We start from the raw sequence: 57,462 nt of genomic DNA, 5'->3' as shown, positions 1-57,462 counted from the left end.
ATTCCCCCTCCTTTACATGTAGCACCACAATTAGCTTCAGTTCATTAATAAAAATAATGAAAAGAAAAGAATCCCGCAATTGCTGGATTCTTTTCTTTATTTAGTGCTTTTAAAGATAACCATTTATTCGTGATTTATCTTCTTCGATAATTTCATTTCGCAAGCCCTCAATACTTTCCTTTCGGCGTTCATTTGCCTTTTTGATTAACTCGCGTTCTTTACCGTCAGCTAAGTTTATTGCTTCTTCTGCTGCCTCCATATTATTTATTGTATTCTTAAGCCTTTTTTCATTATCCGCTGAATCATTAGGTAGTGGTCTAGGCATCCTATTTTTCCTCCTCTATTATTTAATAACTCGTTCAATCGATATTATTCCCATTTTCATCATATCTATTTACTCAGATTAAGCTTCACTAATCGCCACGCTAAATCTCATAAAAAAAACCAGCAATGCTCTGCTGGATTTTCTAATTTATTTACCTATTTTTTAGAATATCCATTCTTACGATCTGTAGCTTCATCAACTATTTCTTCTCGCAAACCGTTTATGCTTTCTTTACGTCGTGCATTTTTCTCTTTAAGTGCTTCAAGTTCTCTTCCATCTGTAAAAGCCATTGTTTCTTCTGCAGCTTCCATATTAGCAATTGTATTCTTTACTGTATCCTGAATCTTTTCAACATTATCAGTTCGATCATCTGGTTTTGGGGTGTTACGTGTCATTAATTTTCCTCCTTTAGTTTAAAAAAATCGTACAAGAAATAGCGTTCCCAATTTCATCAAAAGTATTTATGATTAATTTAAACAACAAAAAAACCAGCACTGTTTAAGCTACTGGATGCGTCTCAAACAAATTAAATAAAACTCCGACCTTTTTTATAAAACCCTTCCATGTCGGCTTTTGGCACTAGCGCTCCACCTGTTGCCCAGACGATATGTGTAGCTTGTGAAGTATTTAAATTATGTTGTTGTGCATACTCTGAGGCTAAAATTCTCGCTGGACCATCTAGGCCAGATGCGGCAGAGGGTTCTAAAAAGATTCCTTCACTATCGGCAAGTATCGCTAAGTATTTAAATAATTCATCATCTTCCAGTGTGTAAATACCGCTAACTAATTTTTCACTTATGGACGATGCAAAACAGGAAGGTCTTCCAACAGCGAGACCGTCTCCTTCAGTTAAATTGTCTATTCCAAAATCTTGAACACATAATTTTTCCTTTTCACCGGTTAACAATCCGATTAACACAGCTGGTGAATGAGTTGGCTCTACAAAGAAACAATGTACATTGTCACCGAAAACTTGTCTTAATCCGAAAGTAATCCCACCAGGAGAACCTCCGACGCCGCATGGTAAGTAAACAAATAAAGGATGCTCCGCATCAACAATTACCCCTTCGTCGTCTAGTTGTTTTTGCAGTCGAATGGCTGCCACACTATACCCTAGAAATAAATGTTTGGAATTTTCGTCATCTACAAAATATCCATTTGGACTTTTAATTGTTAGTTGTCTGCCAGTGAATATGGCTTCGCCAAAATCACCTTTAAACTCATGAACAATAGCCCCTTTAGACTTCAACAAGTCTTTCTTCCATTGTTTTGCGTCCGCAGACATGTAAACGGACACCTGGAAGCCTAGCTTCGCACCAATAATACCAATGCTTAATCCTAAATTACCTGTTGAGCCAACACCAATGGTAAATTGCTTGAAAAACTCTTTAAACTGCTCACTTGAAAAAACGATATAATCATCATTTTGGTTAACTAATCCCGCTTCAATTGCCAATTTTTCCGCATAATGAAGGACCTCATATACACCGCCACGAGCTTTTATCGAGCCAGCAATTGGTAGTTCGTTGTCACATTTCAAATAAAGGTCACCTTGTATGTTGGCATGATGTGAACGGTTAAACTCATCTTTACTAGTAGTTATTTTTCTTAAAGGAGATTCAATGATTCCCTTTGTCTTTTTCGTTTCGGGAAATTCATTAGCTAAAAATGGGGCGAAACGCTGCCATAAACGAGCTGCTTCTTCCATATCATCTTTATTAACAGCAAGAGGTGATAATTCATTCATCTTTTGTAGATGAGGATTTAACCATACTACCGGTTCCAAATTAATAATAGGTTGTAATATTGGATATGTTTGGATCCATTTATTTATTTCCTTTTGATCAAAAACCATGTTCGTCATCCTTTCTCGACGTCCCTGAAGAAACTCTGTAAAATGTAAAAACCTTCTTATAATCGCCCCGTTAAACGGTACGGTTGTCTATTGAACATTTGAGCTGGACGCTCAAGCGGCATGCTAGGCGCAAATGCACTCCTTCGAATAGTCATCAACATGATTTAGTATGGGGTTTTAATAGTGTGTTAATTCATGTATTAAACAGTAAGAAATCTGCGAAAACCTCTGCTCCTGCGGTTACTCGTCGCATACTTATTGCTCCTGCGGTTACTCGTCGCATACTTATTGCTCCTGTGGTTACTCGTCGCACACCTACTGCTCCTGCGGTTACTCGTCGCACACTTATTGCTCCTGCATCGCTTCGCTAACTTCGTCCGCAGAAATCGCGCAGATTCCTTCTTTATAAAATCAACCGTGAAAGTCAACCGAGCCTATTTAATTTAGTAATTTTAACAATTGATCTTTGTGTGTATTAGACATTTCAAGTAAATTGAAATTCCCTTGCTTAATTAAATTCATTACTTCATTTGTTTCTTCCCAAGCCAGTTTATATAAATTGTCATCAATTATTCCATTGGATAAAGCCTCTTCTAATTCATCAATATCTTTTTGAATAACTTTACCTGATGGTAAAACAATAATATCCAAATATAAATCATCTAACCAAGGAACATTATTTTTGAAGCCGTTCCTATAACAAATATCAATATACCACTGTACAATTTCACCTTTGTGGTTAAACATGGTTGTTAGCGAATGATGTTTATTTGTAGGAAAGTGTTGTAGCCAAATATAGCCGTCATCCACAATACAAAATTTTTCTTCCCCATATTTCGCAGATAAAGGAGCAGCAACTTTATTAACTTTTATTAAAGTTACATACCCTTTAAATTCTTCAGTATCAAAAAATGATTGTGTATAGTCTCTATCAATAACTCGTTTCCATTCTGAGCGATCTCCGTATTTCCTTTTCAATACTTACACCCTCCAAATAAAACTACCTATCCTAATTATACCAATTAACTTCTTCAGTTATAACAACGTTTAAAACTCACCATAAATAATCCAGAATGAACAAGATTTCTTACATTTGAATATAGTATACTCCTGCCATTATTGACCAAGTTATGTTACGTTAATCGTAGACAAATATCTTAATCATTCTAATCGATATTGGAGGAAAAAATAATGCAACGTGTAGAACTAACAGAGGATTTATCTTTTTCTAGAATCATTCACGGATTATGGCGGTTAGCTGAGTGGGAAATGTCAAATGAAGAAGTACTTGCACTCATTGAAGAATGTTTAAATGCCGGTATTACAACATTTGATCACGCAGATATTTATGGGGATTATACGTGTGAGAAAAAATTTGGTGACGCTCTTGCATTGAAACCAGAGCTTCGAAAAGAAATGGAAATTGTCACGAAGTGTGGCATTAAACTTATTTCTAATAATCGTCCAGAACATAGTATTAAATCATATGATACAAGTAAAGAACATATTATCTCGTCAGTAAATCAGTCTCTTGAAAACCTTCAAACAGATTATATAGATGTCTTACTTATCCATCGACCTGATCCTTTTATGGACCCTGCAAAAGTAGCAGAAGCATTCACTCAGCTAAAAATTGAAGGCAAAGTTCGTCAATTTGGCGTTTCAAATTTTAAACGCTCACAGTTTAAAATGCTTCAATCTTATTTAGATTTCCCACTGATTACAAATCAAATTGAGCTTTCTGCTTATCAACTTGAGAACTTTGAAGATGGCACTGTAGATCTTTGCCAAGAAGAAAGAATTGCTCCGATGGCTTGGTCTCCCCTAGCTGGTGGTAGTATCTTCTCTTCTAATGATGAGAGAGCGAAGAATTTACGTATTACGCTTGAGAGAATAGCTGGAGAAATCGGTGCACAAGGGATAGACGAAGTTCTTTACGCATGGTTACTTAATCACCCAGCAAACATTATGCCAATAGTTGGTTCAGGTAAAATGAATCGTATTGAATCCGCGATTCGAGCACTAAATTTAACACTATCGAGAGATCAGTGGTTTGAAATTTTGCAAGTCGCAATGGAACGTGAAATTGCGTAATTATAGACCTTTTAAATCAAAAGCTTAAGTGAAAGGAATTAACCATTTGAAACCTATTATCGGTATTTCTTCAAGTTTAAATGAACATGTTCTGTCAGTCCCTACAGATTATATACAGGCCATTACCAAATTTGGAGGAGTACCTATAATCCTCCCAAACATAGAAGGGGATGCAATCGATTGTATTGTCCAATTACTTGATGGCTTACTTTTAACTGGTGGTGGAGACATCGACCCCACTTTATTTAATGAAGAGCCACACAAAAATCTCGGAAGTATTACACCTGAAAGAGATGAGTTTGAAATAGCTGTCATCGAAAAAATGCTTAAGCTTAATAAACCTATTTTAGGTATTTGCAGAGGCATGCAAATTCTGAATATCGCTATTGGTGGGGATATGTACCAAGATATTTATATGCAATCGCAAAGTAATCTGTTGCAGCATACTCAACTTGCCCCACGAACACATGCATCCCACTTTGTGAAAGTTCTAAAAGGTTCGATGCTAAGTGATATCGTCCAACTAGAAAAGATTAAAGTAAATAGTTTTCATCACCAAGCTGTACGTGAAATTCCAAACAACTTTAAAGCATGTGCAGTGGCAAGTGACGGAATTATTGAAGCTTTTGAAAGTACAGTTCATTCGTTTGTTATGGGCTTACAATGGCACCCTGAGTGTTTGTTAGCGAAAAACGATTTAGCTTCAACAGCTATTTTTAAATCATTTATCTTGTCATGTGAAAAATAACCTAATTAATTTTATAAAAACTCTGGAAAGCGGCCATTCTTTAATGGCCGTTTTTTGTTACTTTAACCTAAAATCTTCTTTACATCATTTTCTATTCATGAATATATGATGAATGGGAAAACTATAAAATGTATTGAAAAAAGGAGGTATTTGGTTTGAGTCGATGTTTTCAATTAACTTTTATAATGAGCGCATTTTTCTTTCTTGGTTCCTCCGTTGTTTCTGCAACAGATCAACAAACAAGAGAACAAATTTTGGATGAACGGATGGAAACCTATACAAAGTATTCAAGCATCACATTGCCTTGGTATTATTTAGCGGCAGTTGATCAATTTGAACGGAACATTCAACAAGTGCGCAATGATATTCCAAAAAGAGAAGGAACTGTTGCTATACAATTTTCTGATGATTTTTGGGTAGGTATTCATAATCCAATTAAAAATGATACTCTCTCTTCATCCATCGCTTTTTTTGATGGAAACGGGATGGACGGAAATAATGACGGATTCGCTGATAGAACAAATGATGACGATGTAATGGTGACAATGGCTCACTTCTTGAGCAATTACTCACACAGTGAAAAAGAATTCAAACGAGGATTACAGATACACTATAAGCACGAACAAACAGTAAACCAAATTATGACGATTGCAAAGATTTACGAACATTTTGAGACATTAAAATTAGATCAAAACGCCTTTCCTCTTCCAGTTAATCAAGATTATAGCTACCGAAGTACTTGGGGAGATAGAAGAGGTTGGGGTGGCCGCAGAATACATGAAGGTACTGATTTATTTGCCTCTTATGGTGTCCCAGTTCGAGCCACCACATACGGATTGATCGAAACAAAAGGTTGGAATGAATACGGCGGTTGGCGAGTAGGCATTCGAGATGTCCAAAATACGTATCATTACTTTGCTCATCTTTCCAGCTTTAGCAAAGACATCAAAGAAGGCGACATTATTAAACCTGGGACAATTATTGGTTATGTAGGTAGTACAGGATACGGGAAGAAATGGACAAGTGGTCGTTTTCCTCCCCACCTTCATTACGGCATGTATAAATATAATGGACGAACAGAATGGGCATATGATCCTTATCCTTCACTAAAAAGATGGGAACAACAAGATCGCAAAGCATCACGATAATTATAAGAAATCTAGGTCCAGACGCTTGATAGCCGCTGGACTTTTTCACTGTCAAATTGTCTCGGAAATCTTACTATTGGACACAATATATGCATCTTTATGTTTTATTAAGAAAAGTATAACTATATAGAATATATCCTTAGTTTCGATTTCCAGTATATAATATAACTAACATACATAATTAGTTTAATTCCGACTAAGTACTATGGTTTTCCAAATGAACGAATGATGTTCCATTCGACTATAAATAAAGAATTAAGAATAGAATAACTGAAGAAACACTGCGTAGGTTTCCAGAAATTTAGGATGCAGTGCGGTAAAGGAGGCGAATATGTGAAACACATATTTGAAGGAACCATTAAAAAAAGCAACCAACTTGAGCAATCATTTTATGTTCAGGCTTTAACATTGGATCATTTGTCCGAAATAGTATCGGTACAAGAACAAATAATTCTTTCTTTAAAAGATAAACAATCATTACAACCTCTCTCAAAACAGGAGTTTGAATTTATATTAAATGGCAACGGGTTAATGATTGGAGCATTTGTTGACGAAACACTAATTGCCTTTCGGGCATTGTTAGTTCCTCTAATTGACGAGGAACATTTAGGACTAGATATTGGTTTGAAAGTGGATGAGTTACAACAAGTAATTTATCAAGAGATTTCTAATGTTTTGCCTGAATACCGTGGTAATCAACTGCAAAAAACACTAGCGATTCTTATTATGCAAGAATTATCTCAACAACATGATGAGTATCGATACGTTTGTTGTACGGTTGCAACTTCTAATATCCCTAGTTTGAAAGACAAGTTCGTACAAGGAATGGAAATCTTGGCTCTGAAAGAAAAGTATGGCGGACTTATGCGTTATATTTTTGTGAAAGATTTGCAAGAAGTCAATTCTCCGATATGGAATCAAGTCATGTTTATTCAAATAGATGATTTTGAAACTCAACAGGCCAAACTTGCTGAAGGTTGGCGCGGATTCCAACTAGAAGATCGTAACGGAGTTCAATGGATTAATTTTGGACGTAGGTAATGAATAACAATATAAACACCTTCTACATCAACACTTATTCACAAGTGTTGATGTAGAAGGTGTTTTTGTTTTTTAGCTTTGTTGCAAAATTTGCGCATCCTTCCCCCTCTAATTATTTTCCACTATTTTACTTTTTCAACTAAACAGGTGATTTTTACAACTAAGTCGCTCAAAATTACAAGTAAATGCCCCATTTTTACAACTAAACTCGCAAAATTTACAACTAAATGCTAAACACGAGAATGATCCTCTAGATTGACGGAGTTTTTGGGTCGCTATGAATTAAAAACTTCTGCTTCATCCTCTAAAGCCAAAAAAAGGAGCTAAGTGACCATGTCACTTAGCTTCTCTCTTATTCTTAAATACAACTTTGGCTCATGCGTTACATGCAGCTTTCGCAAATGTACGATAGAGTCCATCATCGATAAACTTCGGCTTATCTTTAAGAATCAACTTTTACTCACTATTTATCACATTCACCTTGCCACTTCAACTGTTTCCGGAAGGTATTGCTTTGGTGTTCGAGCATCTTGTAACCAACATGCCACCGTATGTTCATTCTCAATCACCGTGTCTTGAGGTGTGAAATGATGACATACTTTCATCGTATGTGGGCATCTTGCCGCAAATGCACACCCTTCTCCAAGTGTTGATAATTCAGGCGGTGAACCTGGTATTGGCAGTAATGGAACGGCACGATCTTCATTTAACTTAGGCATCGACTGTAAAAGTCCTAAAGTATATGGATGCTGCGGATTATAGAAAATTTCATCAAGTGTTCCTTGCTCCACAATCTTTCCAGCATACATAACAGCAACTCGGTCTGCCATATTCGCAACGACACCTAAATCGTGAGTGATGAGAATAATGGACGTATCCATTTTCTTTTGTAAGTTCTTCATTAAGTCTAAAATTTGTGCTTGAATGGTTACATCGAGTGCAGTTGTTGGTTCGTCTGCGATTAAAACCTTAGGATTACAAGCAAGTGCCATCGCAATGACAACACGTTGTCGCATTCCCCCGGAAAACTGGTGAGGGTAATTTTCTAACCTAGCTTCAGCACTCGGGATGCCAACGAGCTTCAACATTTCTAGAGCACGCGACCTTGCATGCTCTTTTGATAAATTTTGATGTTTTTGCAAACCTTCCATGATTTGCTTTCCGATTTTCATTGTTGGATTCAACGAAGTCATCGGATCTTGGAAAACCATAGAAATTTCAGATCCCCGAATCTCTGTCATTTCTTTAAGAGAAATATTTAATAAACTTCTATCTTCATATAAAATGTCGCCTTTTGTGATTTCCGTATTGTTTTTTGGCAATAAGCGCATAATTGATTTTGCAGTAACTGATTTTCCTGATCCTGATTCACCTACGATCGCTAGTGTTTCGCCCTTGTTCAGTTCAAAATCCACTCCACGCACAGCTGTTATTTTTCCGGTTTGGGTCTTGAATGACACATGTAAATTATCAACCGTCAGTATATTTCTTTTCATATTGGACCCTCCCCTATTTCCTCATTTTTGGATCAAGTGCATCTCGCAAACCGTCACCTAGTAGGTTAAAGCAAATCATAATCGTACTAATAATTATCGCAGGATAAATCAACTTGTATGAAAAATAACGCATCGACTTATAGCCGTCTTCGATTAACACTCCAAGTGAAGCAAGAGGTGCCTGTAAACCAAGTCCAATAAAGCTCAAAAAGGCTTCAAAGAATATGGCTGTTGGAATTGTAAACATAACTGTTACTATAATTGGCCCCATTACATTGGGTAAAATATGCTTCCAAATAAGACGTGGGTTCGATGCTCCGAGTGTTCTTGAAGCTAGCACAAACTCTTGACCTTTCAATTGCAGTACTTGACCTCGAACTACTCGAGCCATTCCTACCCATCCTGTAATAATCATTGCTAAAATAATCGACCTGATACCAGGTTCTAATATAAGAATGAAGAGGATGATAACAATTAAGTTTGGTATCCCCACAAGGATTTCAATAATACGTTGCATAATATTATCGACTCTGCCCCCATAAAATGAGGAAATTCCTCCATAAATGACGCCAATAATCAAATCAAGTGCTGCAGCTACTACCGCGATGAAAAGAGAAATTTGTGTACCTTTCCAAACACGTGTCCATAAATCACGACCAAATTCATCTGTTCCAAACCAATAGTTGGTTTCAACATTTTTCTCTGCGTATTGGTCAATCCCTCTAGCATCTTTTCCGTCAAACCCTAACCATTCTAAACCTTGCATCTTAGGAGGCATATTAGAGTGTTCAATATTTTGACCACGATATGTAAAGTCATTTAAGCTTGGGCCTATAATGGCCAAAATAATTAGCAATACTAATAAAACCAATGAAATCATTGATCCTTTATTTTTGGCAAGTCGTTGAAAGGCTTCTTTCCAGAACGATACGGAAGGAGTCCCAATTTCCTCACTTTTTTTCGGATCAAGTGGTGCTTTTACAAACATATCATCTGTAATTTCTTCAGGGATATAAGCGTTCTGCGTTTGAATTTCTTTTTGTGCTAACTCTTTTTCGTGTGAGTTTTTCATGCTGATTCCCCCCCGTTATACGTAATTCGAGGATCCAAAAACCCGTAAATTATATCGACTAAAAAGACCACAAATATAAATAGGGCACTGTAGAAAATTGTTATCCCCATAATAACGCTATAGTCGAGAACTAGGATTGAAAGTGTAAACTGTTCTCCAAGACCGGGTACAGAAAATATTTTTTCAATAACTAATGTTCCAGTCATGATAGATACAGCAAGTGGTCCTAACATAGTTACGACCGGAATAAGCGCATTTCGAATGACGTGTTTAACAATAACTTGATTTTCAGTCATTCCTTTAGCTCTCGCCGTTATAACATAATCTTGTCCGAGTACTTCAAGCATCTCACTGCGAATAAATCTGGCAACGGTTGCTGTGACCGTTACGGACAAGGCAAACGAAGGTAATATCGTACTGGAATAACCTTCCCATAAAGCGACAGGTAACCATTCTAGCTTTACGCCTACATAATATTGAAGTAATGCCGCAAAAACGAAAGATGGAATGGACATGCCGATAACTGCTACTGCCACAGAACCATAGTCAAAAACCGAATTATGTTTTAATGCTGAAATTATCCCAAGTATTAATCCAATCACCGCTCCAAATATCAGCGCCTGCAACCCAATGAAAGCAGACGGACCAATTCGATCACTGATCATACTTGAAACTGTTCTTCCTTCATGTTGAAAAGAATATCCTAAATCTCCTTGTACTAAATTTCCTAAGTATCGTATGTATTGAATTCCGACTGGTTGATCGAGTCCGTATTTTGCATTAAGAATGGTCATTTGTTGGTCTGTTAATTTTTCCGGGTTTGTAAAGGGGGTTCCGGGAAGAAGTTGCATTAAGAAAAAAGTGATGGTGACGATGACAAAAAGTGTTACTAACATATAACCAATTCGCTTTACTAGGTATCGCTTCATTCAAACTCCCCTATTCTATAAGGTGCGTAAAATTCAAAACGAGGGTGTGCCGAAACTCGGCTACACCCTCGTACTTTTAGCTGTATAACCACTACTTTATTCTTCGATTGAAGCCCACTTATACGTAAATTCTGCACCAGTTGGATGGACAAGAACACCCTTGATTTTATCTCTTATAAGGATGGATTCACCCGATTGATAAAGTGGCGCTATTGCTGCATCTTCTTCTAACAAGATTTTTTCAATCTCTAACAACATTTGGTAACGTTTTGTTAAATCAGATTCTACTCTTGCTTGTGTTACTAGTTTATCAAGTTCCGGATTGTGGTAATCCATACGGTTAGCTGATCCGTCTTTTAACCACATATCAAGATAAGTCATCGGGTCACTGTAATCTGGACCCCAAGAAGATAGTGATAAATCATATTCAACTGCTTTTTCAATTTCTAGACGTTGTGCGAATGGAACAGCTTTAATTTCCAATTTGAATCCTGGAAGATTATCTTCCAGTTGTGCTTGAATGTATTCAGCCACTTTCTTTTGGTCATCTGAATCGGCAATGTTAATTGAAACTGTTACATCTTTTTGACCCGATTCTTTTAAGCCTTTTGCCCAAGCCTCTTGTGCTTCTTCAACTGTACCTGTGTTAAAGTCTCCATTAAGTTCACGGTAGTCTTTATCATCGGGAGAGTTATAGAAACCTTCTGGAACTACACCATTTAAAGGAGAAGAACCGTCTTTTAAAATAACATCTGTAAGGCCTTTTTTATCAATGGCCATATTAATTGCTCTACGAACATCTTTATTGCCTAATACAGGATGGTTATGATTGAAACGTAGGAACACCAGTCCTGATTCTTTTAAAATTTGGAAGTTTTCATCATCTTTATATTGGTCTACTAAAGCGGAACTTAATTCAACGCGATCTACTTTTTCAGTCTCGTAAAGGTTAGTTCCAGTAGATGGATCTTTTACAACATAGACGTTGATGTTATCCAATTTAACTGCTTCTGCATCCCAGTAATCTTCGTTCTTTTCATATTTCCAGCCTTGCTCATGTGTCCATTCTACAAGTTTGAATGGTCCATTGAATAAAATGCCATCAGCTTCAAGTGCATATTGATCGCCTTTTTCTTCAACGAATTTTTGGTTTTGCGGCAAGAAAGTCGGGAACGTTAACAATGTTTGGAACAATGGATTTGCTGCTTCTAATGTTACTTCAAGTGTCATATCATCAATTGCTTTAATTCCAAGTTCATCTGCATCTTTTTCTGCATTCAAAATGGCTTCAGCATTTTTAATCCCAGCCGTTACGAACATGAACGCGTATGGACTGTTATCTTTCATTACTCGTTTCCATGCGAATTCAAAGTCTTGAGCTCTAACTGGCTCACCGTTACTCCATTTAGACTCACGTAATGTGAATGTGTGTACGACTTTATCTTCGCTTTCTTTGTGTTCTGTAGCTAAAGCTTTTATGGGTAAATTATTTTCATCTTGACGATACAATCCTTCATTTACATTATTTAATACTGTAAATGCAATACCATCATGCGCTTTTGTCGAATCAAGTGTAGGTACATCGGCAGGCTCAGTGACATTTAACGTTTGACTAACTTTAGTATCATTATTCTCATCAACTTTTTCTGTAGAATTACTAAAGTTACATCCAGATAATAGTAGTGCCGTTGCCATACCCAGCGTTAAAGCTGAATTTTTTATCTTTCTCCTCATCTTCTTGCCCCCAATTTTTTTCTCAATTTTTAACAATCATAAATGTTATTTTTATATAAAGCAATTCAATAATCAAATTTTCAGAAAATATTTGCCCTATGGTAATGTATAAGAATATCAAGAAAGGAAAGTTGAACTATGAATTTCAGAAACATTCTAATTACCATTTCGTTAGTCGTTTCTTTGTCCCTATCTTTTTTGTTACATCCATCTTGGAGTCTAAGTAAATGGTTGGATTCCCTTTTTTTAGTCGGTCTTTTACTTTTAGTTATTTACGCAATCATTGTTTTGATTGAAGCTGAATTTTTCAGTGCCTTTATCAAAAGTTTCAAACATTTTTATAGTCGCATTAATAAAAAGGAACAACTTATACGAGAAAGTGAAAAACGCTCGACTGACACTGTTAATTATGATAAAAGCTTTCCCAATAAGAAAAGCTTTTTCGAGATTGGCCTCCTTTTCAGCACAGTCGGTTTTCTCGCTTCGGCAGTCATTTATTACTTCGGAAGATGACGCATAAAGTTTTCATAAGCAAAACCTTTTACAAGCTCTTCCGAGTAATTATTTTTTAAAAGTTCATTTAATAGATTTTGTTGCATCGATGCATCTTCCAATTGCATAATTTTTGTTGTGATTCCATCAAAATCGGATCCAAGTCCAATATTTTTTTCGCCGCCTATGGAGCAGAAATGGTCAATGTGTTCGATTAAATCTGCGATTGTCACATTCTCCTTGTCCTTTACAAACTGAGGACAATACACCATGTGAACCATTGCATCCTTTTCAAACATCGCTTTCGCTTGCTGGTCTGATAGGTTTCTCACGTGATTCATAATAGCCCTCGAGTTTGAATGACTAGCAATAGGATATTTCGCTACGTTCATCACATCCCAAAATGCCTTCTCACATAAATGGGAAACATCTGTAAACATCTTATGTTCATTGTTAAATGCAACGATCTCTTCTCCAAAAGTAGTTAATCCTGCACCACGTTTTTCCTGTGCTCCATCTGCCGCTAAATTCGCATTATTCCATGTAAGTCCAACAGATCGTACCCCTAATTGATATAGGATCGAGAACTTTTTAATATCATTGCCAATTGCATCGACCCCTTCAAGTGTTAATAAAGCCCCAATCTCATTCTCTTTCAAGTGTTCAATATCTGACCATTCTTTTATTAATTTCATATTTGGATTGTTTCCGAGGACATCTGTGTAAAAGTAATGGATTTGATCAAGGGCTACTTGAAATTTTTGTTCTGCTTTAATATCTGGATAAATAAAAACAGCAAAAGCTTGTACTTTCACCTTGCCTTTTTTTAATCGTTCCATATTCGTTTCTAATTCTGCGGCGTCTTTAAATTGGATTTCACCTTGAGTTTGGTAGAGTTTCAATAAAGCATCACTATGCATATCAATAATATTCAACATATCCAATCCTTTCTTTACATGAGGTTTTTGCATTATTAGAAGGACTTTTGTTTAACTCTCAATTTTTTCCTTCTATTATAGTGTCTTGACACATACACTCGTACGCGTTTACATCAATTCATATCACTAACATCTTGTTTTGATATACATACACTTCGTTACTTTATCGATATTTCCTTTTTATTGATTAGTAGATTCAAAAATCTGACTGTTGCTTTTCCTCATATTGCCCCAACACCCTTTAGCTCTAATTCCGTTTTCTTTCTTATAATTCCCTACGTCCAGACAAACTTTATTGGCTATACGCTAAAACATTCATTTTTCTTCTTCAATTACTTTTCTAAAATAATTAAAATTCTAATAATTCTGTAAAATACCTTTACTTTGTCGAATTAATGTCATTTAATAGAGACTAGTTATAAAATTCTAATAATATTTGGGGGTAGAAGAATGAGAAAAATCGCTAAAAAAACATCTCTATTAATCTCTGTTTTCATGCTAATTTTATTAGCAGCTTGTAGCGGGACAAATAGTGAAGGAGATTCAACAAATGCTGATGGTACTGTGTCAGCGAAAATCGGAGTAATTTCGTACTTAACTGGACCTGGTGCAGCATATGGTGAAGCAATTACGAATGGTTTCAACTTAGCACTAGAAGAAATTAATGAAAAAGGTGACGTGAAAATTGAACTTGTTATTGAAGACTCAGCAGGTAAACAAGAGCAGGCATTAACAGTTGCTCAAAAATTAATGAGTGATGATGACATTGTGGCTTTATTAGGACCAACTTTAAGCACAGAAATGAATGTTGTTGGTCCAGAAGCTGACTTAAACGGAATTCCGATTTTGGGTACTTCTACTACAGCAGCTGGAATTCCTCAAATTGGAGATTATGTATTTAGAAATTCTTTACCTGAATCGTTAGCTATCCCTGCTGCTTTGGAAAAAGCGGTAGCTGCCAATGATGCGAAGACGGTTGCTATTCTTTACGGAAATGACGATTTATTTACAAAGTCTGGCTATGACACAATGAAAAAAGAAGCAGAAAACATGGGACTTGATATTTTAACAATTGAAACTTTCCAAAAAGGCCAGTCGGATTATAATGCACAACTAACAAAAATTAAGGACCTTAAACCAGACTTAATTTTAGCTTCAGCTCTTTATAACGAAGGCGCGGTAATTATGGACCAAGCAAGAAAAATGGGAATTGATGTACCATTTGTTGGCGGAAATGGCTTTAACTCTCCTCAAGTTATTGAAATTGCTGGAGACGCTTCAGAAGGACTAATTGTTGCAACACCGTGGTTTGGAGAAAAAGACGAACCTAAAGTACAAGAATTTGTAAAGAAATATGAAGAAAAATACAGTTCTAAACCAGACCAATTTGCTGCACAAGCTTATGATGCACTTTATATCATGGCAGAAGGCTTAAAAAATGCTGGTGAAGCTGATCGTGATGCTCTTCGAGATTCTCTTGCAGAAATTAAAGATTTAGACGGAGTACTTGGTAAATTCTCCTTTGACGAAGAAGGAGACGTAGTAATGGAGCCAACGGTCCTTGTAATCAAAGAAGGCAAGTTCCAATTATTCGAGTAAATTTAACGGGCTTCGGAGTCTTACATTTGGAAGCGTAAAGTCTAATTTGATTAAATGGCAAAAGCACATTGCTTTTGCCATTTACTTAATAATGTAAACCTCCTAGTCCCCATTAAAAATTAAAATTCATAAGGTAAAGGGTGATTTATCTTGTTATTAGAGCAACTAATTAATGGATTAACACTAGGAAGCATTTATGCAATTGTTGCCCTTGGGTTCACTCTTGTATTCGGTGTACTTGGGATCATTAATATGGCACATGGTGAAATATTCATGATTGGTGCATTTATCGGGGTTTTGGTTACTAGTGTTTTAGGTTTGCCATTGTGGATTGCGTTTATCGCAGCAATCGCCGTAACAGCGATTTTAGGATATATGCTCGAACGAATTGCATTACGTCCTCTTCGTGGCAAGCAAGGCGTTTCGCATCTTGCACCATTAATAAGTACGATCGGCGTATCTATTTTACTAGAAAATTTGTCTCATCATATATTTGGCGCAGGGAATCATCCTTTCCGTAATTCCTTTGCAGAAATCCAAATTCAGATTGGTTCAATTACCATATACATTGTACAGATTTTAATATTTGTTATTTCAATCGCGTTAATGTTGATCCTGTCATATTGGCTTTCAAAAACAAAAGCCGGAAAAGCTCTTCGTGCAACTGCGGAAAATCTAGAAACAGCCAGTCTCCTTGGTGTGAATACGAAAAGAACCATCACAACGACTGTTATTATTGCTTCTGCACTTGGTGGGATAGCAGGAATTTTAGTGGGAATGGCGTTTAACTCTGTAAACCCTCAAATGGGATTATCAATGGGACTTAAGGGATTAGCCATTATCATTTTAGGTGGTATGGGGAATGTCAAAGGTGCGATGGCAGGAGGATTGCTTCTTGGCGTATCCGAAACGATGATTGTTGCATACGGGGATTCAGGATATCGTGATGCTGTAGCCTTTATTACAATCATTTTTGTTCTTCTATTAAGACCACAGGGGCTCTTCGGTAAAAATACCTCTGAGGCAGGAAGGTGATGTTATGTTAGGAGAATTACTAAATCCATATCATTTACAAATTGCTTCCTTTATTATGATTAATATCATTTTAGGACTAAGCATATACATAACCCTTTCTTCTGGGCAATTATCATTAGGAAATGCTGGTTTTATGGGCATCGGGGCTTACACCTCTGCATTGTTAACGATTCACTTTGAATTACCCATTTTCATTGGAGTTATTATAGGTGCATTAGTTGCAGGTATATTTGGAATTCTAATTGGGATTCCAGCCCTCAGATTGTCAGGAGTGTATTTAGCAATCGCCACACTCGGCTTCGGAGAAGTCATTCGGGTAATCTTTGTTAACTGGGAATCAGTTACGCAAGGAGCAGTGGGTTTATCAGGTGTTCCACATCTAGGTAGAGAACTCTTAAAAACAGTAACAGCTATGGGTTTTGAGCCTGAGATGCTGGGCTTAAGGAACAATCAAGTTGTTTACCTAATGGTCCTTTCCCTATTAGTAGTAATCAATATTTTACTCGTATGGTTCTTTATTAGACAAAACAAATCTCGTGTTGGACGTGCATTTGCAGCGATTAAAATGGATGAGAAAGCTGCAGAATCTATGGGGATTAACATTACTTATTATAAAGTATTGTCATTTACTCAAGGAGCACTTTTAGCTGGATTTGCTGGTGCTTTATATGCACATGTTATGGCGTATATCAGTCCAGCTGACTTTGCTTACCATCGCGCAATAGAAATACTTATTTTCGCAGTTTTTGGTGGTAGTGAAGTAATCTGGGGTGCCATATTTGGAGCAACATTTATGACAATTTTGCCAGAGGCATTACGCGCCATAAGTGAATATCGTTATATGATTTATGGTGTAATTCTTATCTTAATGATGGCTTTCCGCCCTCAAGGGATTATCGACGTGTCATTTTTGAAATGGGTTAAAAAAATGATTATGTTTAGAAAGGGGACCGACCATGGTACTGGAACTAAAAAACATAACTAAGAACTTTGGCGGAATCTCCGCCTTAACGGATGTATCTTTTAAAATTAATAAAGGTGAGATATTTGGGCTTATTGGGCCTAATGGAGCTGGAAAAACAACGATGTTCAATGTTATTACGAACATGTTCCTTCCAACTTCAGGAGAAATTAATTTTCTTGGCGAAAAGATATCAGGTATTAAACCACATAAAATTACCGATAAAGGCATTTGTCGCACCTTCCAAAACATTCGTCTTTTCTCTCAAATGACGGTTTTAGAAAATGTATTAGTAGGAGGACATTGCCGCAGTAAATCGGGCGTTTTAAGTAGTGTTTTTCGCACAAAATCTCAACGCAACGAAGAAGAAAGCACTCATAAGGTCGCAACAGAGCTCTTACAACTAGTCGGTTTATCAAGCTATGAAGATGTTATTGCAGAAAACTTAGCATACGGACAACAAAGAAGACTTGAAATTGCAAGAGCATTAGCTAGCAACCCGAGCCTTCTCCTGCTAGATGAGCCTGCCGCTGGCATGAATGAAACCGAAACCGAAAACTTATTCGATTTAATTAAAAAAGTACAGCAACGAGGCATTACCGTGTTAGTAATCGAGCATGATATGCCATTTGTAATGAAACTATGTGATCGAATCGCGGTATTAAATTTCGGGAAAAAACTTGCAGAAGGCACACCTGAAGAAATTCAGAACAACCAAGAAGTTATTGAAGCATACCTCGGTTCAGAGGAGGACGATCAAATTGCTTAAAGTCACGGGAATTGAAACTTTTTACGGAAAAATACAAGCCTTAAAAGGCGTTAGCCTTGAAGTAGAACAAGGAAAAGTCGTTACGATTCTTGGTGCAAATGGTGCAGGTAAAACAACAACAATGAAGACAATTGCTGGCTTATTAAAACCTAAAACAGGAACTGTAGAGTTTTTAGGAGAAAATATCACAGGGCTAAGACCTGATCAACTACTGAGAAAAGGGATTGCCCTTGTTCCTGAAGGTCGAGCCATTTTATCAACGATGACCGTTTTAGAAAACCTAGAAATGGGTGCCTACCATCGGAATGATCATGATATTAAAAAAGACATAGAACAAGTAATGGAGCAGTTTCCTATTTTAAAGGAACGTAGTGAACAGCTTGGTGGTACTCTTTCAGGAGGACAACAACAAATGTTAGCTATTGCTCGTGCATTGCTTTCAAAACCTAAACTCTTATTGTTAGATGAGCCTTCTATGGGACTGGCACCACTTATCGTAGCTGATATTTTCAAAATGATACGAGAAATTAAGGCTACAGGAACGACAGTTCTTTTAGTAGAGCAGAATGCAAAACAAGCGCTAAAAGTAGCTGACTATGGCTACGTAATGGAGACAGGCAAAGTAATAATAGACGGAGAGGCAAAAAATCTTTTAGACGATAGTCGAATTGTTGAAGCCTATCTTGGAAAAAAATCAAGTTAACAAAGAAAAACTCCGAATACTCTCGGAGTTTTTCTTTTCATATTTTAATAGAAAATTCCGTTAATTATATTGAAAGACCAATTGTCGTCACCTATACTAAGTAAAAGCTTTTAGGAAAGGAATAAACTTATGACAAATTCAATGTTAAATTTCGAATTCCCACACTCCATAGAACTTTTAGAACACATGGCTTCTGAATCGATTGAAAAAGGGCCTTTTACTTATGTAAATAGTGGTTCTGGTGCAGAGAGTACGTTACGAGCTAATGTCAATGCCTTTGAAAAGTGGCATCTGGTGCCTCGAGTATTGAATGACGTCAGCACAAGGGATACCTCAACACAAATCGTAGGAACAACCTTCCCTTCTTCTTTTGCGATTGCCCCTGTAGGTGTACAGAGCATATTTCATCCAGATGGTGAACTGGCATCGGCAAGAGCTGCCGCACATCATGATGTCCCTTATATCGCCAGTACGTTATCATCTTATTCTTTAGAAGAGATAGCAGCGAATCTCGGAACGACGCCACGTTGGTTTCAATTGTATTGGTCTAAGGATGTAGAATTGGCATTAAGTATGGTAAAACGTGCGGAGGAATCGGGGTATTCAGCTATTGTCATTACAGTCGATACGGCTCTTTTAGGAAATCGGGAACGTGACTTAAACAATGGATATTCTCCTCTGAAACTAGGAAAAGGATCTGCAAATTATTTACATGACCCTGTTTTCCAAAGTCGATTAGGCAGTAATCCTACTAGTGATGATCCAGATGTCATTGGGAAAATAGTAGATGTGATATTTAACCCAGCCTTATCATGGGATGATTTGCGAATGATTAAAAATCACACGAAGCTACCCGTTTTATTAAAAGGAATTCTTCATGAAGAAGATGCACGTAAAGCATTACATTATGGAGTTGATGGTGTTATTGTTTCCAATCATGGAGGTAGACAGTTAGATGGTTGCATTTCTTCCCTTGAAGCGTTACCTTCTATTGCAGAAGTAATTCAAGGAGTAGTACCTATCTTGCTAGATAGTGGGATTAGAAGAGGATCTGATGTCATTAAAGCGAAAGCCCTCGGTGCAGATGCGGTGTTACTAGGTCGACCTTTTGTTTATGGGTTAGCCGTAGGTGGAGAACAAGGAATTCGACATGTATTAAAAGACTTTATAAATGATATTGATGTTTCATTAGCATTATCAGGTTTCTCATCCATGAAACATGTCGACTATTCCATCATTTGCAAGAAGAAGTAAACCCTTTTCATAGTCTCATTCATCAAAATCTAAGCAAATTATCGTTTATTTTACCTTTAATACCCCCTTCAATTTATATGATAAATTACCTATATTCCCAAATGAAAAATAAGACTATTATCTGTCTATTCTTGCATGATGGGAATATAATAAAAGTAATTAAAAGGGGGTGTCGATGTGGAACTTGAACGTAAATTGGGCGTTTGGAAACAGCAAGGTTTTATCGATCAAAATGTGGTTGAACAAATCTTAACTTTTGAAAAACAACAACCTAAACCTACTAAACTTCCACTGCTCTTAATTATTGGTCTCATTTTCTTTTCACTGGCTGTTTTTAGTTTCATCGCAGCAAACTGGCAGGTTATGCCTGCTTTGCTGAAGATAGGATTATTCGTTTTATTCATGTGGATGTTTTATGGTTTCGCTTATTTTTCAGAACGTAAAAACGTTGGCCGACCAATTATTTTTCGACTCCTAGGGCTCGTCATGTTTGGAGCTACTATTCTTGTAACCGTTCAGTCCTTCCATTTTTCTGTCTCAAATTCGTTACTACCATGGGCTATTTTCATAGCTGCCCTCGCTCACTATTTTTACTGGCGACATTTCCAATATGGTGTCATTGCTTTTATTGTTGGCGTATTCGTGTTAATGACGTCTATCCCATCTATGGGATGGCTTGAATGGGTCTGTTTCATAGCAGTGACGCTTGCTTGGTTCTATTTTAGCCGTTCTAATATCTCCATGGTATTTAGTTGGTTGTTGCTTTTCGGCTCTGGATTAATGCTATGGACACTCGTAGATTATGAAAGTATTTTATGGCCTATTTGGACTCTGTTTACCCTAGTTCTTCTGCTACTAGTTGTACCAGATAAAGAACGTTTATTTGCCCCATTATATTTACTAGTCGGAGGCATTCAATTAGTCGTCTACTTGGCAGTTCGAGGAGGACAACAAGATGCATTCGTAGAACTCCATTTGACGGAGTCCATTGCATTGTTGGTAGTTGCGATAGGAGTTTTAGTAATAACGTATCTCCGCTTTCGATCAATTAGTTGGATTGCTGTTTTAGGTGTCGTTGGGTTGTTATTTTTCGACGATACAGCCATTGGGCTAGCAGTTTTAACGGAAGTTGTAGCTCTTGCGTATTTAGTTATAACGCATCGTCAAGAAAAACCACTCACTTTCGGATTTGTATATTTCATTGTGGTTCAGTTTGTTCTTTATTTCATTTATGCATGGGAAAGACTCGACATGTCGCTTTTCTTCCTTCTTGGTGCGCTATTACTTTTCGTCCTATCAGGAGTCGCTTGGTATGTTAACCGTAAGAAAGCAGGTGTAGCGTCATGAAATCGTTCCTATTCCCTGTTTTACAAAGTATTTTTGTTGGATTAATTATCATGAGCTTTTACGCTACTTCGTGGTTCGGTGAACAATTCACTTTACGAGCAGAACCATATGATCCTTTTGATCCGTTTTATGGAGAATATGTGATGTTGCAATATCCTGACCTAAAACCTACCGATTCTTTACAAAATGGGGATGTCTTTTTCACTTTAAAAGAAGGTGAAGATGGCTATGCACAAATTGACCGCGTTGATACTCAAGCATTCTTTGGATCTATTCATGGAACCTATTACGATAACCGCATTACCGCACCACAACTCGAGCAATATTATGTGGAACAAGGCACTGGACCAGACCTTGAGAAAGCACGTGATTTAGTCGTAACACTCGATGTTTCTCCTTGGGGTAGTATTCGACCAGTGAATTTAGATGTACGACAAGATTAATAGAAAAAAGAGGCTGACTAATACGTCCAAAAAACAGGTGGAGAAAACGAGTCGTTTTTCTCCACCTGTTTTTATTATTTATCTCGAAAGTAACTGATGATTATTACCACTTGCGAGCCGGCGCTTGGAGCTAGACATAGCTCCTCTAAGTTCAAAGGTGTAGTTTTAAAAACTTATACTAACTTTTATCTTGAAAAGAGGACTACCCTTAAAAGTCATTTAATATGACTTTGGGGTAGCCTCTTTTTTTGTCCTCCGAATATACCATTCTTGTAACCGCTTACAAATACTGACTATACAATGTCTCATGTAAATTTTCTCCATAAAAAAAACAAATTGACGCCTTGAACTAGAAAGTTTATTATTACGCTATTAGCGTCTATTAAGCGACAATTAAAAATAGTCTAAATAAAAATTGGACTTAAAAATGCAACCTTGTCAGTGAGCTATGCAATAAGATCAATGTTTTGGGGGAGTTCATATTGAAAAAAGAAATTTCTTTTAAATGGGCAATTATTCCACTCGTCGTAATGATTGTAGTAATGGCCTTTACGATTGTAGTGCTCGAGCAAGGACCACATATTCCACTGATTATTGGGACGATTACGGCTGCACTTGTTGCATGGCGTAGTGGATATAAGTGGAAAGAAATCGAAGAAGCTATGTATAAAGGAATTCGACTTGCTTTACCAGCTGTCATAATCATTATTCTTGTTGGTTTAACAATTGGGGCATGGATTGGTGGAGGCATTGTTGCCACTATGGTTTATTATGGATTAAATATCATTACTCCATCCTTATTTCTAGTTTCCATTACTTTGATTTGTGCAATTGTATCTTTAGCTATTGGTAGTTCATGGTCAACTATGGGTACCATCGGTGTTGCAGGAATGGGTATTGGATTAAGTATGGGTATCCCTGCTCCAATGATCGCCGGAGCAATTATCTCAGGCTCTTATTTTGGAGATAAAATGTCACCGCTTTCAGACACTACAAACCTAGCGGCAGGACTTACTAATACTGATTTATTTGTTCATATTAAACATATGTTATTCACGACAATACCTGGACTTATCATCGCATTATTCGTCTATTTTGTATTGGGAAGAAACTTTGGAAAAGGCGATATAGATTCTGCTAATATTGATCAAACAATTAGTGTTTTAAAGGATAGCTTTGTTATCTCACCTTTTTTATTAATTGTTCCTTTACTCGTTATTATCCTAGTTGCAAAAAAAGTTCCCGCAATACCAGCATTAGTTGTTGGAATCGTGCTTGGTTTCTTATCTCAAATTCTTATCCAAGGTGGAGCAACTGCTGATGCAGTAGCAGCTCTACAAAGTGGATTTGTTATAGATACAGGCAATGAAATGGTGGATAATCTATTTAACCGTGGTGGTTTGGATTCAATGATGTATACAGTATCAATGACCATTGTAGCAATGACATTCGGTGGGATACTTGAATACACCGGAATGCTACAGGCCATCGTAAAGCAAATATTAAAACTAGCAAAAACATCAAAAAGTTTAGTAGCATCAACTGTTGTATCTTGTTTTGCAACAAATGCAACGTGTTCAGAACAATACATTTCAATTGTTATACCAGCTCGAATGTATTCAAAAGCATATCGTGACCAAGGACTCCACTCTAAAAATCTGTCTAGAGCTTTAGAAGATGGTGGCACACTAACTTCTGTTTTTATTCCTTGGAATACATGTGGTGTTTTTATCTTCGGTACACTAGGAGTTCATGCATTTGATTACGCGCCTTATGCCGTATTAAACTTTGTTGTTCCTGTGCTTTCGATTATTTATGCCATGACAGGGTTTACGATTACCAAATTAACGGAGGCCGAAATAGTGTCTTTGAAAAAAGAAGAAGAAATGACGTTTAATACTTAATCAATAAAGGAAAGTTCTTATAACACAGAACTTTCCTTCTTATTTTATTTATAAATTAATATATTTAGTTGATAGATTGCTCTAGGGCGCCCTTGTTGATAGGTCATTTCTTCACCAACTACAAGAACAAATCCATGGTCTGCTAATTTCTTCAGAATTCGCTCAGTGGAACGTCTTGTAACTTTTAAGTAATTGGCTAAGTCAACTGCTGTAAAATGGCGAGCGTTTTTAATTTGGCCAAATTGAATAATTTTCGAAAGATTTGCTGGACTTAATGTTGTTTGTTTTGCCATTTTTAAAAAGTCGGGACGGTCAATTACCAGGCGTTGTTGTTTATATTCTTGTGGAAATGGACCACTTAACTCTTTTTCTTCAGTTAGGATATAAGCACAACTTTCTTCTCCCTCTTTTTTTGCAAAGTGCAAAGCAATTTCTGAATTTTGATCAGCCTCGAAGATAGTTTCTCCATAGCCGAAACCAATTTTAATATGTTCTTGATCATTTTCAAAAAAATCATGTAACATATGATGATTTATTAAATCTTCAATTTTTCCCTGAGTACTATAGAGAGCGTATAAATTAGGTTTCACTTGTTTAATCGTTGCATCAATTCGATGCGCTATTGCATCAACCTTTCCCCTTTTCAACTCATGCAATTCATTACTATAGATACGACCGACTGCTACTTTAGCAGACTGACGTTGAACTAATTGAGCTTTTGTTTTAGCATCGTGCAATCCTCTAATTAATGTACTTCTAGGATTGGTCATTCGCATGACTGGTACTCCAAGTTGTTGTAACTGATCATAGACTGCATGTATGCTCGTAATGGCCAAATCGATTTTTCCTTCAGTCCAAAGAGTTTGATGATAAGTGATAAGTCGATTTAAGTCGAAATGGTTTTCTAGCATGTCCTGATAATCCATAATATGTACTATTTGATCATCACATTCTATATCTGCTAGTACATTCGTAACAAATGAAGCATCCATTAAATCAATCGATATCCGTGTTAACACAACTTGTTTTTGGTAAATGACAGCAAGTAATGTTGTTGCTACGGACATTTCATCTTGAGGTAAATAATGTGTAGGAATGGGCAATTGCGTTATCCACTCTTTTGAAAAATAGTAAGGTAAGGCACCTGAGAAAAAAACAACATCACAAGGATTTATTGTTTTGACAAGTTGAATAGCCTCTTGGGGTTCTTGATATAAATATTCATCTATCTGAATACCCGTAATTTGAGTTGAAATCGACTTGATCCGTATTAAAAAATCAGCTGAACCAATTACAGCTATCTTAATGAGCATTCGTTTTTCCTCCGACTTCAGTATTAACGTCTATTTACCGACAAATATATCAAACTTTCAGACTATTTGTAAATCGAAAGGAAGTTTTCAGATGAAAATCACTGCTATCCACTTATATGCTATTCACTTACCTCTTCACCAGCCTTTTGTTATTAGTTATCATACCTATCATTTTATGCCTTCCATCATTGTAAAAATCGAAACGGACGAAGGAATTACCGGATATGGTGAAGCCGTAGCAGATGAACACGTGACAGGAGAAACATGGGAAAGCACATATCAAATCATAAAAAACACATTGGCTCCTGCAGTTTTGGGACACAATCCAATGGAAATTGAGAGACTTCACGATTTAATGAATATGTCCATTTATACAGCTCCAACTGCAAAAGCAGCAATCGATATTGCGTGTTTTGATATCATCGGAAAAAAGTTAAAACAACCTGTCTATCAACTAATAGGCGGTCGTTACCATGACGAGTTTACTATCACACACGTGCTGAGTATAGCTGACCCAGACGTGATGGCAAATGAAGCTGCTGCGCATGTTGCTAAGGGCTACCAATCTTTTAAAATGAAGGTTGGTACAAATGCCAAGCAAGATGTAAAGCGAATTCAAGCTGTTCGTGCACGAGTTGGCGAAGATATTGCCATTCGTGTTGATGTAAATCAAGGTTGGAAAAACGCTTCTACAACCCTTATAGCATTAAACCAATTGCAAAATTGCCATCTGGATTGGATTGAACAACCAGTGATGGCAGATGACATTGATGGAATGGTCGAAATAAAATCAAAATCTATAATTCCTTTGATGATTGATGAAGGCTTAAAAGGGAGTCGGGAAATGCTCGAAATCATTCAAAAACGTGCAGCCGACAAATTGAACATTAAATTAATGAAGTGTGGTGGTATATATCCAGCCATCAAACTAGCACATCAAGCAGAACTCACAGGATTAGATTGTCAAATTGGTTCAATGGTCGAATCTTCAGTTGGATCAGCAGCCGGATATCATGTTGCTTTTTCAAAAAAAAATATAACAACTGTAGAACTAACAGGTCCATTAAAGTTCTCAAAGGATATTGGCAACTTAGCTTATGATGTTCCTTATATTCGTTTATCTGACAAACCAGGATTAGGTGTAGAAATAAATGAAGAAACCTTACACGAATTAACCATTTATCATGATATTGTCCGCTAATTAGAGAAAGTAATTAGGATAAGTCTAGAATCTTAATCAAACACCTATGATTTAGCGCTTTTTGTTAAGTGCTATTATCAAAGGTGTTTTCTATTTCTTACTTTATCTTCACAAGCTACTCATAAAAACCTAGTTTCATCACATGAGGTTATGATATATTAACTAATTTTGTAAAGAATGTTTCGACAAATTTTTCATTTTTTCGCATCTGTGGATAAGTTTATTCACATTTTCCCTACCTGTTCATATACGTTAACTCAATGTATTCACAAGTTAACCACAATTCATCCACAGGAAACTGTGGATAAACGAACGGTTGTTCTCAAAGAAACAATCTGATAGATTTAAATAACAGGAAGACACCTACCAATTTATTCCTCATTGGTAGAAATTAGAACAATAATTTCATGAAATCGGAGGTGAATTACGTATGAGTAAACTATCAACACAATTGTTGATGGAGTCTTATGTTAAAGCAAAAGATCTAAAACTTTGTCCGGATTTTATATGTCTGTTAGAAAATGAAATTCGCCGACGCTCTATATCCATCTAAATAATGGTTTTCCTTATGTAATATGCACTCATATAGTTATTCTTAAGACTTCTACCACATAAGAAATCCAGCAGCTTAACAAGCTACTGGATTTCTATTTTTATATATTCCATGTTCTCTACATTTGAACGTTGCTGACAAAGAAAGCTATTTCTACTTTCATAAAATTTGAGATAAAAAGAGTTTTGTTCGCTCATGTTTCGGATTATCAAATAATTCACTTGGAGTTCCAATTTCAATGATTTCCCCAAAATCAAAGAGAACAATTCGGTCGGCTACTTCACGAGCAAAGTTCATTTCATGAGTAACGACCATCATCGTTATTCCAGATCCGGCTAATGTTTTAATTACATCTAAAACTTCTTTAATCATTTCAGGATCTAATGCTGAAGTTGGTTCATCGAATAACATGATTTTTGGTTGCATGGCTAAAGCTCTAGCAATTGCTACTCGCTGTTGTTGTCCTCCAGAAAGCTGACCTGGATATTTATGTGCTTGTTCTGGAATGCCAACTCGTTCTAACAGTTCCAAAGCAATTTTTTCTGCTTTAGCTTTGGGCCATTTTCGAACCCAAATAGGTGCTAACGTGATGTTTTTTAATATGGTCATATGAGGGAATAAATTAAATGATTGAAAGACCATTCCTGTTTCTTTTCGGATGGCTTCGATATCGGAAATATCATTGGATAGAGGAATTCCATCAACTGTGATGTCCCCTTTTTGAATTTCTTCTAAGCCATTAATTGTCCGAATAAATGTGGATTTACCTGATCCAGAAGGTCCTAATATTACGACGACTTCTCCCTGCTTAACCTGTAATGATACGTCTTTTAGAACATGCAGATTGCCAAACCATTTGTTCACATTATTACAGACAACTATATCTTTTCTTAGCTCTAGAGCTATATCGGCGTTAAAGTTTTCAAACATTATATGGACCTCCTTAGAATTTAAATTGTTTTTATCATCGCTTGCCAACACCTAGAGCTACCTCTAGTCTTCGGCTCGCATAGGACATCATATTACAGAAGATAAGGAAGACGACAGCTACGAATATAAACACTTCCATTTGTGTTCCTAAAAACTCAGGATTGGATATAATATTTCTTCCAATGCCTAGAATATCGGTTAAGCCTACAACCGCCACAAGAGAAGTATCTTTAAATATTCCGATGAATAGTCCTACGATTGCTGGAATGACTGCACGTAATGCTTGAGGCAAGATAATAAATGTCATCTTAAATGCTGTATTTAGCCCAAGTGACTCTGCGGCTTCAAATTGTCCTCTAGGAATAGATTGCAATCCTCCACGTATGTTTTCTGCTAGATAAGCTGCAGTAAAAAGAGTGAATCCCACCATCGCTCGTATGACATTATTGATGTCAATTCCATGTCCCATAAATAATGGCAACATCAACTGAGCAATAAATAAGATCGTAATCAATGGTACTCCACGAATTAATTCAATATAGCCAATGCTGAACCAACGAACGATTGGCAATTTACTTCTTCTGCCGAGCGCCAGTAATAGTCCAATAGGAAAGGAAAAAACAATCGCTACCATTGATATGAGTAAAGTTAATAAGAAACCACCCCATAAATTAGTCCCCACATGATTAAATACACCGAATCCACTAAAGAAAAAGACAATTACCGGGAACATCAAGAACCATGCAATGAGTAATGGTTTCTTTAACTTTAAACGATTTTTCCCTATTGCAAAGGCAGTCACAAGTACAACAATATTGACAAGCAACCAGATACGGGTTTCAAACAAAACAAATGGTAAACACCCTAGGACGGTATACATCCCACCCATTGCTATTGTTAAGTGTCCGATTGTTCCCTTCCACAGTCCTGAAGAAAGACCCATTAGTACTGAAATAAGCGTTAAACAAATCCACAATCGCCACAGTTCTGTAGCCGGATACTGGCCAACTACTAGTAATCTGAAATTAGCTGAGATAACTTCCCAATCGGCACTAAAGAAAATCCATACAATTGAACTCTTTACTAGTAAATAACTGATGACTCCAAATATAATCGTTAAAAGTGTATTTTTCCAACTACTAAATAAGTTCTTCTTCAACCATCTAGATATATCTTTTAGCGGGTTAAATGGAGATTTTCGTGATGGTTGAGATTGAGTTGTTCCTAATTCTTCATTATTCACATTTCTCACCTCTCTACTAGTTGCGTATATTTGTTAAATATATTCATTAAGAGTGACGTGAATAAGCTCATAGATAAGTAGACGAGAATCACAATTGATATGACTTCCACACTTTTTCCAGTTTGACTAAGAACCGTGATTCCAACTCCTACTAGTTCTGGGTAGGCTACTGCTGCAGCTAAACTTGAATTCTTAATCAGATTTAAATACTGACTTGTTAAAGGAGGAATAATAATCCGAATTGCCTGAGGTAAAATAACGAGTCTCAAAATAGTTGAACTTTTCAGGCCTAGTGCTTTTGCTGCTTCAACTTGTCCCTTTGATACAGCTAAAATACCTCCTCGTACAATTTCAGCAATATAAGAAGCTGTATACATGACGAGTGCAACTAATAGCGCTCCAAAACCTGGACCAATTGTGTAACCACCATTAAATCCTCTTCCCGAGATTTCTGGAATGCTAAGCAATAGAGGTGCCTGTGATGTGAAAAACGAAGTGACTGCTAACAATCCAACGATTGAACCAAGAGCCCACAATAACGGATACTTTCGCTGACCTGTTTCTACTTGTTTGATGATCCTAACTTTCCAAACGATATATGACAGAATAAGTGCGACGACAAGAACAATGCACCAAACCAATGATGAAGTCGTCAAATCGAACCAAGGAATAACAGACCCTCTATTACTAAAATAAAATACGCCAAATGTATTTAGGCTCTTTTCTATAGTAGGAAAGCTTAAAAAGACAGCATAAAACCAAATGAAAATTTGTACTAATAATGGGGTATTACGAAAAATTTCCACATAAACAGTCGCCACTGTTCGAGCTAACCAGTTACTAGATAAGCGAGAAATTCCAATAATGAATCCAAGAATCGTTGCTAGTATAATCCCAATAATAGCGACTTTGATTGTATTTAAAATACCTACAATGAATGCTTTACCATAGGTATCTGTAGAAGAAAACTCAATTAACTTATCTCCAATATCGAATGACGCCATTTTGCCTAAAAAGTCATATCCGAAACTCATTCCCATTTGCCTTAAACTGCCAAGAGCATTGGTGAAAAAGAATGCGCCTAAAAGGACAACTAGTAAAGCAAATAAAGCTTGAAGGAGAATTGGGATGACTCGTTTATCTCTCCAAAAAGGTGGTGACGTAGAAGATGAAAATTTTTTCACGTATGATTCACCTCACAGTAATTTTTAACAATAATTGATTCTTCAGTATGACATTTTAAACAACAATAGGCCTGCCCCTATTGTGAGAAGGTATGCAGGCCTAAATCTATGAATCGACATTTTAACAATAATTACAGTTAACGGAAAGGTGGAGAATACATTAAGCCGCCATTTGTCCAAAGTTCATTTGGACCACGCTCTAAATCAAACACTGTGTCTGGACCAAGATGGCGATCATAAACTTCACCGTAGTTCCCAACAGCTTTAATGATTTGAACAACAAAGTCTTTTGGTAATCCAAGTTGCTCTCCTAGATCTCCTTCAACTCCTAAGAAACGACGAATCTCAGGATCTTCACTATCCATGAAAGTATCTACATTGCCCTGTGTAATCCCGTACTCTTCAGCTTGGATCAATGCGTATACAGTCCATGACACGACTCCTACCCATTTCGAATCACCGTCTTTAACTGATGGAGCAAGTGGTTCTTTAGATAAAACATCTGATAAAATGAAATGTTCTTCAGGATTGGCTAAAGTAGATCGACGTGAAACTAATCCAGAGCGGTCAGTTGTAAACGCATCTACACTTCCTTGTTCATAAGCAGCAATTGCTGCATCTTGACTATCAAATACTACTGGCTCATAAGTAACTCCCAATTTACGCATCTGGTCAGCCAAATTAAGTTCGGTAGTAGTGCCGGATTCAACTGCAATTCGTGTTCCTTGTAAATCTTTTAACGTCTTAATTCCACTATCTTCACGAACCATCATCCCTTGCCCGTCATAAAATGTTACTGGAGCAAAAGCTAGTCCAACCGAGGCGTCCCGAGATGTAGTATGCGTCGTATTTCGTGCTAAAACATCGACTTCCCCCGTTTGTACAGCAATAAAACGCTCTTCCGCTGATAACGGTCTGTATTCAACAGCATTGGGATCTCCAAAGATAGCTGCAGCAATCGCTTTCGTAATATCAATATCCATTCCTGTATAACTTCCGTCCGTAGCTACATAACCGAAACCAGGTATATCAGCATTAACACCACCTACTAATTTACCTCGTTTTTTAACTACCTCTAAATGTGATTTGGTCTCTTCTGTTTTCTTCTCCGAACAACCTGCTAATACCACTGAAAATACGAGTAAAACGCTTAATAGTGCGAATAGACTTTTTCTCATGCTTGAACCCAACTCCCTATTTTATATTTCTTGAAATCGAACGAAATAACATTTTACGGTGCCTAATCCCCTCCTTATTAGATAATTCAGAAAATAGTACAAGTTACAGTTATACTATGATTCGTATTCTTCGAAAATACCAAATAGTTGTTGAAATGTATTTCTACTCTCTAAACATCTCTATTCAAAAAACTCCACCATTCAAGCTACTAGCAGGTTGGTGGAGTATTCATTTCTATCTAAATAGTAGTGAATACTTTTAGTGTTTCATCTATGTTGATGAAACACTAAAAGTGGTTGAGTACACATTGTCAAAAGACAGATAAATATTATCAACTGAAGTTGGAAAAAAGAAAGTACTTGTGGTTTAGGGTGGAGGAATTATTAACAAAATGGGGATATACGAAGACCTGTTTCAATAAGTTAACTTGGAATAGAGATGTCTTTGAGCGATAAATCTTCAGATTGAGCGATAAATTCTCGAAATGAGCGATAAATCTCCAGATTGAGCGATAAACCCTTCAGTTTGAGTGATAAATTTTTCACAATCGAAAGTACGCTCCATAAACGTCTCATCAGCCAAGTTGACTAGATATGAAACAAGCTTGATGGTTTATATTGAATTGATTATTTTGAACATATGCCCGTTCGTTTAAAAGCAATAGTATTAACTATGAGGTTTTCAGGTCGCTTCGGAAACTTCGTCTAGTTCACCCGCTTACCTAGAAAAAGCTTTTATTTTATATTGTAAAATAATAAAAAGGATTAATCACATCACTGTGATTAATCCTTTTTGCATTCTCAAATTAGACAGCATCAATATTGTGATCCTTCAATTCAATTTCTGGTTTTGCAGCATCAAGCATAAGAAAAATTGCAGTAAGAATATGCATGACCATTCCAACAAACGGAATCCATGCGATACATGAAGTGACTATTCCTAGTATACTACCCGTCGTTGACCCACCACTACTTTTAGTCAAAACTAAAGTTACAATATGAAGAGCTAACATAACACCTAGGGGTATCCATAAAAAACTAACAACAATTATGCCACCTAATAAAGGAATTCCTAAGATTGCTTCAAGACCACCACTAACCCATTTTAAAATCTTAGGTGTAGACAATTCAATCACATCCTTTCTTAAGGATTTCTTTTTAATATATCATTCATCTCATTTCATTTATACGTCATTATGTAAAAAATAACAATTTCTCCTATATAAATACCCACAATTTCAATTACATCAAATTTACAGTTATCGTAGAAATAAATGGCTGTTGCACATGGATTTGTACTAAACAATTGTCATCCTCACATACATTCTTACTAGCGATTACATAGGGGTGAATCATTTGAATGATAAATATAGTCCTAACTTGGATGCCATGTTAAATGAACGCTATTATTTAAAATCCATTGAGGCTAAGGGAGCTCGGATAAAATACATACCAACGTATCTTGGTCAGGAATTTTCGAATTACAAGAAATGTATTAAGGACACCATTGCCTCAAACGTTCTGACCATCAATGGAGAAGTATTTACCCAAGAATTCTTTATTGATGAATATAACTACTATTTTATTAATTGGTGTATCCCTACAGCAAAGAAATTGATACTTGAAAATGAGCTAAAACCTGTAAAAATCGATTTTAAAGGCATCATTGATCAAGTGAGAAGAAATGAAATAGATCAAAATTATTTGCCCATTGCATTAAAGAATGAACAACCAATAATAATTGCCTATTACCCGATGTGTCCTCAACCTAGTGTGGTCATTGACGGAAATCATCGTGTTTTGGCTAAGTATGATGCTGGTGAAAAGACTATTAATACGTTCGATTTACCTCCTCATATTCACCTTCAAGCAATGACATCAGAATTAGACCGTTTATTGTACAAAATACATCATAATCTTAGCTGTATTGCTGAATCGATTGCAGGCAATTTACCTGCAAAAGATGTAAAAAGAAAATTGTTTACGATTGGTTAGTACATCCTTTCCATGTGACTCAATGACAAGCCCATCCGCATTATTCTCAAGATTATTGTACAGCAAGTAAAGTGCATGAAGCAGACTGGAAGCCGATTATCCTCAGTAAATGGCATTAAGGTTGCTCTACGTTTTGTATAAGCCTATTAGCATAGATTCACAGTGAAAAAAGGTCACAAGAATTCTTGTGACCTTTTTAGTATGCCTTTTAAAGAGAACGTCTCTGAATCTTTTTCCCATCAAACGAAAATATAATGGGTCTATTTTCAACATACGTTTCCATATGCACAGGACGTCCCCATAGTTGATAAATGTATGGCAGCACATTTTCTAAATAACGAGGATCCAGTTCTGTCCCCTCATATCCATGTTTTAAATACAATTCCCCGTTTCGAGAATAGTCCCCATTTTCAACGACGATGTATGGAAAACTTCCATTTACTCTCATTGAAACTAGTTGGTCTCTGACATGTTCATAATCTTTATCGGTAATTTGATAATTCCCGCCTTTTTTTTCAAACAAATATAGATCTTCTTGCTTTACTAATTCTTTCGTTAAATAGTTTCGAATGAAAGAAATATCCGACTCAATTTCTCTGACTTCAAACATTTTATCTCGACCAGAATTCGGCTTAACTCCAGTTCTCATCATTTCTTTTGTTGGATGATTATATCTCTTTTCAATGTCTTCAAAAATCTTCAGTCCTAAATAATAGGGATTGATGGTTGTTTTAGAAGGCTGAACAACGTTTGCATTTAATGTAGCAAATTCGATTGTTTCATCAGTTGTTAAATCCATTTCTCTTAATATTCGTTGGTGCCAGAAGGTTGCCCATCCTTCATTCATAATTTTCGTTTCTAACTGTGGCCAAAAATAGAGCATTTCTTCTCGCATCATCGTTAAGATATCACGTTGCCAGTCTTGAAGCTCACGACTGTATTCTTCAATAAACAGTAGAAGGTCTTTTTCAGGCTTCGGTGGAAATTTCTTTCTTTTTTGACTGTAGGTCTTTTTATCAATTATCGGTTGTCCGACATTCCACAAATCATCATATGGTGTTTTTCGTACAACCTCTTCTTCTTCCTCATCTAAATTATAGTCTGGTAGTTTTGGTCTGATAATTGAAGGATCAATATGTTCTTGAATAGCTAAAACAGCGTCCAAAAAACTTTCAACTTCATCTTTTCCATAAATCATTTCATAGCTCGCGATTCGTTCAGCAGTTGCCGTCATACTTTCCACCATATCTCGTCTAGTATTCGAAAATCGGACGTTGTTTTTGAAAAAGTCACAGTGGGCAAGCACATGGGCAATGATGAGTTTATTCTGCATAAGACTATTGGTATCAAGCAAAAAGGCATAACAAGGATTCGAATTAATAACAAGCTCGTAGATTTGACTTAATCCAAAATCATACTGCAGCTTCATCTTATGAAACTGTTTTCCAAAGCTCCAATGTGTAAAACGTGTCGGCATACCGTATGCGCCAAATGTATAAATAATATCAGCAGGACAAATTTCATAACGCATCGGATAATAATCCAGACCAAATCCAGATGCAATTTCAGTAATTTCAGCTATAGCATGATGAATATTTTTTTCCATGAACTCAATCCCTCCGAGGGTTTTTCATTGAATAGCACATCACACCACCCGGCTTATACTGGCGCTTTGTCTGGTTGAAAAAAGCTTTTCAGTGCATCATATACGTGATTTTTTTCTTTTAATACATAATGACGAAATTTCGGATTCGAGATGTTTTTATAAGTTGTCATTAATGTTGAATATCGACTATGTGCATTCACTTCACCATAACCAAACATACTCGACACTTCCATTAGTTCATTTACTAGCCTTATACATTTCTCATTATCGCTTGGCATGTTTTCTCCATCAGAAAAATGAACAGGGTAAATATTGTAACGTGAAGGACTGTATTTTTGTTGAATCAGTTCTAATGCTTTTAAATAAGCAGATGAACAAGTTGTTCCGCCGCTCTCTCCTTTTGTGAAAAAATCGTCTTCTGTTACAACTTTTGCTAACGTATGATGAGCGATGAACTCAATTTCGACTGTTCCATACCTTGAACGTAAAAATTTAGTCATCCAGAAAAAGAAACTTCTAGCCATATATTTTTCAAAGGCCCCCATAGAAGCACTAGTATCCATCATCGCAAGAACAACCGCTTTTGATTCGGGTTTTACTACATCATTCCATGTTTTGAAGCGCAAGTCTTCATTATGAATAGGGGAAATCACAGCTTTTCCCTTCATTGCATTCCGTTTAATAGCCGTTAAGATCGTACTCTTTTTATCAATATTACCCATAAGTCCTTTTTTGCGAATATCATTAAAGTCAATTTTATCTGTTGTAATCTCAGCGTGTTCTTTTTGCTTTAAATTTGGTAATTCTAGCTCTTTAAACAGAACCTCTTCTAACTCGGCCATGGTGATTTCCGCTTCGGTAAAATCTTCTCCCTCTTGATCCCCTGCTTTTTTCCCTTTTCCAGAACCACTTTCTCCTTCTCTTGAACCACGAGCGATTACATCGCCCACTTTACTATCCCCATCGCCTTGACCCACATGTTTAGATTTATCGTAATTGTAGCGAATTTTGTACTCATCCAAGGAACGAATTGGGATTTTAATTACATCTCGTCCGTTTGACATAATGATGCTTTCCTCACTAATTAGATCTGGCAAATTATTCTTAATAGCTTCTTTTACTTTGTCTGTATGACGTTGTTGATCTTGATGACCTTTGCGATGGAGAGACCAGTTTTCCTGTGAGATGACAAAATGATTTTCCTGTTTGTCGTTCATTTCCATCCACACCCATCTCTTATTAGAAAGTTTTTAATTTCCTTATACTATGCTATGGCAAGTGAGTTATTGACATCACCTTATAAATAAAAAAACAAGAGTGATGGCTTAAAAGTCCCTCATATAAAATAGGTGGAGAAAAAGAATCTTTTTTCTCTATCTGCAATTTGTTTTTTGTTTTTTGTTTTTTGTTTTTTGTTTTTTGTTTTGCACATGATGAACTTATAGTTGGTTGGAGTGGAAGACGGCGGGAAAAGCATCTGCTCCTGCGGTTACTCGTCGCAAAGATATTGGACGAATGACAGTTCGTCCAATATCTTTCCAGCGGTAATAGCAGATGTTTTTTGCACCGAAAGCGAAGCGGCAGGTGCATGAGCTGAAGACCCCGCAGACGAGCTTGCTCGTCGAGGAGGCTGAGGCCATGCCCGCGGAAAGCTTCCATCTGAAACGGCAATCTAACGTACTAAATATAAAAAGAGAACTGTCCTTAGTCATATTTTATGACTTTAGGACAGCCCCTTGTACTCCAACTCTTGCTATTTATTTATCGATTTAGCAGACTACCGACGTAACGTAATAATTCATTAGCTGATATCGAATTATAGCCATGTTCATCAATTAGTCTTGCAACTACTTCGTTAACCTTTTTAAGATGTGATTCATCCGGTGTTTTGGATGACGTAGTAATTTTGACGACATCTTTTAAATCTGCAAACAGTTTCTTTTGAATGGCTTCACGAAGACGCTCATGGGAATTGTATTCAAAACGTTTTCCTTTTCTTGCATAAGCGGACAGCCTAATAAGGATTTCTTCTCTAAATGCTTTTTTCGCATTTTCAGAAATACCAATTTGTTCTTCGATAGAACGCATTAATTTTTCATCTGGGTTCATTTCTTCCCCGGTTAGTGGGTCTCTGATTTTATTTTTATTACAGAAAGCTTCTACATTATCAAGATAGTTATCCATTAATGTAATCGCGGACTCTTCATAAGAATAAACGAATGCTTTTTGAATTTCTTTTTTAGCAATTTCATCATATTCTTTTCTCGCTACAGCGATATAGTTCAAGTACTTTTCACGATTCTCTTGAGAAATAGATGCGTGTTGATCAAGTCCGTCTTTTAGCGCACGTAATACGTCCAGTGCATTAATCGATGGCACATCCTTGCGAATCATGGCCGAAGAAATTCGATTGATTACATAACGCGGATCAATGCCGTTCATTCCTTCATTCGGAAACTCTTTATTTAATTCTTCAACGTCAATTTGATTAAATCCTTCTACAGCTTCACCATCGTAAAGACGCATTTTCTTCACAATATCAATCCCTTGTTTTTTAGGGACTTCAAGTCGTGTTAATATAGAAAAAATAGCAGCCGCTCTGAGTGCATGTGGAGCAATATGAACATGATTCATGTCACTATCCCGAATCATTTTTTCATAAATACGTTCTTCCTGACTCACTTTTAGATTGTAAGGAATCGGCATAACGATAATTCTAGAGTGTAGTGCCTCATTCTTTTTATTTGCAATAAATGAACGATATTCCGTTTCATTTGTATGAGCTACAATCATCTCGTCCGCACTGATTAATGCAAAACGGCCTGCTTTAAAATTCCCTTCTTGCGTTAACGATAATAAGTGCCAAAGAAACTTTTCATCCAGTTTTAATATTTCTTGAAATTCCATAATCCCTCGGTTCGCTTTATTCAACTCACCGTCAAAACGATATGCTCGAGGATCTGATTCTGAACCAAACTCAGCAATTGTTGAAAAATCGATACTTCCTGTTAAATCGGCGATATCTTGTGATTTAGGATCAGATGGAGTAAAAGTTCCAATCCCAACTCGTTTATCCTCTGAGAATAAAATACGTTCAACCAGTACATCCTCAATACGTCCTCCGTATTCCTGTTCAAGTCTCATCGTATTCAATGGAGACAAACTTCCCTCAATCCGAATTCCATATTCTTTTGTAAAATCATTACGTAAATGTTGAGGAATTAAATGTAGAGGATCTTCATGCATCGGACAGCCCTTAATGGCGTAAACCGCCCCATCATCTGTCTTAGAATAGCTTTCAAGTCCCCTTTTCAACAAGGTCACAATCGACGATTTCCCTCCACTTACAGGTCCCATTAGTAATAGTATCCGTTTACGAACATCCAGTCTTTTGGCTGCAGGGTGAAAATACTCTTCTACAAGTCTTTCAATTGATGTTTCGAGTCCAAATATTTCTTCTCCAAAAAAGTGATAAAGCTTCTGCCCATCTCTTTGCGTTAAACCAGAGCTATTGATCATATTGTATACACGTGAATGAGCCATCTGAGCAACAATTGGTCTTTCTTTTACAATGGCTAAGTAATCAGCAAACGTACCTTCCCACTTAAGTTCGTTTTCTTCTTCCCGGTATCTCTTCACCTTGCTTAAAATGTCCATCCTATTCCCTCCAGTAGGGTTTGGTTTATTCATAGTATGAAAGGAGACAACTTATGATACCGATACTTTTGAGATATGGGATAATTCATCTTTACCTAAAAATGAAGATATATACATTCTAAAATGGCTTTCGGTTGCTAAAAATTTCTTCGGATTTTAAAAAACATTTTTATGGAGTCATGTACATTTTCTCGACTTTTTGAACCATGTTAAGTAGGTACGATATAAGTGAGAGGAGTTTTTTTATGGATAAAGATAAACTAGGTGGAGCTTATAAAAATTCTGGTTCTATGCAACAAACACCTAAAAACGCGAAACCTCAGGCTAGCCAAGGAAAAGAAGAGATTTCTTTAGAATTAGCTGAATTAGGTAATTTGAAACCAAAGCACGAACCGATGACAAATAATCAGCGCAAAAAGAGTGAAGCAGAAAAGACGTATTAATATTTGTTAACAAATAAAAGCACTCTCATTCATCAGAGGGATGATTGGGAGTGCTTTATACCATTTATCATGATTTTTCTAAATTGTTCATTTCAATTTACCTTCTTTAACTTTGCATAATAATGATTCCCAGTATTAAAACCTTATCTATTTTAACAGGAGGTTGAACTTGCAAGCATTTTTCATCTAATAACAAAAAACACCCCAATTATCAGTAGATATTAGAGGTGCCTTTATAATTATGTAATTTTCTGTAAAGATATTCTTCTTCCAAATTTTTTTGACACAGTTTTTACTTCACTTATTCGACTAGTTGCTCATTTAAATGCGTAATGATTTTTTGACGATTATTCACTACAAATTTGTACTCTTCTCCGCTTTTCACTACAATCGCTAATCCATTAGGTACGATATAGAAAGTGTTACGTTTTCCAACTTCCTTAATATCGTTGATTTTGATTGATAATGGGTTTTTTTGTGCATTGATTTTATGAGGTGTGAAAATAATTTCTTTATCCGTAATTTTCAATTTCCCACCAACGGATTCAAGACCTCTAAATAAATTTGCCGTAACATTAAACTGTTCTTGGTTAGCCTCTTGAGTTGTCAAATGCGCTTCCTCCATTCACTGTTTATATAATTGGTAAATTACCCCATATTACCCAAACTTAAACCTCTCATTCTCTCGTCAAGCAATCGGAATACTTGATTCACTTTTTCTTTTGTTAAATTTGCATACTGATCGCCAATACTCACTTCGTAGTTACATGCGCCTTCACTTGTTTCTCTCAGGTAACTAGTTAAACCAACGGACGTTGTCTCATATACTTCGATTAGTATTGATTCTACTTGCTCTTTCGTGGCATGGAAATGCACATGAAACATATTCGAAACTGGTAGCAGTGGCATAGTAGACACGCGATGGCATGAGTTAAAAAATTCAGCAAGTTCTTTTGCATTTTCATAATACTGCACCATTTTATGTGAGCGTTGATCAAAATAGTAATCAGCACTAATGATATATGGATATAGGCTGATTAAGTCTCCACCATGGCGTCTCTTCCATACTTTTGACTCCTCGGTAAAGTCTTGATCACCCGCAAGAATTGCTCCTGCAATTCCTCCAATCCCTTTATAAACCGAAACGTACACACTATCAAACAGACTGCAAATCTCAGCAGCCGTTTTATTATAATAAGGAACAATCTCAAGAAGTCGTGCTCCATCTAAGTGCAACTTAATACCTTTCTCACGACAATGACTAGAAATCTGTTCAAGTGTTTCGTATTCAGGTAGTTGACCACCAATTTCACGTTGAGGTAGCTCCAGCAGTAAGCAAGAGACTTCTTCTTCCATTCCTATCACATCAGCTAATTCAATCACGCGACTTTCATCTGCGAGCAACACAGACTCAATGTGATGCAATTCTTTTAATCCATCCTCCTCATGAATTTCCAAGTGACATAATGGATGATACGCAACTTTTCTTATTCCTTTTTCATCACACCAAATACGCAAAGCGATTTGCTGTGCCATGGTTCCACTCGGAAAAAAGACGGCCTTCTCTTTTCCTAAATACGCAGCCATTTTATCTTGAAAATCCTCGATAATTTTTCCTTTACCATATATATCACTTTCTAGTTCTCCATCAATAGCTTGAAATGCCTCTTTCAGGATTTGAATTTCTCTCTTCCCATGACCAGCCACTTGATAGCTCGTTTGTTTAAACGCGTCTAATAAAGAATTCTTTTCGCTCATCATTTCCAGGACCTCCTTAAAATTAGTACTTCCATCTGTAATGACCTGCTATTGGGGTTTTAAAAGAAGACAGTTTTACCTCTGCTGCAAAAGGTCTGATATTGTGAATAAAGTATGGTGTTCCATCTTTATCACGTTTGTCAGAAACGATTCCTGTATGATGGAAACCCTTTTCTAAAAACACGACTATATCACCTGGCTGCCATTGCTCTAAATTTTTAACATCTCCAGGTATTAAATCCGTTGTTAAGGATTGAGTGTAGCGTTTAAAGTAAACGTCTTGATTAGGAACTCGTCTAAAATCAATATTTGGGTCAGGCTTTCCATTTACCCTTGGATATAGGTCAGAGTGTTTTTTTATATCTAAATCCATAAAATCCTTCAACATAATATCAGCACCTTTTAAACCGCGCCATATAACATCCGTACATACACCTTCATCGTCTGGTGGATATCCTCCATCATAATACGCGCTTTTATACAAAGTTCGCTTTTCAACTTCTTTTCTAGCAGAATTCACAATATCGATCGGGTCAGCAATTGAGTTGGCATTACTATCGATTAAAGAATAGGATTCAGGTACTTGCACGACTTTGTGGAAAGGACGATCAATGTGAAGTCCAAAAGTATTAAGGATAATTCCACCTTTAAAGAAATAGACAAATATAAGGATAGTTGGTACAGAGATAAGAAAAAGAAACCGTCTTTTCATTTAACAAATTTCACCTCATCTGTTGATTCTTTTAAAAATTAGCCCAATGGGTGTATTTAAACATGTAAATGCACAGTGATAATATGGAAACTTACATTTACAATTCAATAGAGAACAGTGATTCTCCTCTAATCAATCTTCATTAGTACTTTTCTTATTCCAATTCCAATACGCAAAAAACACCACCAACTACCTTCCGATTGTTGGTGGTGCTTATTTATGATAAAAATGTATTTCTACATTGCATTTGAATTTAAGTAAGATACTACATGATGCCTTATATCGTTATTACAGCCGTTTTCTGCAATTCTGCATTGATGACTTTAGAGAGATTTTATTCTACTATTACATCATTTTCTTCAGCCAAGGCATCCAGTTTCTTTTGATATTCCCTGATCATTTTTCTAGCTTCAGTAAGTTTTCCATTTGCTTCATTGATTTTTTCTGAATCTTGTTCTTCAATTGCAGTAAGAATGGTTAAAAAGCCACTATTTTGCATATTGACCGCTTCTATATAGATTTCATGTACTTTAGCTAATTCTTCGGTTTCTATTTCTATTTTCTCTAAATCAGCAATAAAGTCTCGGTATTTGGGAATAACCTCATCTAATATGGTGTAATACATCGTTTCGTCATCTGTATAGTTAGGTCCCGAAACACTATCGTATAATCCAATTGCCTCAAGTTCTTGCTCAGCAACTGAAGGCAAGCTTTCATTCATATACGTTACTACATCATCTTGCACAGGGTTATTTCCACAACCTGCTATCAAAGATATCATTAACCCAAAAGCCACTAGAAGCTTAATTTTCATTTACGTCCCCTTTCTACAATTTCATCTTATTCTTCGACTAGTCAGTGTGGCACTGTTGGCATGAATTTTCTTCTTTAATTCATCTTGTTTATTCTGATTTTGTTTAACTGTCCTTCATGAGTGGTATGCAGAGTAATAAGCAACAAAAAATGGAGGGATTACTTTGACAGTAAAACTAACCGTAGAAAATGCAGTGCAAGCTAAAACAGAAATTGAAAAATTAGAGGCACAAGGATTCACACATGATGAAATTTATATTTTTGCACATGATAAAGATCGCTCGAAACATATAACAAATGCTTTGGACACGGAAAGCGTCGGAATGAAAGAGCAGGGCCTACTCGACAGCATGAAAAACCTTACAAGTTCACGTGGTGACGAGCTCCGCACGAAAATGGCGTCTGTTGGGTTAACCGTTCAAGAAGCGGAACAATACGAAAAAGAACTCGATTTAGGCAAACTTGTCTTAGTTGCATACAAAAAATAATAAAAAAACAATAAAGGACATCTCACGGCTAATGCCTGAGATGTCCTTTATTCATTTGAAAATGGCATAAGAAAAGCACCTCCCGCTATGGAAGGTGCTTTTCGAGTCATTATTTATTTACTTTAAATCTTTAATTCAATTTTCGCATCTGCTTTAAGCTTCTCAACATGTGCAGCAAATAATTCCTGCTGTTGTTGTTGTTCAAGAATACCTTTAATTTCTTCACTTGCTTCTTCAAGTGGTGGTAGTTTTTGTTCAGTACCCTCTGCTTGAGCTACAGCTTGATCATAATAAGCTTGAATCTCTTCATCGGTTACTTCTTTCGCTGGTGCAACTTTATCTTGATATTTACCAAATACGATAGAGTCAGCAATTTGTTCTTTTAAAGTCTCTTTATCCATCTTTTGAGCTTCAAGAGCTTTAGCCATTGCTTCTTCTCCACCAACTTGTTCTTCGTACGTTGTATACTCTTTATTTATTTCTTCTTCAGTTGCAGTCAATTTAGCTTCATCAGCTTTTTGACGAATCAATGTTTGATTCACTAGCGTATCAAGTGTTTGTGTTTTTATTTGTTCAGACGCTTCTTTACTAGTTGGGTCTTGACCCATTTGTTGCATTTGACCTTGTATTGACATCAACGCTTGATTATATTGATCTCCTTTTAGTTCTTCATCATTAACAATAGCAACAATCTTACTCTTATCAACTTGTTGCTCATCAAGTTTGGCCTGCATTTCAGCTAGCTCTTCTTTAGACGGAGCTTTAGGAGTTTCTTGCTTAGCATCTTTACTAGCTGTTTCTTGCTTCGGTGTTTCTTCTTTTGTTGCTTTATCTTCATCGTTACAAGCGGCTAAGCTTAGAGCTAAAGCACCTGCTACAAATGGAAGTACGATTTTTTTGAATTTCATATGAATGTTTAACCCCTTTCAATTCTTTCCTACTCTTAAATTAAAAAGAGCCTAGATTGCATCTTAACGAATATTGTCGAAAAGTGAAACCCATAACCCTTCAAGTCATCAAATTGACATCTGTTTGTCATGTAAGAAAAAGAGAAAGTGTTGTTTATTCAGACTAGGTCATGCGTAATAAATAGTAAAAGGACTAACGGTTAATTTCTTCAACTTTATAAAGCTTTACATCTAACCGAGCTGCTAAATATTCTGGAGCTTTATTTGCAAAGGCAGTGAAGTGAACGCTTTTATTATGATCTTCAACAGCGGAAGAATCTGTCCACAATTCTACCATTGTGTAGACATTGTCTTTTTCTGTATCCTTCATTAGATCATACGAAATATTCCCACTCTCAGCTCTAGAAGCTGCAACTAGTGGACGAATTTCTTCTAAAAATGCTTGCTCTTGTTCTGGTTGTAATTGAAATCTAGCATGAATGATAATCATCATATGTTCCTCTTTTCGAAGTTAAGTTCTGTCTATTTCCATTCTGTAATGGTGCCGACAGGAAGACGGACTGATTGGTAGCCCATATCTTTTGCTTTACCGATTGAAATAAGCATAACAGGATAGTAACGCTCTTTATCCATGTCAAAAGCTTCTGCAATTTGATCCTTTTCATAGCCACCGATTGGATTCGTGTCATAACCGTGTGCTCTTGCAGCTAACATCAACTGCATGGATACTAAACCAGCATCGATTAAATTCATTTCTTTTAATTGTTCTGGTGTCATCGTACTGATTAATCCTTTGATAGCAGGCAACTGAACATCTCTTACTTCAGCTGGCATATGTCCTGCATCCACTGCAAGCCCGTATATTTCATCTGCATAATCAAGACTATTCATATCTGCAAATACAGCAATCATCGCAGCAGAAGTTGCCACTTGAGTTTGATTAAATTTTGCTAGGGGTGCTAAAGTCGCTTTACCTTCTGGGCTGTCAATAACAACAAAACGCCATGGTTGTAGGTTTACCGACGAAGGAGCTAGAGTAGCTTTAGTTAATATTTCAGTCATTTCTTGACGACTAATTTTTACGGTTGGATCATAATTTCGGATAGAGCGGCGTCCTGTTACAATTTCATTAAAGTCATTTACTAGTGTTTGGTTCATCTGTTATTCTCCTCTATATCTACCGTCATTTGATTGGTAGTTTGTTTTTTTATTTAGTGATTCTTAATCATTAGGATCAATATTTTTAACATTGTCTTGAATTCGAGCAAGCATTTCTAATAGTGATGAGCGTTCCTTATCCGTAAATCCAGTTAAAACTTTAGAAATAAATCGTTGTTTCTCGTCTTGGTAAGAAACGATTCTTTCACGACCTTCATCGGTAAGCCGAACAAACGTAAAACGATTATCAGCGGGATTCTTGCGTCGTGTGACCATTCCCTTTTCTTCGAGCTGCTTTAAGTGTCTAGTTACAGCTGCATGATCTATGTTTACTTCCTTTTGTAATTCTGTTTGACTAATTTCATCCACTTCAAACAGCTTGGACAAAAGGTCTAATCGAGACTGACTAATTCCAGTACAGCGCTCAAACTTCGGGCTTGTTTGCTTGCTAATCTCGTATAATCGATACACAATTTTTCCTTCTTCAGAACATGAGTTGGACAATAAATTCACCTTCTCTCAGGTAATTGACAGGTCAATGATTGACCCGTCAATTAATATATAACAATGTTGGAATGAAATCAACTAATTGAATCGTGAGCGGGTGTTTTATTGGATATATACACTAGAAACCTCCATTTAAAAATTCCTCAAGTGCCTATTCCAGAAAAATCACGTTACCTACTCTTCTTTATATATTCAAAAGAGAATCCACAACCTGACAAGGTGTTGGATTCTCAAAATTTAATATGCAATTGGAGATAACGTTCAACATCAACTACCAATTAGTTACCGATACACCGTTTGATAGTTTTTTCTGTGGCTTGTTGGTGTCCACGTGTTCAAGAATTGAAGGGTCCTAGTACGCCCTTCTTCCATCAGGGCAGCTTTCATTTCTTGGCTAAGATCAAACTGAGTTGTTGAGGTTTCATTCACTGGAATGAAAATAATATCTTTTTCATGTTTTCGAGAAATGTACTTTTCATCATGTGCATTCTGCATTGTGGAAAAAAGTGCTTCGAATAAATTTAGTCCGTTGTTGATTTTATGTGTTGGTGTTTCCTTATGACCACGGCTAATCTTCAATCCTAGAAGTGGTCGTTTTCTCTCTCCATTTGGTTCGTCAAATAACCACATCGGAAAGTTGCTCAATACCCCACCATCTACAACGATTGACTCCCCCATTTTCACGTTCAACTTGACCGGTTCAAAGAAAAATGGAATTCCACAACTCATTCGTAAAGCTCGTGCAAGCGGAAAGGTTTCTGCAGATATTCCATATAGGGCTAAATCATCAGGAAGAACCAACATTTTGCCGTTAGTTAAATCTGATGCAATGAGTTTCAACTTGCCGTCCGGTAAGTCCCCAAACGTGTAAACCCCTTTTACTGCCAACTTTTCAATGAACCAATTCTCTAGTGCCTTTCCTTCGTATAAACCCAATCGCCAATAAAGAAAAAACCACTTTAAAAACGGTAGTGGAAGAATGGTTTTACGTGGATCAAGTAGGGTTTGAAAATCTTGATTATCTAGCATCTCTTCGATTTCTTTACTCGTGTATCCAGCTGCTATGAAACAGGCAAGAATGGCTCCGGCACTTGTTCCCGCTAGACGGTGAAAGCGAAATCCTTTTTCCTCTAACGCTTGAAATGCTCCCACTAAAGCAAAATTTTTCAAACCCCCACCAGAAAATACCCCATCAATTAACATACAGGAAGCTCTCCCTTTTTCCATCGTTATTACACTGTAGGAAATAAGAAGAGCAATTAGAACTTACGAGGCACAATAGTTGAAAAACCCTATTTACGTACGAAGTCTGGAGAAAACTATGTCTGATTAAAAAGGATGCCATTCTGCATAGATTTTGCATAATTAGTGGGTATACTCTACTCATTAGCTGAAGGAGTGACTTATTGATGGCAAATATGTATAAGAAATTATTAATTGTTCCAACTTTAGTACTTGCGCTGAGTGCTTGCTCAGACTCTGAAAAAGATGATATGAATCATGAAAACATGGATATGGATTCGGGTGCTGAAGAAAGTATGGATATGAATCATTCAGGTTCAGGTGAAGTTCCTGAAGGATTAAAAGTAGAAGAAAAACCAACCTATGAAGTTGGGAGTCAAGCGATAATCGAAACTGATCACATGGAGGGTATGAAGGGTGCTGAAGCAACGATTGTTGAAGCCTTTGATACGACAGTCTATGCTGTATCGTATACTCCGACAACAGGCGGAGAAAAAGTGACTAATCACAAATGGGTAGTTCATGAAGAAATCGAGGAAGCTGGTGATACACCTTTTGAAGGTGGTGCCGAAGTAACCCTTATGGCGGATCATATGAAAGGGATGGATGGTGCAACAGCTGAAATTAATTCAGCCGAAAAAACGACTGTCTACATGGTTAATTACACTTCTACTACTAGCGGAGAAGAAGTGACCAATCATAAATGGGTAACAGAAAGTGAACTATCTGCTAAATGAGTCAATTTCATAATTCATAAAACCGGATGTAAACACGAACATTCTAAAAACAGAGATTCTGTCGATTTCCGTTCCGGGCGGACGCTTTCTTACCATTAGTCAATAGTTTCACTGTATTTTTTCATCAAAATATAGGTAGCGCAATGCTATGAGCCTATTGCTTTCCGTTTCGGCGCTCGCTTTCCGCGGGCACGGCCTCAGCCGCTTCACTCGCTCCAAGCACCATGCAAACTGTATAAATAAGGTATGGCAAATAAACCTGACGGTTCCTATTTTTTCGCAGGGGCTAATATGCTATAAATACACTTCAATTATTCGTGAATCATACATCAAAAGGCAATTATGATATTGACTCAAATAAAGAAAAATAATAATAGCTTATCCATTAATGGAATAAGCTATTTTTATTTTGGATTAAGAAAACCATCTATTGTTTTAAAAAGTTTATAATATATGATATCTAGCTCTTATTTACAATCACTTGTGAACTTTACAAGCTCTTACTGTTTCATGTCGATTCTGACTTTGGCAAATTTCTGAAATGACAGCCACCCCATCGGCACCCGCTTTAAGTGGTTCTTGTGCATTTTTTGTTGTGATTCCACCAATTGCGACAAGAGGAAAGTCTCGATGCAAGCTTCTCGCTTCTTTCAAAAAAGTCAGCCCAGCAGGAGCTTTGGCATCGGATTTCGACTGTGTTTCATAAATCGGTCCAATTCCCACATAGTCCGCTCTACCTTTCACGGCATGTTCCAACTCTTCATCGGTATGCACTGAAACACCAACGATTCGCCCTATAAACTTTTCTCGTATTTGGGTTAGTGAAACATCATCTTGTCCGACGTGAATTCCATCTGCTTGGAGCTTCAAGGCAAGCTCCACGTCATCATTCACAATAAACGGCACGGTGTATGATTTACACAGCTCTTGGCATTGACGAGCAAATTGTTCAAGTGGTTTCCCTGTTAATGCCCCTTCTCCTTTTTCACGAAGTTGGAAAATTGTTATACCTGCTTTTAATGCATCCTCTAATACATGTAATGGTTCTTGTATGCAGTTCGGTGTACCCATGATGAAATAAACTGCTAGATCGTTACGCTTCAATGATGTTCACCTCACAAATACCTTGGGATATTTTATAGGCAAAATGATTTGTTGGACCATGTCCATAACCAATATTTATCGGGTTTTCAATAGCTAGTTGGACAAACTTTTTAGCTTCGATGATTGCCTCTTTTAAAGACCATCCTTGTCCTAAAAATGCTGTAAGAGCTGCGGAGAAAGTACAGCCTGTACCATGTGTATGCATTGTTTCAATTCGTTCAGATTCCATTTTAAAGCGAGTTCCATCGGCAAAATAAACGCTATCCGTTGCGGTTCTGTGCTCATCTAGGTGGCCACCTTTCATAACCACGCACTTTACACCCATCGCCAATATCTTTTCTGCTGCTTTTTGGATATCCATTTCCGTCTTAATCTCAATACCACTAATTACTTCAGCTTCTGGAATATTAGGAGTTAACACCGTTGCAAGTGGTAAAAGCTTTATCAATAATGCTTCAACTGCTTTATTTTGTAACAAGCTTGTACCTCCTTTGGCAATCATCACAGGGTCAACGACAAGTAAAACGTCTTTGCCACATAGACTTTTCATTACTTCCTCAATAATTGTGGCTGAAAAAAGCATACCTGTCTTGACTGCCTTTACGGATAGATCTTGAAAGACAACTTCGATTTGATGTTTAACAAAGTCTGCAGATGTTGGGAAAATCCCCTCCACGCCTAGTGTATTTTGAGCTGTTAACGCAGTAATCGCTGATGTTCCGAACACTCCAAGTTCTTGAAATGTCTTTAGGTCAGCCTGAATTCCAGCTCCTCCACTACTATCTGAGCCTGCAATAGTCATTACGATGTTCATATGTCCTCACCTCTAGACAATTGATGTAATGAATTTAAAACTTCTATTTGGAATGAGCCGAGAGATGGAGATTGAGCCGCTTGTTCAGACACCTTTTTATATACTTGAAGTACATCTCGTAAGTTTAAAAGCGCTTCTCCTTTTATTGTTAAGACTGCTGCACAAATGGCACTAAGTAAACAACCTGTTCCTGTTACCTCTGTCATCCTTACATGACCACCAGCAACCCAAAATTCATCTTCCCCGTCCGTAACATAATCAGAAGCACCTGTGACAAGCACTATACAGCTCCATTTTTTCGCCACATGCTTGGCAACAACAGCAATGTCCATGTCCCCTTCACCACTGTCCACGCCTTTTGCCTTCCATGAAACACCTGCAATAGTAGCAAGTTCACCTGTATTGCAACGCAGTAAATCGAACCGGACATTTTCTAATAGTTCCTTTACTACTTGTTGACGAAACGTAGTAGCCCCTACTCCTACTGGATCTAATACGACAGGTGTTCCAAGTTCATTAGCTTTCTTCCCTGCTACCAACATTGCTTCTTTCGTTCTTGTATTAATCGTCCCAATATTAATTAAAAGAGCGTTTGAAATCGTGACCATTTCTTCCACTTCTGCTATTTCATCTGCCATGACAGGTGACGCACCAATTGCTAATAATCCATTCGCGGTAAAATTCGCCACGACATAGTTCGTCATGCAATGTACAAGTGGCTGCGTATTTCGAATTTGTTTAATAGGCATAGTTCTTCACCTCATCCTTCCAATTTTCAAGCGTCCAAGGCATCTCCCAGAATTTCCACTCATAGTAGCAACTCTTTTCAAAATGTCCTTTCAACACTTGTTTCTTGGCTGGATTTGCTTCTGCATAACGATTCATCATTGCCTTTTGCAGCTCAATCTTTGCTTTATAATCTGGTGAACTATACATTGAAATCCATTCTTCATATAGCTTAATCCCTGGTTTTGCATCTTTATACTTCTCCCCAATCTCTTGATACAACCAAGGGCAAGGGAACATAGCAGCAAACGCCTCTGCTACATCGCCGTTATGAGCAGCATTGTACATATGCGATACATAATTATAAGTTGCTGGTGCTGGTTCAAAGTCAGTTTCTTCAACTTTAGTGACACCTAGCTCTTTAAATACAGATCGGTGTAATTCAAGCTCGGCCTCGTTAATATAACGAGCAGTTTCTAAAAAGAAGGCAATGTCTTCATTCGTTTTAGCCTTCGTAGCTGCAATTGCTAGAACCTTCGTGTAATGCTTTAAATAATAAGCGTCTTGCATAATGTAAAACTTAAACTTTTCAAGTGGCAGTGTCCCATCCACAAGTCCTTTTACAAATGGGTGATCAAAGCTTCCTTGCCAATAAAGATTTGTTTCTTTTCGTACTTCTTCACAAAATGTCATGATTAGTCCTCCTTTTTCAGATGGACGCAAGCGCAAAAAACGCTCCTTTGTACGTGACAAAAGAGCGTTTTTCATGAAACATTGCTCCCTACGTCAGTGTTAACTGTCAGGTTCCAAGGGTCAGGTTTTACCTTCTCAACTAAATAGTCCCCCCGCAATTAAAATATTGAATTTAGAAAACAAAAAGCCCTCCAAAAATGGAGAGCTTTAGCACAAAAAACACGTCGAAACGCTATGTACTCTGCTCCCTACGTTCGTCTTAACGAACAGGTTCAAAGGGTCAGGTTTTAACCTTCTCAACGCAAAAGCGTCCCCCCGCAACTATTTTAATTAGGTTCATACTAGCATACTAAACTCAATCTAACAAACGAGTATAAATGTTAATCGTTAAATGCTAAGGTGTGAACCGGGAACTAGATATGGACAATGGTGTTGAAAAACTAATGAACAGTTCATTTATGAAGGAAACCTTTAATAAACTAAATCGTATTAAGGATTAGGTGGTTCAAAGGGAGCGGATGAAAATGTTTGAAATAAAACCTAAATGTTCTCGATGTGACAAAGAAATTAAATCAAACGATGTAGTGTTTGTAAAGATGCGATACCCAAAAGGTAGAGGTTTTACTGAAATCAAAGCATATCTTCAAAATGAAGGTAAACTAATTTGTGAAGATTGTTTTGACGACAAATAAATGTATTCAGTAATCAAGTAGCACCTATACAATATTTGAAATGATTTTGTGGACTACAAATGATTAAACATGCAAAAAAATTTCACCTGCTAAACACAGGTGAAAAATCTGTATCAAAGTCCATAGAAATTTCCACTTTCCCATGTTTTTGCATTCCTCTTAGCGAGTTCTGCATTCTGATTAACTTCTGTATTTACGACTTCTTTGAAACTTTTTCTTTTAAAAAAGTCATAGCACAAACCTGATATTACCAATAAAATGACGGGTATCAATAAATACAACCAGATCATCTAATCCCCCCTTTCCAAGCAATTATATTCAAGTGAATTCAGAATAGTCTTTCTATATATATACGTTTAGAAAGACTAATGGTTTCACAATCACCATGTTCCGGCAAAACAAAATGCTTAGTACACATGTTTTATTACAGAGTTTTTTAATAGATATATTAGATGATGATCTTTTCAATGCTGTTTGGAGGAAGATACTATGAAAAAGTTTGTTTTTATATTTGGGCCACAAGCAGTTGGAAAAATGACTGTCGGACAAGAATTAGCAAAGATTACAGGCTTAAAGTTATTTCATAATCACATGACGATTGATTTACTAGAGCCACTATTCGGATTTAGTCCGGAAATGTGGAGATTAACACACCTATTTCGAATGGAAATATTTAATTCATTTTCTAAAAGTGATCATTACGGAATGATTTTTACTAAGGTATGGTATTTTAATAAAAAAGAAGATTGGGAGGATATAGAAAACATATGTCACACTGTGTCTTCTCAAGGGGCTGATATTTATTTCGTTGAATTAGAAGCAAACGTAGAAGAAAGGTTAAAACGTAATACGACCCCACATAGACTTGAATATAAACCAACTAAAAGAAACATTGAACAATCGGAACAACATTTACTAAGTACCATAGAAAGTAGTAGGTTGAATTCTAAAAAGGGTGAAATTGAAAAGGAAAATTATTTAAGAATAGATAACACATATTTGAGTGCAGAAGCAGTCGCTCAAATAATTAAAAAGGAATTTCACTTATAAATTTCCCGTTCAACTAAGTGCTTTAGTCGAAGATCAGTGAACTTCCGAAATAGCACATGTTTCTTTTTGAACTTAAGGAGCAAGTTTTTTAAGAAGAGCAAATTGATAAAAATTTGGGGAGGTTTATACTTGGAAGGAATTATGGGGTTCTTGTTAGGTTCATTAGGTTTGTTTTATCCATTACTCATAGCATCAGTCATTACTTTTCTCTATGCACTTGTGAAGCGTTCTTGGATTTGGATGTTGTTAAGTGCAATTTTACTATATCCCGATGCTTGGTTTTTTAGTGGTTATCCGCCATTTCCTTGGGTGAAATTTGTTCCTTTAATTCAGGTTATATTGGCTATAATTTTTTATCTATTGAATAGAACAAAATCGAAAACATAGTTTTGTTGATTTATGGTGTTTACAGCTGCTAACGGAGAGGTTAGTTGAACAAGTTATAAATTGAATAGATTAAAAGTATAAAGCATTTCTTTGTATTGAGGAATGCTTATTCTTTTTTCGAAAAAAATCAATTTTTTTATAACAATAAACATATAATACAAAACAACACTTTTTTATCGCTAAACGATAAATAATGTGTTAATGTAAAATTAACAATAACTAGGTGAGGTGCTTTTTATGAAACGAGGAACAACACTCTTTTTAAAGTTAGCTGTTTTTTTAATTGGTAGTCCAGTTCTTGCTTTGGGTATATTTGGATTTTATTGGTTACCTAATAACCCAGTAAATCCAGATTATGCCCACATACTATACCCCATTGTAATAGGTATGTATGTATCAGTGATCCCATTTTTCATTGCATTGTATCAGGCTTTTAAACTTTTAAGCTATATTGACAAGAACCAAGCTTTCTCTGAATTATCCGTTAGATCTCTGAAGAACATCAAATTCTGTGCAATGACAATTAGCGGTTTGTATGTCGTGATTTTGCCATTTGTTTTTCTCGTAGCAGATCTTGACGATGCACCAGGTCTCGTTATTGTCGGAATGGTTCCTGTTTTTGCTTCCATGGTGATTGCAGTTTTTGCTGCTGTTCTTCAAAAACTTTTAAAAGAAGCCATCGATATAAAATCAGAAAATGACTTAATAGTCTGAGGTGAAAACAATGGCAATAATAATCAATATTGATGTGATGTTGGCTAAAAGAAAAATGAGTGTGACAGAACTTTCGGAGAGAGTTGGAATAACGATGGCTAATCTTTCTATCTTGAAAAACGGTAAGGCTAAAGCGATTCGACTATCAACTTTAGAAGCCATTTGTAAGGCTTTGGACTGTCAGCCTGGGGATATTTTAGAATACAAAAGTGACGAAGACGCTATGGAAGAATAAGATTATAAAACATATTTATTCGACTAACGCGGTACCTAATATCAAGAACAAAATTAAAATTTCATCTAACCTTACAAAAAAAGCACCGCAAATGAATTGCGGTGCTTAAATTATGCATATTTGACTTCGTTTTCTTAGGCGCGAATCTAAGTTAATCGTTACGAACCCCGTAAGTCAAGCTTTTAACCTTGTAATCTTTTTTACTAACGGATTAATTTATTTTATTAATACCGTCTGTCTTACGATTTGTTCTAATTCTTCATAATTTCTGATTTCATATGTTGGTTTAATGCTTGTAAGATTCTCTTTATTATAAGGATTAAACCAGCACGTATCGATTCCGAAATTATTGCCACCTTGGATATCTGATGTTAGAGAGTCCCCAATCATTAATACGTTTTGCTTTTCAGAAATACCTAGCTTTTCAAAGACATATTCAAAAATCTCTGCTTGAGGCTTTTGATATCCAGACTCCTCCGACGTAACAATCACTTCAAATGTTTGATGTAAAGGAGAAAGAGCAATTCTTGCATGTTGGACATCTTGAAACCCATTTGTTAACAGAACCAGTCTGCAGCTAGAAAGGTTAGTCAACATGTCTTGGACGCCATCAATCATATGTACTTCTCTACCTAGGTTTTCTATATACGTTTGTCCAAAATCTTCTGGACTAAGTGATAGTTCATGTTGGAGGAATAAACGTTTAAATCGTTCTACTTTTAGTTCTGAAAGCGAGATACGACCTTGCTCTAAGTCAAGCCAAAGTCCTTTGCTTATCGCTTTATAACTTGCTCGGTACTCAGTTAAACCATTAGGAAAACTGAAGGCACGAAATGAATGATCGAGCGCATGCTTTTCCGTTTCACCGAAATCAAATAGTGTGTCATCTAAATCAAATATTAATACATCATACTTCAATTCTTCTCATCCTTTTTGTAGTTCAGTTTAAATGAATCTACAACCATCATACATGGGAATCATGGATGAACCCAAACAAAAGGACATTTTTTCTTTAAGTACGAACCGGTACAATCAATTGTAAAACAGCGTCATCATGAACCGAATTAATGATGAATGGACGCATAGACCCTGTAAACTTAACCATCACATCCTGCCCACCTACAGCTTTTAACGCATCCATCATATATTTTGCACTGAACGATACTTTCAACTCTTCCCCTTCAATTAATGTGGTTTGTATTTCTTCTTCTACTTTACCGATTTCAGCAGAGCTAGATGAAATCTCAACTACATTTCCTTCTAATGACGTAAATCGAACAATGTTATTGCGTTCTTCACGTGCTAATAAAGACGCACGATCAATCGCTTGAAACAATGCTTTTCCATCAATTGTAACATTCGTATTAAATTCATTTGGAATCAATCGAGATGTATCAGGATATGTACCTTCTATTAAGCGCGAGTAGAAACTTACATCTGATGTTTTAAATAATACTTGTTGATTAGTCATGACGATATGGACGGGAACTGACGAATCGCCAATGATTTTGCTTAATTCAGTTAAGCTCTTTCCAGGAATGACAACGCTATATTCACCTTCAGGCATTTGCTCCAAAGTCGTTTTTCGACGAGCAAGACGGTGACTATCTGTGGCCACACAAATGAGTTCACCATTCTTCACTTGCCAGTGAACACCAGTTAAAATAGGACGACTTTCAGAGGTAGAGATAGCAAAGACTGTTTCACGCACAATTGATTTCAATAAATCTGCTGGCATAGAAAATTGGCGGTCATCCTGAATTTCCGGAAGCAATGGGTATTCAGAAGCATCGAACCCATTGATATGAAACTCGGACTTCCCTGAACGAATATGTGTTTTGAATTGTTCATTCACTTCAATTTCTACATCGTTAGTTGGCAATTTACGTACAATTTCGTTAAACATACGTGCTTGAACAACAATCGATCCTTCTTCAATAACACGGATGACTTGCTCTCCATTTTCTTCGACCTTAATTAATGTTTGAATGGTGATATCAGAATCACTACCAGTTAGTCGAAGACCTTCTTCTGTAACTTCAATTTTTATTCCTGTCAAAATTGGCATAGTCGTTTTAGAACTAATTGCTTTCATTACATCGTTTAACCCATCAATTAGCCGATGGCGCATAATTTCAAATTTCATCATTATCCCTCGCATATTTCAATTTTTGTTTTAATAGTTTCAACTCTCTATGTTATATTAATTAAATCCACAGAAAATTCCATATTATTCTATAATTAGAATAGGATTATAACACTATACATATGGCAATGCATTAGCTTTTTAATTTTATGCATATCGAATTATAAATGGATTTTAATTAAGTCGGAGGTTTTGACATGAAAGAAACACTTACAATACTTCATACCAATGATTTGCATGGTCACTATGATTTAGCACTTCGACAATCAGCCTTAATCAAACAAAGAAAAATGGATCTACTTAGACAAGGTGAACATGTAATTGTTTTAGATGGCGGAGATCATATGGATATGAGTATGAATGAATGCCTGGCCACTTCAGGTGCTATTCATCTTGAAATGCTGGAATCTACAGGTTATGATGCGATGTCAGTTGGAAACAACGAACTATTGCGTTTACCTAAGGACAAAATTAGGCAGCTAAGTCAGGATTCAAAAGTGCCTTGGCTCCTCTTAAACCTGGAAGAGTCCGATGGTTCGCAAATAGGTGGAACAAAAGAGACCCTTATGCTTAACGTTGGTAACAAGTTGAAAATCGGTCTTTTTGGAGCAACTGATCAATTTGAAGATATATATGAAAACAAACATGGATTTCGAAATCGAGATACCCTTAATGCAATAAAACAAGCCGTCGAGAAATTAAGAAAAGATGGTGCTAACCTGATCATTTTCCTTTCGCATATGGGATATGGGGCTGATATAGAACTTGCCAAACAATTATCAGGGCTCGTTGATGTCATTGTTGGTGCCCATAGCCATACCGTGTTAAGTCAGCCCGAGGTTGTGGAAAATGTAATCATCGTGCAAGCAGGATCTATCGGTAAATACGTCGGCGAAATAAGAATTACTGTGGATTTAGAGGAAATGAAAGTAGTTGAACATACAGGGCACTTAACAGAAATATCAATGGAAGATAAGTGTGATCCTGAACTAAGTGCAGTCGTAGAAAAAGGGCGGCTAGAAACCGAGAAGTTTTTATCTGAAATTGTCTATCATTCAAAAGAAGCTATTACGCATGAGGAATTAATTGAGTTAATGGCTAGTAGTGTTAAAGATTTTTGGAAATGTGATGTGGGAATTATGTATGGTGGAGCTGCAACGAATGGATTGAAAAGTGGCGACATATCAAAGGCTGATATTTTAAATGCATGTAAAAGTATGCAAGGAGCTTCTTTAATTGAGCTAACGGGAGAACAAATAACCGGCCTTATACATGAAACCTTCAACGAAGAAATTACGAGCCGAAAAGTATATGGCAATGGGTTCCGTCCCCAGGGTATACCTATAGGAAAGTTACAATTCTCTGGTGTCAGCTGGACAGAGCATCAG

59 protein-coding genes and 2 riboswitches are annotated in these 57,462 nt (G+C 36.6%); of the genes, 26 read left to right on the top strand and 33 right to left on the bottom strand.

Going from position 1 to position 57,462, the window contains the following annotated elements; genetic code table 11:
* Nucleotides 1–109 precede the first annotated feature (109 nt).
* The 3 genes from WBG45_RS05855 to WBG45_RS05845 all read right to left on the bottom strand — a co-directional run bounded on the left by WBG45_RS05855 (nt 110) and on the right by WBG45_RS05845 (nt 2,180).
* Nucleotides 110–325, bottom strand: coding sequence for a small, acid-soluble spore protein tlp (locus WBG45_RS05855; RefSeq protein WP_424412848.1), 216 nt, complete (start codon nt 323–325; stop codon nt 110–112).
* 155 nt (nt 326–480) lie between these two features.
* Complete coding sequence (gene tlp / locus WBG45_RS05850) at nt 481–720, bottom strand: small acid-soluble spore protein Tlp (RefSeq protein WP_024533818.1); 240 nt, start codon at nt 718–720, stop codon at nt 481–483.
* Between the two features lie 131 nt (nt 721–851).
* Nucleotides 852–2,180 (bottom strand): D-serine ammonia-lyase, encoded by a 1,329-nt coding sequence (locus tag WBG45_RS05845; RefSeq protein WP_424412846.1) that lies wholly within the window; start codon nt 2,178–2,180, stop codon nt 852–854.
* A 185-nt stretch (nt 2,181–2,365) separates the two neighbouring features.
* Here WBG45_RS05845 and WBG45_RS05840 point away from each other — a divergent pair, with 185 nt between their 5' ends.
* Complete coding sequence (locus tag WBG45_RS05840; RefSeq protein WP_424412844.1) at nt 2,366–2,551, top strand: hypothetical protein; 186 nt, start codon at nt 2,366–2,368, stop codon at nt 2,549–2,551.
* 67 nt (nt 2,552–2,618) lie between these two features.
* Here WBG45_RS05840 and WBG45_RS05835 read toward each other — a convergent pair whose 3' ends face one another.
* Nucleotides 2,619–3,158 carry a DUF402 domain-containing protein gene (locus tag WBG45_RS05835; protein ID WP_424412843.1) on the bottom strand — a complete coding sequence of 180 codons (540 nt, stop codon included), beginning with the start codon at nt 3,156–3,158 and terminating at the stop codon, nt 2,619–2,621.
* Nucleotides 3,159–3,371: 213 nt separating this feature from the next.
* Here WBG45_RS05835 and WBG45_RS05830 point away from each other — a divergent pair, with 213 nt between their 5' ends.
* From WBG45_RS05830 to WBG45_RS05815, 4 genes are all read left to right on the top strand, one after another.
* Complete coding sequence (locus WBG45_RS05830; RefSeq protein WP_424412841.1) at nt 3,372–4,274, top strand: aldo/keto reductase; 903 nt, start codon at nt 3,372–3,374, stop codon at nt 4,272–4,274.
* Nucleotides 4,275–4,320: 46 nt separating this feature from the next.
* Complete coding sequence (locus WBG45_RS05825) at nt 4,321–5,022, top strand: gamma-glutamyl-gamma-aminobutyrate hydrolase family protein (protein ID WP_424412839.1); 702 nt, start codon at nt 4,321–4,323, stop codon at nt 5,020–5,022.
* 155 nt (nt 5,023–5,177) lie between these two features.
* Nucleotides 5,178–6,170, top strand: a complete 993-nt coding sequence (locus WBG45_RS05820; protein WP_424412837.1) for a M23 family metallopeptidase — start codon at nt 5,178–5,180, stop codon at nt 6,168–6,170.
* 333 nt (nt 6,171–6,503) lie between these two features.
* Entirely contained in the window at nt 6,504–7,211 is a 708-nt protein-coding gene (locus tag WBG45_RS05815; RefSeq protein WP_424412836.1) for a GNAT family N-acetyltransferase, read from the top strand.
* Between the two features lie 476 nt (nt 7,212–7,687).
* Here WBG45_RS05815 and WBG45_RS05810 read toward each other — a convergent pair whose 3' ends face one another.
* From WBG45_RS05810 to WBG45_RS05795, 4 genes are all read right to left on the bottom strand, one after another.
* A complete protein-coding gene (locus WBG45_RS05810; protein ID WP_424412834.1) occupies nt 7,688–8,707 on the bottom strand; it encodes an ABC transporter ATP-binding protein in 1,020 nt (339 codons plus the stop codon).
* A gap of 13 nt (nt 8,708–8,720) precedes the next feature.
* The gene (opp3C, locus tag WBG45_RS05805; protein WP_424412832.1) at nt 8,721–9,779 is read right to left on the bottom strand and encodes an oligopeptide ABC transporter permease; all 1,059 of its coding nucleotides are present in this window, start codon (nt 9,777–9,779) and stop codon (nt 8,721–8,723) included.
* A complete protein-coding gene (gene opp3b / locus WBG45_RS05800) occupies nt 9,776–10,708 on the bottom strand; it encodes an oligopeptide ABC transporter permease (protein WP_024533809.1) in 933 nt (310 codons plus the stop codon). Before opp3b ends, opp3C begins: the two co-directional genes overlap by 4 nt.
* A gap of 96 nt (nt 10,709–10,804) precedes the next feature.
* A complete protein-coding gene (locus tag WBG45_RS05795) occupies nt 10,805–12,442 on the bottom strand; it encodes a peptide ABC transporter substrate-binding protein (protein WP_424412830.1) in 1,638 nt (545 codons plus the stop codon).
* Nucleotides 12,443–12,580: 138 nt separating this feature from the next.
* On the opposite strand from WBG45_RS05795, the gene WBG45_RS05790 reads away from it, so the two are divergent.
* Nucleotides 12,581–12,955, top strand: a complete 375-nt coding sequence (locus WBG45_RS05790) for a DUF3899 domain-containing protein (RefSeq protein ID WP_424412829.1) — start codon at nt 12,581–12,583, stop codon at nt 12,953–12,955.
* Here WBG45_RS05790 and WBG45_RS05785 read toward each other — a convergent pair.
* On the bottom strand, nt 12,940–13,869 hold the full coding sequence (locus WBG45_RS05785) for a dipeptidase (protein ID WP_424412850.1): 930 nt from the start codon (nt 13,867–13,869) through the stop codon (nt 12,940–12,942). The genes WBG45_RS05790 and WBG45_RS05785 overlap by 16 nt on opposite strands.
* A 453-nt stretch (nt 13,870–14,322) precedes the next feature.
* On the opposite strand from WBG45_RS05785, the gene WBG45_RS05780 reads away from it, so the two are divergent.
* From WBG45_RS05780 to nhaC, 9 genes are all read left to right on the top strand, one after another.
* Nucleotides 14,323–15,471, top strand: a complete 1,149-nt coding sequence (locus WBG45_RS05780) for an ABC transporter substrate-binding protein (protein WP_424412828.1) — start codon at nt 14,323–14,325, stop codon at nt 15,469–15,471.
* Between the two features lie 150 nt (nt 15,472–15,621).
* Nucleotides 15,622–16,506 carry a branched-chain amino acid ABC transporter permease gene (locus WBG45_RS05775; protein ID WP_424412827.1) on the top strand — a complete coding sequence of 295 codons (885 nt, stop codon included), beginning with the start codon at nt 15,622–15,624 and terminating at the stop codon, nt 16,504–16,506.
* A 4-nt stretch (nt 16,507–16,510) separates the two neighbouring features.
* Nucleotides 16,511–17,491 (top strand): branched-chain amino acid ABC transporter permease, encoded by a 981-nt coding sequence (locus WBG45_RS05770; RefSeq protein WP_424412826.1) that lies wholly within the window; start codon nt 16,511–16,513, stop codon nt 17,489–17,491.
* Nucleotides 17,463–18,236 carry an ABC transporter ATP-binding protein gene (locus WBG45_RS05765; protein WP_424412825.1) on the top strand — a complete coding sequence of 258 codons (774 nt, stop codon included), beginning with the start codon at nt 17,463–17,465 and terminating at the stop codon, nt 18,234–18,236. The genes WBG45_RS05770 and WBG45_RS05765 overlap by 29 nt, the downstream gene beginning before the upstream one ends.
* Entirely contained in the window at nt 18,229–18,939 is a 711-nt protein-coding gene (locus tag WBG45_RS05760; protein ID WP_424412824.1) for an ABC transporter ATP-binding protein, read from the top strand. The genes WBG45_RS05765 and WBG45_RS05760 overlap by 8 nt, the downstream gene beginning before the upstream one ends.
* A 141-nt stretch (nt 18,940–19,080) precedes the next feature.
* Complete coding sequence (locus WBG45_RS05755) at nt 19,081–20,193, top strand: alpha-hydroxy-acid oxidizing protein (RefSeq protein WP_424412823.1); 1,113 nt, start codon at nt 19,081–19,083, stop codon at nt 20,191–20,193.
* Between the two features lie 177 nt (nt 20,194–20,370).
* Complete coding sequence (locus WBG45_RS05750) at nt 20,371–21,540, top strand: DUF2157 domain-containing protein (protein WP_424412822.1); 1,170 nt, start codon at nt 20,371–20,373, stop codon at nt 21,538–21,540.
* The gene (locus tag WBG45_RS05745) at nt 21,537–21,983 is read left to right on the top strand and encodes a GDYXXLXY domain-containing protein (RefSeq protein WP_424412821.1); all 447 of its coding nucleotides are present in this window, start codon (nt 21,537–21,539) and stop codon (nt 21,981–21,983) included. The genes WBG45_RS05750 and WBG45_RS05745 overlap by 4 nt, the downstream gene beginning before the upstream one ends.
* Nucleotides 21,984–22,465: 482 nt before the next feature.
* Complete coding sequence (nhaC, locus tag WBG45_RS05740) at nt 22,466–23,887, top strand: Na+/H+ antiporter NhaC (protein ID WP_424412820.1); 1,422 nt, start codon at nt 22,466–22,468, stop codon at nt 23,885–23,887.
* 44 nt (nt 23,888–23,931) lie between these two features.
* Here the strand turns inward: nhaC and WBG45_RS05735 are convergent, their stop codons facing one another.
* Nucleotides 23,932–25,200, bottom strand: coding sequence for a transcriptional regulator (locus WBG45_RS05735; RefSeq protein WP_424412819.1), 1,269 nt, complete (start codon nt 25,198–25,200; stop codon nt 23,932–23,934).
* A gap of 91 nt (nt 25,201–25,291) precedes the next feature.
* On the opposite strand from WBG45_RS05735, the gene WBG45_RS05730 reads away from it, so the two are divergent.
* Nucleotides 25,292–26,401, top strand: coding sequence for a mandelate racemase/muconate lactonizing enzyme family protein (locus WBG45_RS05730; RefSeq protein ID WP_424412818.1), 1,110 nt, complete (start codon nt 25,292–25,294; stop codon nt 26,399–26,401).
* 430 nt (nt 26,402–26,831) lie between these two features.
* Nucleotides 26,832–26,954 carry a sporulation histidine kinase inhibitor Sda gene (locus WBG45_RS05725; RefSeq protein WP_081697106.1) on the top strand — a complete coding sequence of 41 codons (123 nt, stop codon included), beginning with the start codon at nt 26,832–26,834 and terminating at the stop codon, nt 26,952–26,954.
* Between the two features lie 159 nt (nt 26,955–27,113).
* On the opposite strand, the gene WBG45_RS05720 is transcribed toward WBG45_RS05725, so the two are convergent.
* The 5 genes from WBG45_RS05720 to WBG45_RS05700 form a co-directional block, all read right to left on the bottom strand.
* Complete coding sequence (locus tag WBG45_RS05720) at nt 27,114–27,884, bottom strand: amino acid ABC transporter ATP-binding protein (RefSeq protein ID WP_024533794.1); 771 nt, start codon at nt 27,882–27,884, stop codon at nt 27,114–27,116.
* 34 nt (nt 27,885–27,918) lie between these two features.
* On the bottom strand, nt 27,919–29,127 hold the full coding sequence (locus WBG45_RS05715) for an amino acid ABC transporter permease (RefSeq protein WP_424412817.1): 1,209 nt from the start codon (nt 29,125–29,127) through the stop codon (nt 27,919–27,921).
* 5 nt (nt 29,128–29,132) lie between these two features.
* Nucleotides 29,133–30,311 (bottom strand): amino acid ABC transporter permease, encoded by a 1,179-nt coding sequence (locus tag WBG45_RS05710; RefSeq protein ID WP_424412816.1) that lies wholly within the window; start codon nt 30,309–30,311, stop codon nt 29,133–29,135.
* A gap of 137 nt (nt 30,312–30,448) precedes the next feature.
* Nucleotides 30,449–31,489, bottom strand: coding sequence for an amino acid ABC transporter substrate-binding protein (locus WBG45_RS05705; RefSeq protein WP_424412815.1), 1,041 nt, complete (start codon nt 31,487–31,489; stop codon nt 30,449–30,451).
* Between the two features lie 806 nt (nt 31,490–32,295).
* Entirely contained in the window at nt 32,296–32,616 is a 321-nt protein-coding gene (locus WBG45_RS05700; RefSeq protein ID WP_424412814.1) for a hypothetical protein, read from the bottom strand.
* A gap of 229 nt (nt 32,617–32,845) precedes the next feature.
* On the opposite strand from WBG45_RS05700, the gene WBG45_RS05695 reads away from it, so the two are divergent.
* Nucleotides 32,846–33,484 (top strand): hypothetical protein, encoded by a 639-nt coding sequence (locus WBG45_RS05695; RefSeq protein ID WP_424412813.1) that lies wholly within the window; start codon nt 32,846–32,848, stop codon nt 33,482–33,484.
* 208 nt (nt 33,485–33,692) lie between these two features.
* Here WBG45_RS05695 and WBG45_RS05690 read toward each other — a convergent pair whose 3' ends face one another.
* The 3 genes from WBG45_RS05690 to WBG45_RS05680 all read right to left on the bottom strand — a co-directional run bounded on the left by WBG45_RS05690 (nt 33,693) and on the right by WBG45_RS05680 (nt 38,747).
* Nucleotides 33,693–35,090, bottom strand: a complete 1,398-nt coding sequence (locus tag WBG45_RS05690; RefSeq protein ID WP_424412812.1) for a SpoVR family protein — start codon at nt 35,088–35,090, stop codon at nt 33,693–33,695.
* Nucleotides 35,091–35,143: 53 nt separating this feature from the next.
* Nucleotides 35,144–36,307: a sporulation protein YhbH gene (yhbH, locus tag WBG45_RS05685; protein WP_424412811.1), complete on the bottom strand. Its 1,164-nt coding sequence runs from the start codon at nt 36,305–36,307 to the stop codon at nt 35,144–35,146.
* Between the two features lie 544 nt (nt 36,308–36,851).
* Nucleotides 36,852–38,747, bottom strand: a complete 1,896-nt coding sequence (locus WBG45_RS05680; RefSeq protein ID WP_424412810.1) for a PrkA family serine protein kinase — start codon at nt 38,745–38,747, stop codon at nt 36,852–36,854.
* Between the two features lie 245 nt (nt 38,748–38,992).
* Here WBG45_RS05680 and WBG45_RS05675 point away from each other — a divergent pair, with 245 nt between their 5' ends.
* Entirely contained in the window at nt 38,993–39,190 is a 198-nt protein-coding gene (locus tag WBG45_RS05675; RefSeq protein ID WP_424412809.1) for a hypothetical protein, read from the top strand.
* A 301-nt stretch (nt 39,191–39,491) separates the two neighbouring features.
* On the opposite strand, the gene WBG45_RS05670 is transcribed toward WBG45_RS05675, so the two are convergent.
* The 4 genes from WBG45_RS05670 to WBG45_RS05655 all read right to left on the bottom strand — a co-directional run bounded on the left by WBG45_RS05670 (nt 39,492) and on the right by WBG45_RS05655 (nt 42,474).
* Nucleotides 39,492–39,800, bottom strand: coding sequence for a GRAM domain-containing protein (locus tag WBG45_RS05670; protein WP_424412808.1), 309 nt, complete (start codon nt 39,798–39,800; stop codon nt 39,492–39,494).
* 38 nt (nt 39,801–39,838) lie between these two features.
* Complete coding sequence (locus WBG45_RS05665; RefSeq protein WP_424412807.1) at nt 39,839–40,948, bottom strand: threonine aldolase family protein; 1,110 nt, start codon at nt 40,946–40,948, stop codon at nt 39,839–39,841.
* A gap of 22 nt (nt 40,949–40,970) precedes the next feature.
* Nucleotides 40,971–41,660 (bottom strand): DUF1287 domain-containing protein, encoded by a 690-nt coding sequence (locus WBG45_RS05660; protein ID WP_424412806.1) that lies wholly within the window; start codon nt 41,658–41,660, stop codon nt 40,971–40,973.
* A 334-nt stretch (nt 41,661–41,994) separates the two neighbouring features.
* Nucleotides 41,995–42,474, bottom strand: coding sequence for a hypothetical protein (locus WBG45_RS05655; protein WP_424412805.1), 480 nt, complete (start codon nt 42,472–42,474; stop codon nt 41,995–41,997).
* A gap of 163 nt (nt 42,475–42,637) precedes the next feature.
* Between WBG45_RS05655 and WBG45_RS05650 the strand changes: the two genes are divergently transcribed.
* Entirely contained in the window at nt 42,638–42,961 is a 324-nt protein-coding gene (locus WBG45_RS05650) for a general stress protein (RefSeq protein WP_424412804.1), read from the top strand.
* A gap of 122 nt (nt 42,962–43,083) precedes the next feature.
* Here the strand turns inward: WBG45_RS05650 and WBG45_RS05645 are convergent, their stop codons facing one another.
* The 5 genes from WBG45_RS05645 to WBG45_RS05625 form a co-directional block, all read right to left on the bottom strand.
* Nucleotides 43,084–43,869: a SurA N-terminal domain-containing protein gene (locus WBG45_RS05645; protein ID WP_424412803.1), complete on the bottom strand. Its 786-nt coding sequence runs from the start codon at nt 43,867–43,869 to the stop codon at nt 43,084–43,086.
* Nucleotides 43,870–44,062: 193 nt separating this feature from the next.
* On the bottom strand, nt 44,063–44,359 hold the full coding sequence (locus tag WBG45_RS05640; protein WP_424412802.1) for a putative quinol monooxygenase: 297 nt from the start codon (nt 44,357–44,359) through the stop codon (nt 44,063–44,065).
* A 32-nt stretch (nt 44,360–44,391) separates the two neighbouring features.
* Entirely contained in the window at nt 44,392–45,027 is a 636-nt protein-coding gene (locus WBG45_RS05635; RefSeq protein WP_424412801.1) for a nitroreductase family protein, read from the bottom strand.
* Between the two features lie 63 nt (nt 45,028–45,090).
* Entirely contained in the window at nt 45,091–45,531 is a 441-nt protein-coding gene (locus WBG45_RS05630) for a MarR family winged helix-turn-helix transcriptional regulator (RefSeq protein WP_424412800.1), read from the bottom strand.
* 285 nt (nt 45,532–45,816) lie between these two features.
* The gene (locus WBG45_RS05625) at nt 45,817–46,737 is read right to left on the bottom strand and encodes a patatin-like phospholipase family protein (RefSeq protein ID WP_424412799.1); all 921 of its coding nucleotides are present in this window, start codon (nt 46,735–46,737) and stop codon (nt 45,817–45,819) included.
* 206 nt (nt 46,738–46,943) lie between these two features.
* Here WBG45_RS05625 and WBG45_RS05620 point away from each other — a divergent pair, with 206 nt between their 5' ends.
* Nucleotides 46,944–47,513 carry a YdhK family protein gene (locus WBG45_RS05620; RefSeq protein ID WP_424412798.1) on the top strand — a complete coding sequence of 190 codons (570 nt, stop codon included), beginning with the start codon at nt 46,944–46,946 and terminating at the stop codon, nt 47,511–47,513.
* Between the two features lie 477 nt (nt 47,514–47,990).
* Here the strand turns inward: WBG45_RS05620 and thiE are convergent, their stop codons facing one another.
* From thiE to tenA, 4 genes are read right to left on the bottom strand one after another with little or no spacing between them, the layout of a single operon-like run.
* The gene (gene thiE, locus WBG45_RS05615) at nt 47,991–48,617 is read right to left on the bottom strand and encodes a thiamine phosphate synthase (protein ID WP_424412797.1); all 627 of its coding nucleotides are present in this window, start codon (nt 48,615–48,617) and stop codon (nt 47,991–47,993) included.
* The gene (gene thiD, locus WBG45_RS05610) at nt 48,607–49,431 is read right to left on the bottom strand and encodes a bifunctional hydroxymethylpyrimidine kinase/phosphomethylpyrimidine kinase (protein WP_424412796.1); all 825 of its coding nucleotides are present in this window, start codon (nt 49,429–49,431) and stop codon (nt 48,607–48,609) included. Before thiD ends, thiE begins: the two co-directional genes overlap by 11 nt.
* Nucleotides 49,428–50,180, bottom strand: coding sequence for a hydroxyethylthiazole kinase (thiM, locus tag WBG45_RS05605; protein ID WP_424412795.1), 753 nt, complete (start codon nt 50,178–50,180; stop codon nt 49,428–49,430). Before thiM ends, thiD begins: the two co-directional genes overlap by 4 nt.
* Nucleotides 50,170–50,850: a thiaminase II gene (tenA, locus tag WBG45_RS05600; RefSeq protein WP_424412794.1), complete on the bottom strand. Its 681-nt coding sequence runs from the start codon at nt 50,848–50,850 to the stop codon at nt 50,170–50,172. The genes thiM and tenA overlap by 11 nt, the downstream gene beginning before the upstream one ends.
* A 68-nt stretch (nt 50,851–50,918) precedes the next feature.
* Nucleotides 50,919–51,014, bottom strand: a riboswitch (TPP riboswitch).
* Nucleotides 51,015–51,078: 64 nt separating this feature from the next.
* A riboswitch (TPP riboswitch) is annotated at nt 51,079–51,177 on the bottom strand.
* Between the two features lie 854 nt (nt 51,178–52,031).
* Between tenA and WBG45_RS05595 the strand changes: the two genes are divergently transcribed.
* The 4 genes from WBG45_RS05595 to WBG45_RS05580 all read left to right on the top strand — a co-directional run bounded on the left by WBG45_RS05595 (nt 52,032) and on the right by WBG45_RS05580 (nt 53,928).
* A complete protein-coding gene (locus WBG45_RS05595) occupies nt 52,032–52,592 on the top strand; it encodes an AAA family ATPase (RefSeq protein WP_424412793.1) in 561 nt (186 codons plus the stop codon).
* Between the two features lie 129 nt (nt 52,593–52,721).
* Nucleotides 52,722–52,979, top strand: a complete 258-nt coding sequence (locus WBG45_RS05590; protein ID WP_424412792.1) for a hypothetical protein — start codon at nt 52,722–52,724, stop codon at nt 52,977–52,979.
* Between the two features lie 237 nt (nt 52,980–53,216).
* Nucleotides 53,217–53,693 carry a DUF2975 domain-containing protein gene (locus WBG45_RS05585; protein WP_424412791.1) on the top strand — a complete coding sequence of 159 codons (477 nt, stop codon included), beginning with the start codon at nt 53,217–53,219 and terminating at the stop codon, nt 53,691–53,693.
* 10 nt (nt 53,694–53,703) lie between these two features.
* Entirely contained in the window at nt 53,704–53,928 is a 225-nt protein-coding gene (locus WBG45_RS05580) for a helix-turn-helix domain-containing protein (RefSeq protein WP_424412790.1), read from the top strand.
* 216 nt (nt 53,929–54,144) lie between these two features.
* On the opposite strand, the gene WBG45_RS05575 is transcribed toward WBG45_RS05580, so the two are convergent.
* Entirely contained in the window at nt 54,145–54,846 is a 702-nt protein-coding gene (locus WBG45_RS05575) for a YjjG family noncanonical pyrimidine nucleotidase (RefSeq protein ID WP_424412789.1), read from the bottom strand.
* A 94-nt stretch (nt 54,847–54,940) separates the two neighbouring features.
* Complete coding sequence (dnaN, locus tag WBG45_RS05570) at nt 54,941–56,074, bottom strand: DNA polymerase III subunit beta (RefSeq protein ID WP_424412788.1); 1,134 nt, start codon at nt 56,072–56,074, stop codon at nt 54,941–54,943.
* Between the two features lie 197 nt (nt 56,075–56,271).
* Here dnaN and WBG45_RS05565 point away from each other — a divergent pair.
* On the top strand, nt 56,272–57,462 hold a 1,191-nt coding region (locus WBG45_RS05565), incomplete at its 3' end, for a bifunctional metallophosphatase/5'-nucleotidase (RefSeq protein ID WP_424412787.1).

The organism is Paenisporosarcina sp. (genome assembly GCF_049671445.1).
Lineage (GTDB): Bacteria > Bacillota > Bacilli > Bacillales_A > Planococcaceae > Paenisporosarcina.
Note: the sequence above shows the minus strand (reverse complement) of the source record. Positions and strands in the feature narration are given on the sequence as shown.

Bases quoted from the DNA above. Each gene is read 5' to 3' on its own strand.
- WBG45_RS05855 (WP_424412848.1), bottom strand. From the start codon at position 325: ATGCCTAGACCACTACCTAATGATTCAGCGGATAATGAAAAAAGGCTT.
- tlp (WP_024533818.1), bottom strand. From the start codon at position 720: ATGACACGTAACACCCCAAAACCAGATGATCGAACTGATAATGTTGAA.
- WBG45_RS05845 (WP_424412846.1), bottom strand. From the start codon at position 2,180: ATGGTTTTTGATCAAAAGGAAATAAATAAATGGATCCAAACATATCCA.
- WBG45_RS05830 (WP_424412841.1), top strand. From the start codon at position 3,372: ATGCAACGTGTAGAACTAACAGAGGATTTATCTTTTTCTAGAATCATT.
- WBG45_RS05810 (WP_424412834.1), bottom strand. From the start codon at position 8,707: ATGAAAAGAAATATACTGACGGTTGATAATTTACATGTGTCATTCAAG.
- opp3C (WP_424412832.1), bottom strand. From the start codon at position 9,779: ATGAAAAACTCACACGAAAAAGAGTTAGCACAAAAAGAAATTCAAACG.
- opp3b (WP_024533809.1), bottom strand. From the start codon at position 10,708: ATGAAGCGATACCTAGTAAAGCGAATTGGTTATATGTTAGTAACACTT.
- WBG45_RS05795 (WP_424412830.1), bottom strand. From the start codon at position 12,442: ATGAGGAGAAAGATAAAAAATTCAGCTTTAACGCTGGGTATGGCAACG.
- WBG45_RS05790 (WP_424412829.1), top strand. From the start codon at position 12,581: ATGAATTTCAGAAACATTCTAATTACCATTTCGTTAGTCGTTTCTTTG.
- WBG45_RS05780 (WP_424412828.1), top strand. From the start codon at position 14,323: ATGAGAAAAATCGCTAAAAAAACATCTCTATTAATCTCTGTTTTCATG.
- WBG45_RS05770 (WP_424412826.1), top strand. From the start codon at position 16,511: ATGTTAGGAGAATTACTAAATCCATATCATTTACAAATTGCTTCCTTT.
- WBG45_RS05765 (WP_424412825.1), top strand. From the start codon at position 17,463: ATGGTACTGGAACTAAAAAACATAACTAAGAACTTTGGCGGAATCTCC.
- WBG45_RS05755 (WP_424412823.1), top strand. From the start codon at position 19,081: ATGTTAAATTTCGAATTCCCACACTCCATAGAACTTTTAGAACACATG.
- WBG45_RS05745 (WP_424412821.1), top strand. From the start codon at position 21,537: ATGAAATCGTTCCTATTCCCTGTTTTACAAAGTATTTTTGTTGGATTA.
- WBG45_RS05735 (WP_424412819.1), bottom strand. From the start codon at position 25,200: ATGCTCATTAAGATAGCTGTAATTGGTTCAGCTGATTTTTTAATACGG.
- WBG45_RS05730 (WP_424412818.1), top strand. From the start codon at position 25,292: ATGAAAATCACTGCTATCCACTTATATGCTATTCACTTACCTCTTCAC.
- WBG45_RS05725 (WP_081697106.1), top strand. From the start codon at position 26,832: ATGAGTAAACTATCAACACAATTGTTGATGGAGTCTTATGTTAAAGCA.
- WBG45_RS05720 (WP_024533794.1), bottom strand. From the start codon at position 27,884: ATGTTTGAAAACTTTAACGCCGATATAGCTCTAGAGCTAAGAAAAGAT.
- WBG45_RS05705 (WP_424412815.1), bottom strand. From the start codon at position 31,489: ATGAGAAAAAGTCTATTCGCACTATTAAGCGTTTTACTCGTATTTTCA.
- WBG45_RS05690 (WP_424412812.1), bottom strand. From the start codon at position 35,090: ATGGAAAAAAATATTCATCATGCTATAGCTGAAATTACTGAAATTGCA.
- yhbH (WP_424412811.1), bottom strand. From the start codon at position 36,307: ATGAACGACAAACAGGAAAATCATTTTGTCATCTCACAGGAAAACTGG.
- WBG45_RS05680 (WP_424412810.1), bottom strand. From the start codon at position 38,747: ATGGACATTTTAAGCAAGGTGAAGAGATACCGGGAAGAAGAAAACGAA.
- WBG45_RS05675 (WP_424412809.1), top strand. From the start codon at position 38,993: ATGGATAAAGATAAACTAGGTGGAGCTTATAAAAATTCTGGTTCTATG.
- WBG45_RS05665 (WP_424412807.1), bottom strand. From the start codon at position 40,948: ATGAGCGAAAAGAATTCTTTATTAGACGCGTTTAAACAAACGAGCTAT.
- WBG45_RS05660 (WP_424412806.1), bottom strand. From the start codon at position 41,660: ATGAAAAGACGGTTTCTTTTTCTTATCTCTGTACCAACTATCCTTATA.
- WBG45_RS05655 (WP_424412805.1), bottom strand. From the start codon at position 42,474: ATGAAAATTAAGCTTCTAGTGGCTTTTGGGTTAATGATATCTTTGATA.
- WBG45_RS05645 (WP_424412803.1), bottom strand. From the start codon at position 43,869: ATGAAATTCAAAAAAATCGTACTTCCATTTGTAGCAGGTGCTTTAGCT.
- WBG45_RS05640 (WP_424412802.1), bottom strand. From the start codon at position 44,359: ATGATTATCATTCATGCTAGATTTCAATTACAACCAGAACAAGAGCAA.
- WBG45_RS05635 (WP_424412801.1), bottom strand. From the start codon at position 45,027: ATGAACCAAACACTAGTAAATGACTTTAATGAAATTGTAACAGGACGC.
- WBG45_RS05625 (WP_424412799.1), bottom strand. From the start codon at position 46,737: ATGTTAATTGATGGGGTATTTTCTGGTGGGGGTTTGAAAAATTTTGCT.
- WBG45_RS05620 (WP_424412798.1), top strand. From the start codon at position 46,944: ATGGCAAATATGTATAAGAAATTATTAATTGTTCCAACTTTAGTACTT.
- thiD (WP_424412796.1), bottom strand. From the start codon at position 49,431: ATGAACATCGTAATGACTATTGCAGGCTCAGATAGTAGTGGAGGAGCT.
- thiM (WP_424412795.1), bottom strand. From the start codon at position 50,180: ATGCCTATTAAACAAATTCGAAATACGCAGCCACTTGTACATTGCATG.
- tenA (WP_424412794.1), bottom strand. From the start codon at position 50,850: ATGACATTTTGTGAAGAAGTACGAAAAGAAACAAATCTTTATTGGCAA.
- WBG45_RS05595 (WP_424412793.1), top strand. From the start codon at position 52,032: ATGAAAAAGTTTGTTTTTATATTTGGGCCACAAGCAGTTGGAAAAATG.
- WBG45_RS05585 (WP_424412791.1), top strand. From the start codon at position 53,217: ATGAAACGAGGAACAACACTCTTTTTAAAGTTAGCTGTTTTTTTAATT.
- WBG45_RS05580 (WP_424412790.1), top strand. From the start codon at position 53,704: ATGGCAATAATAATCAATATTGATGTGATGTTGGCTAAAAGAAAAATG.
- dnaN (WP_424412788.1), bottom strand. From the start codon at position 56,074: ATGAAATTTGAAATTATGCGCCATCGGCTAATTGATGGGTTAAACGAT.